The sequence below is a fragment of the uncultured Algibacter sp. genome, assembly GCF_963976535.1.
Taxonomy (GTDB): Bacteria; Bacteroidota; Bacteroidia; order Flavobacteriales; family Flavobacteriaceae; genus Algibacter_B.
In genome coordinates, this window is the sequence record NZ_CAXBLF010000024.1 from 1 (window position 1) to 47,314 (window position 47,314).

A 47,314-nucleotide genomic window follows, 5' to 3' on the forward strand; every position below is an offset into this window, starting at 1 on the left:
CGAAAGTTGTCATTTGACTTACAAGCGAATGAAATTAAGTGGATTCCTGAGAAAACATGAGTTTGAAGTGAGGAGTTTGAAGTTTGAAGTTTGAAGTGCAAAGTTTACGAAAATTAAATTACTGTTGACTGAATACTGAAGACTGCGGACTTACCCGCGTTAGGGATTGCAGTGGAAAGCCCACAGCGAGTCCCGATAGGTATCGGGACGAGCGAGGACTTGTAACGAAAAGCCCGACCCTTGTGGTAACGCCCCACTTCTCGATACAATTCCGAATAAATATCGGAATCACTCGAAGTGACACGAAAAATTTATTTGCTATATTATTATTAACCCCGCAGGAATAATTTGCATGGGTTTAGAGTACAAAAAGATACGTTCTTATAATTAATGATAAAATGAGTTTAAAAAATCTTATGAAAATATTGAGATTAATTCATAAGCATTTTTTAAACGAAAGCGAAGCGGTTGATATTCTGAAGTGGTTTTATTTACTTTTTTAAAATAAAAACACTTCAGAATATGAAATAATTCATTTTTTTCTTGTGTGTTTAAACTAAAAAATTATTTTTGCAAAAAATTAAACACAAAGAAATGTATTGGACATTAGAATTAGCATCTTATTTAAGTGATGCGCCTTGGCCAGCAACAAAGGACGAATTGATAGATTATGCTATTAGAACGGGAGCACCTTTGGAGGTTGTTGAAAATTTACAATCTATTGAAGATGAGGGAGACTCTTATGACTCGATTGAAGAAATCTGGTCTGATTATCCTACCGACGAGGATTACCTCTGGAATGAAGATGAATATTAAAAAAGCATGCAGCATAGATAAAAAAGTCTCGATTTGAGGCTTTTTTTTTGCGCTTAACCATAAAAAAAGCGCAACAAAATGTATCTTTGAAGTCGGTAAAAACTCCGAAAGGAATTACCTTGAGGTATCAATTATAATTGTCATTCCCGTGAAAACGGGAACCTTTTGAAACCGCACTATTAGTAATTACGAAAACCTAGGGCAATCCTAGATAAAATATAAAATTACACTCATGAGTTTTTTAAATTCTGTACTAAAAATATTTGTTGGCGACAAGTCTAAACAAGACGTAAAAGCTTTATCTCCGTTTGTTGATAAAATTAAAACTTTTGAATCTGCTTTAGAAGCTTTATCTCATGATGAGTTAAGGGCAAAAACTGCTGAGTTTAAAGCTAAAATTGCTGATGCAAATGCAACTATAAACGAGCAAATTTCTAACCTAACACAAGAAGCTGAAACTACCGAAGATATTGATAGACGTGAAGATATCTACCAGGATATTGATAAACTTAAAGACGATGCTTACACCATTACTGAAGCTGTTTTAAATGATATTTTACCTGAAGCTTTTGCTGTGGTTAAAGAAACTGCTAAACGTTTTGTGCATAATACCTCTATTACGGTTAGTGCGAATGAGTTTGATAGAAGTTTATCTGGCGAGAAAGATTATGTGGTTTTAGATGATGACAAAGCGATTTGGGCAAATTCTTGGGATGCGGCTGGAAAACCTATTACTTGGGACATGGTACATTACGATGTTCAGTTAATTGGTGGTATTTCGATGCACCAAGGTAAAATTGCCGAAATGCAAACTGGGGAAGGAAAAACTTTGGTGGCTACCTTACCTATGTATTTAAATGCCTTAGCTGAAAAAGGGGTACATTTAGTAACGGTTAATGATTACTTAGCAAAACGTGATAGCGCGTGGATGGCGCCTATTTTTGAGTTTCATGGTATGAGTGTTGATTGTATTGATTACCATCAACCAAACTCGGCAGCTCGTAAAAAAGCATATAATGCTGATATTACTTATGGCACTAACAACGAATTTGGTTTTGATTACCTGCGTGATAATATGGCGCACTCGCCTGATGATTTAGTACAACGTCCGCACCACTTCGCAATTGTAGATGAAGTAGATTCTGTATTAGTGGATGATGCGCGTACACCATTAATTATTTCGGGTCCTATCCCAAAAGGTGACCGCCATGAGTTTACAGAATTAAAGCCTAAAGTAGATGATATTGTTTCGGTACAACGTAAATATTTAACGGGTGTTTTAGCAGAAGCTAAAAAATTAATTGCGGCTGGAGACACTAAAGAAGGTGGCTTACAGCTACTACGTGTTTATAGAGGTATTCCTAAAAACAAAGCGCTTATAAAGTTTTTATCTGAAGAAGGTGTTAAGCAATTGCTTCAAAAAACTGAAAATTTCTATATGCAAGATAACAACCGTGAAATGCCAAAGGTTGATGAGGAATTGTACTATGTTATTGAAGAAAAAAATAACCAAGTTGAGTTAACCGATAAAGGTGTTGAGTACATTTCTGGAAAAGATAATCCAGACTTTTTCATCTTACCTGAAATAGGTATTGAGGTTGCTAAGATAGAAGATCAAGGACTTGGTGTTGAAGAAGAAGCAACACTTAAAGAAGAATTATTTAAAGAATTTGGGTTGAAATCTGAGCGTATTCATACGTTAAGTCAGTTACTAAAAGCGTATGCTTTATTTGAAAAAGACACCCAATATGTGGTGATGGACAACAAGGTTATGATTGTTGATGAACAAACGGGTCGTATTATGGATGGCCGTCGTTATTCTGATGGATTACACCAAGCGATTGAGGCTAAAGAAAATGTAAAAATTGAAGATGCTACGCAAACATTTGCAACGGTAACGCTTCAAAATTACTTTAGAATGTATCGTAAACTGTCTGGTATGACGGGTACGGCGTTAACTGAAGCTGGCGAGTTCTGGGAAATCTACAAATTAGATGTTCTTGAAACGCCAACCAACCGCCCTATTGCTCGTGATGACAAAGAAGATTTAGTTTTTAAAACGAAACGTGAAAAATATAATGCGGTTATTGATGAAGTAACCAATCTATCAGAAGCTGGTCGTCCGGTTTTAATTGGAACCACTTCTGTTGAAATTAGTGAGTTATTAGGAAAAATGTTAAGCATTCGAAAAATACCTCATAACGTCTTAAATGCGAAACAACATAAACGTGAGGCAGATATTGTTGCCGAAGCTGGTAATGCAGGACAAGTTACCATAGCCACCAATATGGCTGGTCGTGGTACGGATATTAAATTATCAGACCCTGTTAAAGCTGCTGGTGGTTTAGCCATTGTAGGTACAGAGCGTCATGATTCGCGTCGTGTGGACAGACAGCTACGTGGTCGTGCTGGTCGTCAAGGAGACCCAGGAAGTTCGCAATTTTATGTGTCTCTTGAAGATAACTTAATGCGTTTATTTGGTAGTGAGCGTATCGCGAAAATGATGGATAAAATGGGATTAAAAGAAGGTGAAGTGATTCAGCATTCTATGATTTCAAAGTCTATTGAGCGCGCACAGAAAAAAGTTGAAGAAAACCAATTTGGTGTTCGTAAGCGATTGTTAGAATATGATGATGTTATGAACGCTCAACGTGAGGTGGTTTACAAACGTCGTTACAATGCTTTAAATGGGGAACGTTTACGTGTCGATTTAGCAAACATGATTTTTGATACTTCAGAAGGCATTTCAGAAACTAATAAAGGCGCTAACGATTATAAAAACTTTGAGTTTGAATTAATTCGTTATTTCTCTATGAGTTCGCCAATTACTGAAGAAGAATTTGGAAAACTAACAGCGATAGAAATTACCTCAAAAATATACAAAGCAGCTTTTACACATTATAAGGATAAAATGGCGAGAAACGCAGATATTGCTTTTCCTGTTATTAAAAATGTATATGAAACACAGCGCGATAAATTCAAACGTATTGTAGTACCGTTTACAGATGGCATTAAGAGTTTAAGTGTAGTTACCGATCTTGAAAAAGCTTATGAAACTAACGGTAAACAATTAATTACCGATTTTGAAAAGAACATCACGCTAGCTATTATTGATGATGCATGGAAAACTCATTTAAGAAAAATGGATGAGTTAAAACAATCCGTACAATTAGCGGTACACGAGCAAAAAGATCCTTTATTAATTTATAAGTTTGAGGCTTTTGAATTGTTTAAGGGCATGATTGACCAAGTAAATAAAGATGTAATTTCGTTCTTATTTAAAGGTGAATTACCTCAAGAAACACAAAATACCATTCAAGAAGCGAGACAAACGCGTAAAAAGGAAAATCTAAAAACTCAAAAGGACGAAATCCCTAATTTAGATGAGCGTTCTGCACAAAATAGAGCTGCAGGAAACACTCAACGTAACCAAGAAGTGGTAGAAACTATTGTGCGCGATAGACCAAAAATTGGACGTAATGACCGTGTTACGATAAAACACGTTATAAAAGGCGAAAACAAAACTTTAAAATACAAACAAGCTGAACCTTTAATTGCTAAGGGTGATTGGGTTTTGGTTGAGGAGTAACAAAAGAAACGTCATTACGAGGAGGTACGACGTGGTAATCTCATAAATTGAAGGTTAGAGCTTTTAACTAACAGATTGCCACACCACACAAAAAAGTGTGATTCGCAATGACATATAATAATAAAATCCCAATAGTTTCTATTGGGATATTATATTCACCCTTATTAAATAACAAGCTTAACTTTGTCAGAAAAATTTGCTTAAGTCGTTTGCCAGAAGCTCTATACGGGAATGAACGCTTAATGCATTGGTCACACTCCATTTTAATACTTCTGATACAATAACCAAAAAGACCCAAACATAGTAAGTTTGACCGCCTTTGCTAATAACAAGACCAGCTAATGAAATACTGCCAAATATATTCACTAATTCTATTCAATTTCTTTCTTTTTACTGCACAGGCACAACTAGTAAATATTGAAGCCAAGAGAATGCAGAAAGATTCAACACGCTTTATGCTTAAAAGTGACTTGCTTGCCAATTATAGTGATAACAACGATGAATATGTACTACGCATCCGGTCTAATATATCAACACAATTGAAATCTAAAAATTTAAAAGAAATCTATTTTTTGGTATTGAGCTATAATTTGGTTCGCACTCAAGGCAAAGATTTTCAAAACTCATGGTTTGTTCATGTGAGATACAATCATAAGCTATCAGACTTTTTTCGTTTGGAAGCGTTCGTACAAGACCAGAATAATACACAACTCACCATATCAAGAAGAAAACTCGTTGGTGCGGGAATCCGTATCAAATTGATGAACAAAAAAAACACCGAATCCTATTTTGGGAATTCATATATATACGAAATCGAGAAACTTAATAGCAGCGACCAGCAGATTTTTAATCACAGAAATAGCAGCTATCTTTCCTTGAATCAATCTTTCGAAAAGGTAAATCTATATCTCACAGGAACGGTTTATTTTCAGCCATTATATCGGGCCATTAAAAATCATAGGATATTGTCCCAATTCAAGGCAGAAATGCCTTTAACTGAAAACATAAGCCTTTCCGCCCTGTATAACTACGCATATACAAGGTTTTCGTCGAATCTAGAAGATGACCGTTCATCCAATATTAATTTAGGTATTACTTTGAATTTGTAGTTTATTCGTTTTCCTGTCTTGACGTGCCAATACTGAATACTTCTATTGAAGTATTCAGTAAGTTATATTCGCAAAGTCCCCGACTTTGCCCTACCCAAAGCAAAAATATGAGTAAACTAAATCACGCTAAAAAACGAGAAAACACTTTAGTAATTATAATGACATCAAAGTCAGGCGACTTTGCTCAGCGTTGGTATAAGCTTTACAAACTAAAAAAATTATCAATTTTCAACAATATATCCGGATTAGGACAATTCACTCTAAAAAACTCCAAATATTTTTCACTACAAACCCCAGGATAATCACCAAAATATTCTTGAATATCTTTTATAATCTGAAAATGTAAATGCGGTGGGTAATCACCATTAATGTTGGCATCACCTAAAGTCGCGATTTGATCACCTTGCTTAAATTCTTGTCCTACTTTTAGTTTCTCTATGGATGCTAAACTTAAATGTCCATAAAGTGTATAAAATTCAACCTCAGAAATATTGTGTTTTAAAATAATAGTTGGTCCGTAATCGCCATAATTAGTGTTGTTTTTAAAACTGTGAACTACGCCATCTAAGGGTGTATAAATAAGGGTTTCAGTATCACACCATAAATCAATACCTAAGTGGATGTTGCGTTCTTCTTCATCTTGACTATTAAAATGGTTACTTCGTTTATAAATATTTCTAACTTCTAAATAACCACCAAAAGCCACTAAAGCATCATGCTTTTTTATATGATTATTTACAAACACTTCTAATTTTGAAGATGAAGACACATCGACTCTATTGAGTATTTTGTTAGATTCGGATAAATCTATGGGACTATATTTTGATTTCGGAATGGATACATCTAATACGGTCAATCCTTTTTTACTAATATTTTTTAGAAAAGTTTTAAAATCACCTGACTTCATAGTTTCAAAAATAAGTAACTATTTTAATGTATGTTCAACAGGACGCTATTATTATAAAAACCTAATATGTCTGGTTGAGCGCAGTCGAAACCCGTTTGGATTCGAAAATTTTGAGACCTTTCGACTGCGCTCAAGGTGACATAAGTATTTCTATTTAGCTTTCAATTATAGTTTAAGCAGTTTCAATACTAAGAAACAACCTCTCCATATAAATCAAAATCTTCAGCTTCAATAATTTTTACAGTAGTAAATTCGCCAGTTTTTAGATAGATTTTTGTAGCATCTATTAAAACCTCATTATCTACATCAGGAGAATCAAACTCTGTTCTTCCAACAAAATAATTACCTTCTTTTCTATCTACAATCACTTTAAATTCCTGCCCAATTTTATGTTGATTCAATTCCCAAGAAATTTGAGATTGAATTTCCATAAGTTGATTGGCCCTATCGATTTTAACATCTTCAGGCACATCATCTTCTAAATTATATGCATGCGTGTTTTCTTCATGGCTATAGGTGAAACAGCCTAAGCGTTCAAAACGCATATCAGAAACCCATTGCCTAAGTTCTTGAAAATTTTCTTCCGTTTCTCCTGGATAACCAACAATAAGTGTGGTTCTAATAGTCATATTAGGCACTTTTGCACGAAACTCTTGTAATAATTTGGTAGTTTTTTCTTTTGTTGTTCCACGACGCATACTTTTTAAAATTGAATCTGAAATATGCTGTAATGGAATATCTAAATAGTTGCAAACTTTAGGTTCATGATTCATCACATCTAACACGTCCAACGGAAACCCAGTTGGGAATGCATAATGCAAACGAATCCAATCTACACCATCTACTTTTACTAAGGCTTCAAGTAATTCGGCTAAGTTTCGTTTTTTGTATAAATCAAGTCCGTAATAAGTTAAATCTTGAGCAATAAGAATCAATTCTTTAACACCATTAGCTGCTAGTTTTTCAGCTTCAATGACAATCTCTTCAATGGGTGTACTTCTATGTTTCCCTCGCATGATTGGAATTGCACAAAACGAACATGGCCTATCACAACCTTCAGCAATTTTTAAATATGCATAGTTTTTTGGTGTGGTTGTTAAACGTTCACCGATAAGTTCATGCTTATAATCGGCACCTAAAGCTTTTAATAATCCGGGTAATTCCGTGGTTCCAAAATACTCATCTACATTTGGAATTTCTTTTACTAAATCTGGCTTATAACGCTCACTTAAACAACCTGTCACAAACACTTTATCTACATCACCATCTTGCTTTTTCTGAACGTATTCTAGAATGGTATTAACACTCTCTTCTTTCGCATTATTAATAAATCCACAAGTGTTAATAACAACTATATTACCTTCTTCTTCATGCACCACATCTTTTCCATTGGCCTTCAATTGCCCCATTAAGATTTCACTATCATAGACATTTTTACTACAGCCAAGAGTAACAACATTAATCTTATTTTTTTTCAGAGTTTTTGTGCGCATACCTTTTTTTAAATCAGGGGGCAAAGATACGTAATGATTTATGATTAACTATTTAAAATCTATAACTTGAGTTTACTTAAATCATGATAGATTCCCGCCTTCGCGGGAATGACAATTTCAACGGAAACTTCGAAGTAAAAACCTCGAAGCATTCTTTTTCAATTAAACCTTTTATATATTTGAGAGTCCAAAATTTAAAACCTATCCTATGAAAAAGTTGCCTTATTTTATTCTGATAGCTGTTGCATCCTTTTTTAGTTGTTCCTCAAATGATGATGCAACCGAAACAATTCCTAGTGTTGACGAGTTATATTTTCCACCTGTTAATTCTGATACTTGGGAAACTTCTACTGTTTCTGAAATTGGATGGAATGCATCTGAGTTACAGCCCCTTTTAAGTTATGTTGAAAGTAAAGGCACAAAAGCTTTTCTGATTCTAAAAAATGGTAAAATGATAGTAGAATGGTACGGTAATGGTGAAAATGCAATTTCAAACTTACCATGGAATTCTGCCGCTAAAACCCTTGTTGCTTTTACAACTGGTATTGCACAAAACGAAGGTTATTTAAACATAAATGAACCTTCAAACAAATATTTAGGTAAAGGCTGGACGAGTTTAACAACACAACAAGAAGACAATATTACCATTTGGAACCATTTAACCATGACCACTGGTTTAGATTATGCCGTAATAAATAACAACTGTACAGATCCTGAATGTCTTATTTATAAAGACGAACCCAATAGTTTTTGGTATTATCATAATGCCGCTTACACTAAACTCCATAACATTGTTGCAGGTGCTGTAGGTAATGATTTTGATAGTTATTTTAACGATAAACTGAAAGACAAAATCGGTATGCAAGGTTTTTGGATTCCTTTTGGTTATTTTAAATTATATTATAGCAATGCTAGAAGTATGGCTCGATTTGGATTACTTAATTTGAACAAGGGTGTTTGGAATGACAGCGTTGTTTTAGATGATAGTGATTATTTTAATGCTATGACAACCACTTCACAAAACCATAATAAAGCCTATGGTTATTTATGGTGGCTAAATGGTAAAGAGAGTTTTAGAGGCCCAGGTTTAACATTGGAGTTTCAAGGAAAACTGATTCCCAACGCACCGAACGATTTAATTGCTGGTTTAGGGAAAAATGACCAAAAAATGTACGTGGTTCCAAGTCAAAAATTAGTTATTATTAGAATGGGTGATGATGCTGGTGAAGCCTTATTAGGACCTTCAAGTTTTGATAACGACTTATGGGGAGAAATCAATAAGTTTATTAATTAGTTATAATTTTCAGGCATTTTCCGCTTTTTAGAAACTTGCTCATAAATATATGCCCAATGCAATAAACCAATTTCAAATAAAGGTTTACTTATAAATGTTAACCCTTTTGGAACTCCTTTTTCTGTATAACCCATAGGTACAGTTATTGCAGGATATTCTGCCACAGCAGCAAAACCTGCATGATAATTATTAATAGATAAAAAACCATCTAGATTATGCTTCTTCATTGGCTTATCATAGAAGCTTCTTCCGTTAGTTTTTAATGTGTTTTTTATATTTTGAAACGCTTTATCAGTTGCATTATCTGCTACAATGCCTTCAAATAATTTTTGACCATAAGGCATACTATTTAGTGAATCTTTTTTATTGAAATCAATAACATCTTGAACGGATTCTATCATTACATCGTTACCTGCATAATTTGAAAGGTATATAGGTAAATCAGTTTTCACATCTAAGTTTAACAACCTTAAAAAATCAGGCAAGTCAGTTTTTTCTTCCTCAACTTCTATAATTATAGCACCTTTAGATTTTAAATCTGAAATAGCTTGATCATATAATGAGTCTTCCAATAATCTTTTAAATGCTCCAAAGCGTCTATGTTCTAGATTTTCAATTACACTAAAACTCCCATAATAAAAACTTTTTCCCCATTTTGTACTAATCGATTTTGAATCCTTTTCATCAAAACCAAACATCGCATCTAATAAAATAGCATTATCAATAACATTTTTAGTCATTGGTCCTGGTGTATCCAGAGTTGAAGAAATAGGTACTATACCACTTCTACTTAATAATCCTATGGTTGGTTTTAATCCCACTACCGAATTCTGACTTGAGGGCGATAAAATAGAGCCTGATGTTTCACTACCAACTGCAGCAACACAAAAATTAGCAGCAACTGCAACGCCGCTACCTGAACTTGAGCCACCTGTATCTATGATTCTTCGTCCGTAAGGATTTAATGTTTGCCCACCAATAGCACTATAACCGCTTGGGCAATCGCCACAAAAGAAATATGCCCATTCACTAAGGTTTGCTTTTCCTAAAATTATAGCGCCTTGATTTTTTAATTGTTTCACAATAAAAGCATCTTCAGTTTTATTATTTTGCAATGCTACAGCTCCAGCTGTTGTTGGCATTCCAGAGGCATTAATGTTATCTTTTAATAAAATTGGCATGCCATTAATTGGGTGATTTATTTTTCCATACAATAGAAACTCAATGTCTCTATGATTTGCTTCACTAATTACATTTAGGTTCAATGAAATAACTGAGTTAAGAGATAATGTATTTTCTCTATCAAACTTTCTAATACGATACAAATAGAATTTAGTTAATAACTCATAAGATAATTTTCCTTCTGATATATGCTTTTGAAGTGTTGGAATATCTACCTCTAAAATTAATGGTTTTAAATCATTGTAAGTTGCCTCAGTAAAATCTTTTAAATCGTTTTCAAAAGGTTGCCATAGCTCAGAAACATTCATATATTTAGAATCTAAAACTTTAAACTCCCTAAAATCTTTAATAGAATCATTAGAAGTTACAATTGTATCTTCTACATCTTCCTTACCAGAAATAGTGTTTTCTGTTTTTGGATTTTTACAAGAAAAAATTAGAATCGATAATAAGAAAAATATAGAAAGTCGCATGGTTAGTATTTTGAATAAAAATACTAATTAATTTGGTTACTTAATTTCTGTCTTCAAAAGGAATAATGATTCCTTTTTCTAAATAATTTTTTAATCCATTTAAAAGCATAGCCCAACAAAATGATGAGTGTTTAAAATGGTGATTATCTTTTTGCCAATTGATATGGCTAAACTTAACTAAAGTCTCTTTTTCTTTGGTTTCTAAATCAAATCCAAAAGTTGTGGAATTCCAATCGGTATCAGATTTGGTCATTTTAAAATGAATGGATTCATTTGTTTTCAGTGCAGAAACTTTACAGAACCAATTATACTCCTCTGTAAAATTCAAATTGTATTCTGAACCTACTTCTGGTTTTCCTGAAGATTTTAATGACCACCAATTATCTAGATGCTTAGGCTGAGACACCGCATCAAAAACTTTTTTTGGAGAAGCTTTTATTTCTAAATTATGAAAGATAGAATAACTCATAAACCTGAAATTACGAAAAAATGTCGATTATGAGATTCCTGCATTAGAAGGAATGACAAAAAAGGAATTATTTAAAAAACGAATCTACAAATTCAAATTTATTAAAAACTTGCAAGTCTTCAATCCCCTCGCCAACTCCAATATATTTTACAGGAATCTGAAATTGATCAGAAATACCAATAACTACACCGCCTTTTGCAGTACCATCTAATTTAGTTACTGCTAGCGACGTTACTTCAGTTGCAGCAGTAAACTGTTTTGCTTGCTCAAATGCATTTTGACCTGTAGAACCATCTAAAACCAATAAAACATCGTGTGGCGCATCGCCAACTACTTTTTGCATCACGCGTTTTACTTTTGTAAGCTCGTTCATTAAGTTTACTTTATTATGTAAACGACCAGCAGTATCTATAATAATAACATCAGCTTCTTGATTCACACCAGATTCTAAGGCGTCAAAAGCTACAGACGCTGGGTCGCTTCCCATATCTTGTCTTACCATTGGCACATCTACGCGATCTGCCCACACTTGAAGTTGATCTATAGCTGCCGCTCTAAACGTATCGGCTGCTCCTAGAACTACTTTTAAGCCTTGCTTTTTTAATTGATATGCTAATTTTCCGATAGTCGTTGTTTTTCCAACGCCATTCACACCAACCACCATTAACACATAAGGTGTTTTTGTTCCGTTTTCTTGTTTTGGTAATTCTGGAATAGTAAACTCTGTATCTTCGCCAGAATTGGTTTCACTTAAAAGTGCTGCTATTTCTTCGCGAAGGATTAGGTTTAGTTCGTCGGTTCCTAAATATTTATCTTTTGATACACGTGCTTCAATACGCTCAATTACCTTAAGTGTTGTATTTACGCCAACATCACTAGACACTAAAACTTCTTCAAGGTTATCTAAAACGTCATCATCGACTTTAGATTTTCCTGCCACAGCTTTACTTAGTTTGCCCATAAAACTAGATTTAGATTTCTCTAATCCTTTATCTAGGGTTTCCTTTTTTTCTGAGGAAAATATTTTTTTAAAAAAACTCATTCTTGTTGTTTGTTGTTTGTTGTTTGTTGTTGAGTTGTGAAGCTCAATAACGGATTGTTATGGTTTGGTTTTACAAAACAAGTACAAACCAGCGACTAATTACTGCCGATTACGGACTGGTGCGTTAGGGATTGCAGCCCTTCGACTGCGCTCAGGATAAACTCCAAGCCCGACCTCCTGTCCCGATAGCTATCGGGAGTGGTAACCTGCCTGCCGGTAGGCAGACGCCCAAATTACCATTGTCAATTTCCTAACCATTTTTGTTTTACTGCTATTATGGCAGAAATCAACCAAATATAAAATAAAAAAGCCGCTTTCAGTAGAAAGCAGCTTATAATATATTGAAACAATGTTTTTTACTTCTTAGCTATAAAGTCGTTAACTTGTTCTGGATTCATTATAGATTCAACAAACATGTAAGCTCCTGTTTTTGGAGACTTAACCATTTTTATTGCTTTTGTTAATCTTTTAGATCCTGTTTGTAATGATGCTACTGATTTCTTTGCCATGACCTCTAATTATTTAATTTCTTTATGCATTGTCATACGCTTAAGGATAGGATTAAATTTTTTAATCTCCATTCTATCTGGCGTATTCTTTTTGTTTTTTGTTGTAATGTATCTTGAAGTTCCTGGTTCACCAGACTCTTTGTGCTCTGTGCACTCTAAGATTACTTGTATTCTATTACCTCTTTTTGCCATGTTATAATATTTTTTGTCATTTCCGCGAAGGCGGAAACCTCATCTTTTTTACAGCTATTATTTTAAAAATCCTTTAGATTTTGCATCCTTAATTGCTGCAGATATACCTATTTTATTGATCGTTTTTAATGCAGATGTAGAAACTTTTAAAGTTACCCAGCTATCTTCTTCTGGAATGTAAAAACGTTTCTTTACTAAATTCGCATGAAATTTGCGTTTAGTTCTGTTCATTGCATGAGACACGTTGTTTCCAACCATGGCCTTCTTTCCTGTAAGTTCACAAACTCTTGACATTTTATATAACTTTAAATTCTTTTGTTTCTTAAAATCGAGGTGCAAATATACAAATTCTTTGTATTAAGCCAACCTAATTTTTATCAATTTTTAAAAATTTCTTTTAGGAGCATTTCTAGTACTTTATTTACCGCTTTATTAATGACTTTTAATCGCGAATTTCCGAAGTTAAATTCCTGCGAATAAACATCTGTTTTGGTAGCAATAGCAATAAAAACCGTTCCAACTTCAGCATCAGAATCGCCTTTTGTTGGACCCGCATTTCCTGTGGTTGCCATAGCATAATCAGACTGAAATAATAGTTGTGCATTTTTAGCCATAGCCTCAGCCACCTGAGAACTCACAACTGAATACGTTTCAATATCTGCTTCTGAAACTTTTAAAACATTAATTTTTGACTCTGTAGAGTATGTTACTAAACCGCCTTTAAAAAATGCAGATGCACCAGAATGTGTTGTAAAACGTTCTGCAACCGCTCCTCCTGTACAACTTTCTGCAATAGCCAAAGTATGTCCTAATTTAGTAAGTTGTTTTGCTATAACAACTTCAACTGAACCGTCTTCATCTTCCAAACCAGCATATTCCTCTTTAATTAAAGGAATTACTTTATCTATTTGATCTTGTACTTCCTTTTTTAATTGTGTTTCATCAAAGCCTTTAGTTGATAAACGCAGACGCATTTTGCCCAAATTGGGTAAATAGGCTAATTTAATATGTTTGGGTAAAGCATCTTCCCAGTCTTCTATTCTAGCTGCTAAAGCACTTTCGCCTATACCATAAACTAGCATGGTTTTATGAAGAATAAATGGGCAATTATATTTATCTTTTAATTGCGGAATAACTTGATATTCTATTAGTGCCTTCATCTCATAAGGAACTCCTGGAAGTGAAATAAAAACTTTATTATCTTTTTCAATCCACATGCCTGGGGCCGTTCCCAAATTGTTCATTAAAGGTTTAGACATTGAAGGAATTAAAGCTTGATCTTTATTAACTTGAAGCAACTCCGATCTTACGTGCTGTTCCCAAATTGTTTCAATATTTTGGAGAACAGATTCGTCTTTTACAAGTGTGTCGTTAAAATATTCGGCAATCGTTTTTTTGGTAATATCGTCTTTTGTTGGCCCCAGACCACCTGTGCAAATAATAATATCTACACGATTTTCAGCATTTGCTAAAGCTTGTAAAATGTGCTGCTTGTCATCTTGAATAGAAGTAATTTGATATACAGAAACACCAATTTTATTAAGTTTTTTTGCAATAAAAGCTGAATTGGTATCTACAACTTGACCAATAAGAAGTTCGTCACCTATAGTGATTATTTCGGCTAACATTACAATTTAAAATCTGACTTCATTTCAGCAGAAGCTTTTTCAATAGCAGAAATAACACGATCTAACTGCTCGGTTACATCTACATCAGTTTGCGTAAACTTACCCCAATCTTGTACCTCTATTAACTTATCCAATACACCTAACTCAAACAAATCTATGGTAGGCTTAATTTTATGAGCTGCCTGATAAGCTTCTTGATAATCCTTTTCTAAAACTGCTTTTTTCAATCGTTGTGCATCTTCAGGCACTTCATCTAAAAAAGCTTCTGCTAATGCTGCGATAAAATCTTCATCATTATCTGCCAATTCTCTTACTCTAAATAATTTGTAATGTAATTCCATTTATTTTACTGTTATTGAAAACATTTCTTTGTTTTCTATAAATCCTTTTAACTTATCGTTAGCAATAACTTTGCCAACTCCTGCCGGCGTGCCTGTAAATATAATATCTCCAATCTTTAAAGTAAAATATTTTGACACATATTCTATTAATTCATCAATTTTCCAAAGCATGTGGCTTGTGTTCCCATTTTGCACAATGTCATCATTCTTTTTTAAGGAAAACTCAAAATCATCAACATTTGCAACCTCATTTTTATCCATCCACTTGCCAATTACCGCAGCGCCATCAAAAGATTTTGCTTTTTCCCATGGCAAGCCTTTAGCCTTTAACGCACTTTGTAAATCGCGTGCTGTAAAGTCTATTCCCAAGCCAATTTCATCGTAATATTTATGAGCAAATTTTTTATCAATGTGTTTCCCCACCCTATTAATTTTCACCAAAACCTCAACTTCATAATGCACATCATCAGAGAAATCTGGAATAAAAAAGGGTTGCTTTTTCAAAAGAATAGCCGTGTCTGGTTTTAAAAAAACAACTGGATCAGTCGGTTTTTCGTTTTGTAACTCTTTAATATGTTCGGTGTAATTTCTACCGATGCAAATTAGTTTCATTTTTATTTTCTTTTTTTTTGTCTCGCAAACCTGCCTGCCGGCAGGCAGGGGCGCAAAGACGCAAAGATTTAAGTCTATTTTTTTTTATTAGGGCGTTACCTTTTACTCATACCTACAAGGTTTTAGATACCAAACCAAGTTTGGTACTGCGCCTTGCGGGATCGCAAAAGGTCGGGCTTTTCGTTACAAGTCCTCGCACCTCCTACATCGGGCTGTGGGCTTTTATTCATGCATTTTTATTTAATATTATTGAATTCATGAACATAAATGTTTCACTGCAATCCCTAACGCGGGTTAGTCCGCAGTAGTCAGTCTTCAGTTCGCAGTCAATTCTTATCAGCAAAACAGTTCAACCAGACTGCTCACTGTATACTGCCAACTGCATACTTTATTTTCTACCCCAACTTATTATTAAAACTCCTCAGTTTAATAGCAGTTAACACCTTTTTAGTATACAACGGAAAATCGGCATTCAACAACCATCCAAAATACCCGGGTTCTTTTTCTAAAACATCTGTTACTAACTTCCCTTTGTGCTTTCCAAACGAAAAACACTCTTCATCTTTTTTATTATACGTTATAAAACCTGCAAAATCAGCAAACTTTTTACGGGAGCTAAATTCGGCTAAAAATTTAGTGTCGTTTTCCAAATCCTCATATTTATCTAATTGCGATTTTAAAACCTCATAAGTCGCTTTAGTATCAGCTTCAGCACTATGTGCATTATCTAAACTTTCATCACAATAAAATTTATAAGCAGCACTTAATGTACGTTGTTCCATTTTATGAAAAATAGTTTGCACATCGACCGATAACGTACTTTTCATATCAAAATCTACTTCAGCACGTAACATTTCTTCAGCCAATAATGGAATATCAAATCGGTTCGAGTTAAATCCTCCCAAATCTGAATCCTTTATCATATTATAAATGGCTTTAGCCAAATCTTTAAAGGTTGGCTCGTTTGCAACCTTTTCATTGGTTATACCATGAATTTCAATAACTTCTTTCGGAATAGTCATTTCTGGATTTACCAACCAGGTTTTGCTTTCTTCTGTTCCGTTAGGAAATACTTTTAGGATTGAAATTTCTACAATCCGGTCGTGAGTGATATTGATTCCTGTAGTTTCTAAATCGAAAAAACAAATGGGTTTTGTTAGGTTTAATTGCATTCAAATTAATTATTAATGAACTGTAAATATACTAAATTGTTAAAGTGTATAAGCGAAAAAACCAACCGTTTTATAGGTTGGATTTATCTTTTTTTATCTTCCGTGAAAGGAAAAAATACTTAATTTGTTTGATTAGATTCTTCGCTTCGCTCTGAATGACAGTTAAATTTCCCTATTAACATCCCAAGCTTCTAGATAGTCTGCAACAGCTTTTACAAACTGTCCGCCTAATGCACCATTAACAACACGATGGTCATAAGAATGCGATAAAAACATTTTATAACGAATACCTATAAAATCACCTTCAGGAGTTTCAATTACCGCAGGCACTTTTCTAATCGCTCCAAGTGCCAAAATACCAACTTGTGGCTGGTTTATTATTGGTGTCCCCATAATGCTTCCAAAAGTCCCAACGTTAGTAACAGTGTATGTACCATCTTGCGTATCATCTGGTTTTAGTTTACCGATTCTAGCTCGATTAGCCAAATCGTTTACCTGTTTAGTCATCCCAACTAAGTTTAATTGATCTGCATTTTTTATAACAGGCACAATTAAATTACCATCTGGTAAAGCCGCAGCCATACCAATGTTTATATTTTTCTTTTTTATAATAGTATCGCCTTGTAAAGAAATATTCATCATTGGGAAATCTCGTAATGCTTTAGCAATTGCTTCCATAAAAATTGGCGTGAATGTTAAGTTTTCACCTTCACGTTTCATGAAACTATCTTTAACTTTTTTTCTCCAGTTCCAAATTTTAGTCACATCGGCCTCAATAAAGCTTTGTACATGTGCTGATTTTTGAACCGATTCGACCATGTGATGTGCAATCAATTTGCCCATTCTAGTCATTTCAATAATTTCATCCTCACCGCTAGAAACTACAACTGGTGTTTCTGCTTTAGGCTTTTCAATAATTTTGGCTGAAGCAACTGGTGTTTCAACTTTCGGAGTTACTGATTGTTGCGTATTCTCTCTATTTTGAATATAATCTAAAATATCATTTTTAGTAACACGTCCATCTTTTCCTGTTCCCGCAATACCATCTAAATCTGCTTGAGAAATACCTTCTGCTTTTGCAATATTTTTCACTAAAGGGGAATAAAAACGATTTCCACTTGAAACAACCGCAGTAACAGTTTCTTTAGCTTTAGTTATAGATTGCTCTATTTGTTCAATAACTTCATTTTCTTTCTCTTCTACTTCAACAGAAGCTTCTTCGTTTGATTCGGTAGTAGCGTCATCATCCCCTTCAATTTCAATTATAGCTAAAACTTGCCCTACTTGCACCACATCATCCACATTAAACAAACGCTCAACTAAAACACCTTCAACTTCACTAGGCACCTCACTATCAACTTTATCTGTTGCAATTTCCAATACAGGATCGTCCATATCAATAGTATCACCAACATCTTTTAACCAAGATGTAATGGTTGCTTCTGCAACACTTTCTCCCATTTTTGGTAATTTAAGCTCAAACTTTGCCATATCAATAATGTAATACTTGTTTTTTAATTTTATTTTGCAAAATTAGCAAAAAAACTGCTATTAAATTTAATTATATGTAAAAAACACTAATGAACTCATCATGAGTTCAGTTAAAACTAATAACCTCACCTCTACTAACAGCATTATCACTTCCAATTACAAAGTTAGAGTTTTTAGGCAATATTTTAAAGGTAATCGACGTATCTAAATGATTAGTTTCCATAAAACTAATAATGTTTTTAAAACTAAGCATATTGGCATCAAAAATAACTTCTGACTCTTTTTCAATATTTTTTAAATCTGACTTTAATAGAACTTCCTTAGTTAGAATTTTTTCTAAATTCTCATTAACATTATCAGAAATAAATATGTATTTGTATACCGTTTTAATTTTATTAGCTTGTTGTTTTCTAAAAAAATAAACTAATCCAATGCCTCCCCACACAAACAAATCAAAAAGTACATTCTTCTTAAAATGTTTTTTGTAAAAAATTTGCATGGCGCCATAAAAACGACGTGCATAGTATTTATCTCTTAGTGTACTTTCCCCTTTAAAATGTAACACTGTAGTTTCTCCGTAATAGAAATTATTATACCCTTGTTTTAAGGCTTTATAGGACATGTCAATATCCTCACCATACATAAAATAATCTTCATCAAACCTTCCTATTTCATTGTAAACTGCCTTTTTTAAAAACATAAAGGCACCAACTAAAATTTCTACTTGATTAATTTCTTTTTCATTTATATTGTTGGCATAATAGTCATCTGAATTGCCCACCAACTTCTTAAAAGCAGCTTTAACATAAGGAATTTTCCGCTTGCTTTCTGGCAAAAAATCGCCTCTTCCATTAATTAATTTACAACCTACAATACCAAGTTTTTCTTTATTTTCAGAAAACCCTAATAGCTTTAAAAATGTATCTTCGGCAACAACGGTATCTGGATTTAAAATACACAAATATTCGCCTTTTGCTTGTGAAACACCAATATTATTACCTTTTGAAAACCCATAATTATCTTTATTTTCTATGAGCTTAACTTTAGGAAATACTGCTTTCACCATTTGACAACTGCCATCTTCAGAGTTATTATCTACAACAATAATTTCAGCATCAATATTTAAAATAGCAGCTTCAACACTTCTTAGACATAACTCCAAAAAATATTGAACATTATAATTTAATATAATTACTGATAATTTCAAATTTTGCTTGTTTTAAAGTTTTATAGAAGTTTCAAAAGGAATTCTATTAACAATACTTCTTCCTAAAGTAATTTCATCTGCATATTCCAACTCATCACCAACCGAAATTCCTCTAGCAATAGTTGAAGTTGTTACTTTATAATCTTTAATTTGCTTGTAAATATAGAAGTTTGTAGTATCGCCTTCCATGGTAGAACTTAAGGCTAAGATAAGCTCTGAAACCTTACCTTCCTTCACTTTACTTACCAAAGATTCAATATTTAAGTCGTGAGGACCAATACCATCCATAGGTGAAATTTTACCTCCTAAAACATGATATAACCCTCTAAAAGAACTCGTATTCTCAATAGCCATCACGTCTCTAATATCTTCAACTACACAAATTATAGCTTCATTACGTTTTGGGTTTGAGCATATTTCACATAATTCGACATCACTTATATTATGGCAAGACTTGCAGAATTTTACATCGTTTCGCATGGTTTGCAATGCATCAGACAAGGCTAAAGTTTGTTCCTTTGGCTGCCTTAACATGTGCAATACCAAACGTAATGCTGTACGTTTGCCAACACCAGGTAATTGTGACATTTCGCTAACGGCACGCTCCAATAACTTTGAAGAAAATTCCATAACGGCGAAATTACTATTTAGACACGAATTTCACTAATTTAAAGTTATCCTTTTCAATATTAACTCTTACTTTTTACTTAGAATCATCTATTGCCACTAATATACGAATCAAGCTAAAAATAGATAGAAATATAATTGTCACAAATAAAAAATCTATAGGTTTTTTTTTATTAAAATTGGTGTTAATTTATTTATGTATTAATCCGTAATAAAGAAAAATTAGTGTATTCGTGGCATCTTTTATAAAGTATGTGTTTTACACGGTTGTCTATTTAAAACTGGTTTTTACATTTGGTATTTAAAAGACAAACGGAATTTGAAAAGGTTCTTAGAAACCTATTTTTCAATTTATATTTGTACTTTCAAAATCTGAAAATTAGTTTTTTATGACGACCACTCAAATCATGCTACTTATAGCAGCCTATTTTGTTGTTTTAATTTTAATTTCATATTTCACTGGAAAAGAAGATAGCAACGAAGCGTTTTTTAAAGCAAATAAATCTGCACCATGGTATTTAGTGGCTTTTGGGATGATTGGTGCATCACTTTCTGGTGTTACTTTTATTTCTGTCCCTGGAGCGGTTGAAGCTAAACAGTTTGGGTATTTGCAAGTTGTATTTGGTTACTTTTTTGGATATTTAGTTATTGCTTATGTATTATTACCTATTTACTACAAGTTAAATTTAACTTCAATTTACACTTATTTACGAGATCGGTTTGGAAACGTAAGTTACAAAACGGGTTCGGTAGCTTTCCTAATATCGCGAGTAGTAGGCGCTTCTTTTAGGTTGTTTTTGGTTGCAAAAGTTTTACAATTGCTCATATTTGATCAATATCATATTCCTTTTACGGTAACTGTAATAATTACGATTGCTCTCATCTGGCTTTATACATTTAAAGGTGGGATAAAAACCATCATTTTTACAGATACATTGCAAACGCTTTTTATGCTAATTTCAGTAATTGTAACTATTAGCTTTCTAGCTTCTGCTCTGGATTTAAATAGTATTTCTGAAATTTATACTAATGTGAAAGAAAGCACCCTGAGTAAAACATTTTTCTTTGGTGACGTTAATGACGCACAATATTTTATAAAAAGTTTTCTTGCCGGCATGTTTATTACTATTACCATGACTGGTTTAGACCAAGATATGATGCAAAAAAACCTGACCTGTAAAAACTTAAAAGAAGCTCAGAAAAACATGGTGTCGTTTAGTGTGGTTTTAATTTTTGTGAATATTTTGTTTTTGGTTTTAGGTTTAATGCTTACTCAATATGCAAATCAACATGGTATAACGGCCAAAAAAGATGATTTATTCCCAACCATTGCCATGTTACCAGAAATTGGAGTTATTACCTCTGCTTTCTTTTTATTGGGGCTTATTGCAGCAGCTTATTCAAGTGCAGATTCAGCATTAACATCGTTAACAACTTCGTTTTGTATTGATATTATTGAATTAGATAAGAAACCTAAAGCATCCCAAAAAAGAATTAGAAAACAAACGCACGTATTTATTAGCATCGTGTTAGTCATTGTGATCGTTTTATTTGATGCTATTTTTAAAGATGTTTCTGTGATTTGGGAATTATTCAAAGCCGCCGGATATACTTATGGTCCATTATTAGGTTTGTTTGCTTTTGGAATCTACACTAAAGTTCAACTTAAAGACAAGTATGTTTGGATAGTTGCTATTATAGCACCGATAGTTTCATATTTTATTAATGAATATTCTGTTGATTTATTAAGCGGTTATCAAATAGGTTTCGAAATACTAATAATAAACGGCATCCTTACTTTTTTAGGTTTAATACTGATTCGTAGAAAGCAACACTAAAGTACAAGCGGCTTCAAAATCAATATTATATTCTCTTAAAATCTTATACAATTCAGGGTTTTCAGTTCCCGGATTAAAAATAACACGCTCGGGCTTTAAAGACACAATATAATCATAATAATCTTTCTGTCTTTTAGGATTTAAGTACAATGTTACTGTGTCTATATTTTTATAAGGCAAAAGTTCAGTGTCAATTTCTATACCTGAAACCATTCCTTTTTTCATACCAAAAGCCACAACTTCATATTTATTAGCAACTAATCGCTGAATAGCGTAGTTAGAATATCTATTTGATTTTAATGATGCCCCAAGCACCAATGTTTTTTTATTCATAAGTTAAAAAAAAGTTAATACTAAAAAATATAGTAACATAAATTAAAATAAGGCGTCTACAATATACATCAATTAATCAATCAAAAAGCGTATCATATCAAATGAAAAGACTACTCTTATTCTGTGCTGTTTTATTTTCAATAACAGCAGTACATGCAACAGATCCAGACCCTGAAACTGACAAAACTGGTACTATATCAGGTAAGGTTTTAGACGCAACTTTAAAGGAGCCCTTACCATACGTTAACATCATTATTAAAAATACGTCTGGGAAAATTCTAACTGGAGGTATTACCTTAGACGATGGTACTTTTGAAATTAAAAAAATTATAGAAGGAAATATTATTGTAAGTGTTCAATATATTGGCTATAAAACCTATAATAAAGAAGTTAATATTGGCAAAGGAAACTACAAAGTAAACTTAGGAAATATTTTCTTAGAAGAAAAAGTAGAAGACTTAGATGAAATTACAGTTATTGCTGAAGTATCTACTATCCAACAAAAAGTAGATAGGAAAATCATAAATATTGGAAAAGACTTAGCAGAGTTAGGGACTGCATCTGAATTAATGACAGCCGTACCTTCGGTAAGTGTTGATGCGCAAACTGGAGATATTAGTTTACGTGGCAATCAAAATGTAAGAGTTATGGTAGATGGGAAATATTCAAACATTCCTACTGCTCAATTATTACAACAAATTCCTTCTACATCAATAAAACAAATTGAATTAATCACCAATCCATCAGCGAAATATAATCCGGAGGGGATGAGCGGTATTATTAATATAGTGCTACATAAAAATACAATGATTGGTTTTAATGGTAATTTTAATGCAGGAGTAAGACATCAAATAGAAGCAAAATTTAATAGTTCACTAGACCTAAACTATAGAAATGGAAAATTTAATATTTATGGTAGCTACGGAAACAGCATTGCAAAAAAACAAAATAATGGACTTATAAATCAAATTGCAAATAATTCATTTCAGACCCTTAGTTTATTTGATAATGACAAATCGCATCTATTTAAAGTTGGCGTTGATTTGTATTTAAGTGACAAAAACACAATTTCAGTTTTTACAAATCAAAATATCTTCAATGGCAAAAATTTAGCGACCTCTAATTTCGTGTTTATTGAGAACATGTCTAATAATCAAATTCAAATTAATGATGGCCTTAGAGAGAATAACTCATCACAATACAATTTTGATTACAAACTAGATTTTGATAAAAAAGGGCATAATATTGAATTAGAAATTGATTATAACATTTTTGATAATACCATTGAAACTGACAATATATTAAGTGGACTAAATATTAGACCAAGTTATTTAGAACTGACCAATACAGACAGAAATAATACTAGTATTGATCTAGATTATGAAAATCCATTGTCAGACAAATCTAAATTAGAACTAGGTTTACAAGCCAGATTATTTGAAAATAAAATTATTTATGAATCTGATGGTAGAGTAAGAAATCAAAGTGGAAATTACATACCAACATTTACTGATTTTGAATATAAGAGAAACATCTATTCTGCTTATGCCAGTTATTCGAAAAAGTTTGAAAAATGGACCTATCAATTAGGTCTTATAGCAGAAAGTGTAAATGTAGATGCTTTAGCTAATGAAACAGATTTAACAACTAATTTAGAAACAGGCATTCCTTTTAATAATGATTATTTTCAAATCTATCCATCTGCGTTCTTTACATATACACCTACCGATAAAAATTCTTATCAATTAAGTTATAGCAGAAGAGTTGACAGACCAGGTGTTGGTCAAGTAAATCCAATCCCGCGATGGAACACACCACTTGTTTCTGATTTTGGAAATCAAGAGCTAGAACCACAATTCACAAACTCCTTAGAAGCAAATTACACAAGGAATCTTAAAAAAGGTAGTATTACTGGAGGTGTATTTTATAGATTTATTGAAGATGAAATTAACAGAGCTGTTTTTGTTGATAAATCTGATTTAACATCAAATAGAATCATATTAACCTTTGATAATTTTAACAACACTACGGCTTATGGATTTGAATTATCAAGTAATTATAAACCAACCAAATGGTGGAGTTTAAATGCTAGTTTCGATTTATATTCTCAAACTCAAAAAGGTATTGCAGAACGTATTGATCCAACACTAATAAATCCAACAGAAAATGACATTATTTCTGAAACTGTTGAAGTAGATAATGTTATTTGGAATTTTAGAATATTCAACAGTTTTAAAGCAAATAAAAAATTAACTTTTACTGCTTTTGCAATGTACCGCGGAAAAGATACTGGTTTAAATTTTGAAGTTGACCCTATGTATTTTGTAAATCTAGGTGCCAGATATTCATTCTTAGAAGATAATAGAGCTACATTTAGTTTAAGCTTTAACGACGTTTTTGACACTCAAAAAATTGCAGTTGTGAGCGAAAGACCATTTTTACAAACCGCCAAATTCTCGCCAGAATTTAGAACTGTTTCTGCAAATATTTCATATAGATTTGGCGATGGAAAATATCGTGCTAAATCTCGTAAACGAAGAGATAATAATGAAAAATCTGGAGGCGGAGGGTTCTAAAAACAAAATTTAATAGCCTACATTATATTTGATGGTTAGTGTTTATGTAGGATTATTAAATAAGAAACCCCTAGGCATTATGTTTAGGGGTTTTGCTTTTTATTGCATCATTTATCATTAAAATGTTAAAAAATATGTTAAATTTTGATGTTATATATAATAACTTATAATAAACAACGTTTAACTAATGTACAATCTAACCAAAAAACGAAGTTTTAATTATTTAGAGTTAGTCGTCTACAAAAACAATATTCGTAATAAAGATTTGTATAATAAAAACTCGAAACTTGTTTCGAGTTTTTTTTTAACTGTTAACAAGCGTTAAATGTTATTTATTAATGAAATGTTATTCGAATTTATTCGTCTAACAGATTAAGATCCTTCACATTAGTGTTAGTTGAAGTTGATTAATAGCTAGAAAAACCCGAAACTTAAAAGTTTTGGGTTTTTTGTTTTAAAATACTAACTTATAAATGACATTCACGCTTTTACATTTTCTCTTAAACTATACTGATAGTGTGTATTAGTAATTATATATAACTACTGTTGAATTTTATCCAAAAAAAAAATTAAAATCTCCAAAGTCATCAAAACTTTGTTCTAAAACCATTTTGTTTGAATTGATTTCTAAAATTTTGTATCTCTCAAATAATTTTTTATCAAAAACTGTATAGCTTAATATTAAAGAATCATTACCTATATAATAAGTCCCTTTTATATTGTCGTGAAAATTACTGTTAATAATAACAATACTATCATTATTGAAAATATAAATTGTTGATAGAACTATCTCTTTTCCTTCCTCGGGTATTTCTGTATTTACATCTAGGTTTAATGGTTTGAATTCAGCCATTTCCCATTTACCAGCAATTTCTTTGTTTTTTGAGAATGAGTTACAGCTCAAAATCATAAAAACTGAAAGTATATAAATGAACTTTTTCATAACCTGTCATTAAACGAACTACATTTACGGACTTATTACCATTTAATAATGACACTTCCCCAAGTAAAGCCGCTACCAAAAGCCGCTAACACTACATTATCTCCTGGGTTTATTTTGCCTTCTTCCCATGCTTCGGTAAGTGCAATAATTATTGATGCAGCAGTGGTGTTACCATACTTCATGATATTATTAAAGACTTGGTCGTCTCGCAACCCAAACTTTCTCTGAATAAATTGTGCTATTCTGAGGTTTGCTTGATGAGGGATTAGCATGTCTATATCATCTTTCTGCAAGCCATTTTTCATTAAACCTTCCATAATCACCTCGCTAAAACGCACTACAGCATGTTTGAAAACAAAGGTACCATCCATGTATGGGAAGTACGATATGTCTTCTTCCTTTGATGCCATAATTTCTGGAACCCAATGCGCAATACTTGGCCCTTCTACAATCAATTTATCGGCGTATTTACCCTCACTATGTAAATGTGTTGATAAGATTCCTTTTGTTGTATCTTCTTCTCTTGATAAAATACAGGCTCCTGCTCCATCTCCAAAAATAACTGTTACACCTCTACCTCGGGTAGATTTATCCAATCCGTTACTATGATATTCAGCACCAATTACAAGAATATTTTTGTACATCCCAGTTTTTATAAATTGATCTGCTACGGATATAGCATACACAAAACCAGAGCATTGATTTCTAACATCTAAAGCTCCAATAGTTGGCATATCTAACAGGTCTTGAATTTGCACACCGCAACCAGGGAAATAATAATCTGGGCTCAGTGTTGCGAAGACAATAAAATCGATATCATCCTTAGTTAAACCAGAACGTTCAATGGCAATTCGTGCTGCTTTGGCTCCCATTACTGCCGATGTATCATCAGACCCTTCTGGAATCCATCTACGTTCTTGAATCCCTGTACGTTCTTGAATCCATTCATCGCTGGTGTCCATCATTTTAGATAAATCATCATTAGTCACCACATGGTCAGGAACGTATTTGCCTAGTCCTATTATTTTTGAATTATACATAATAATAAACATATTTTTTTATTTCCGAGAAGTCGGAAATCTATTTATTAGAATAACCAAAGTACAAAATAATACTATCAAAATCCAAAATTATAAAAATCCTAATTTCAGAAATTCATTTCAAAAATCAAAAATCGTTATGCAACAATCGTAAATCTTAATGTCAGTTTGTCATATTTCATCAATTGGCATTTTTGTTGACTATATAGTTTTAATAAATTGAAAATAAAATTAATCAGTTTTCCGCCTTCGCGGAAAAGAAAAACAAATACACACTCATGACAAAAGGAAACATTAATGTATCGGTAGAAAACATCTTCCCACTCATTAAAAAATTCTTGTACAGCGACCACGAAATATTTTTACGTGAGCTAATTAGTAACGCTACAGACGCCACATTAAAGCTTAAACACCTAACTCATGTTGGTGATACCAAAGTTGAATATGGTAACCCACAGATTGAAGTTAAAATTGATAAGGAAGGTAAAAAACTTCATATTATTGACCAAGGTTTAGGTATGACAGCCGAAGAAGTTGAAAAATACATCAACCAGATCGCTTTTTCTGGAGCTGAAGAGTTTTTAGATAAATATAAAGATTCTGCTACAGATTCAGGAATTATCGGTCATTTTGGTCTTGGTTTCTATTCAGCATTTATGGTTGCTGAAAAAGTTGAAATCATCACTAAATCTTTTAAAGATGAACCAGCTGCACATTGGACTTGTGATGGATCTCCAGAATTTACATTAGAACCTTCTGATAAAACAGAAAGAGGTTCAGAAATTATTCTTCATATTGCTGAAGATTCAACTGAATTTTTAGAAGAAAGTAGAATTAGTGAGTTGTTATTAAAGTACAACAAATTCATGCCAGTATCTATTAAGTTTGGAACTAAAGAAATAAACGATCCTGAGCACGAACCAAAAACAACAAAAGATAAAGACGGTAAAGAAACTACTGAACCGCATAAGCAAATAACTGTTGATAACATCATCAATAACCCAAATCCAGCATGGACAAAACAACCGGCTGATTTAAAAGATGAGGATTACAGCAGCTTTTACAGAGAATTGTACCCAATGCAATTTGAAGAGCCGTTATTCAATATTCACTTAAACGTAGATTATCCGTTCAATTTGACAGGGATTTTATATTTCCCAAAAATGTCGAACGATATGCAAATTCAAAAAGATAAAATTCAACTGTATCAAAACCAAGTTTATGTAACTGATAATGTTGAAGGTATTGTTCCAGAATTTTTAACTATGCTTCGTGGTGTTATTGACTCACCAGATATTCCATTAAACGTATCGCGTTCTTATTTACAAGCCGATGGTGCTGTTAAAAAGATTTCGTCTTACATCACCAGAAAAGTTGCCGATAAATTAAAATCGTTATTCAATAATAACCGTGAGGATTTTGAAGCCAAATGGAACGATATTAAAATTGTAATTGAATACGGAATGCTTTCTGAAGAAAAATTCTTTGAAAAATCAGATGCATTTGCTTTATACCCAACCGTTGATGGAACTTATTATACGTATGAAGAATTATTCAATAAAATAAAAGCGAATCAAACAGACAAAGATGGCAAATTAGTGATTCTTTACACCTCTGATAAAGAAGCGCAACACAGCTATATTGAATCAGCTAAAGCTAAAAATTACGAAGTTTTATTGTTAGATTCTCCAATTGTATCGCATTTAATTCAGAAGCTAGAAAGCACTAAAGAAAACATTACGTTTGCTCGTGTTGATGGCGACCACATTAACAATTTAATTAAGAAAGATGAAACAGCAATTTCTAAATTAGATGAAGATCAAACCAAAGCTTTAGATGAACTATTAAAAGAAGTTATTCCTTCTGATAAATTCATGGTACAATTAGAAGCTATGGACAGTAACGAATCACCATTTACCATAACGCAACCAGAATTTATGCGTAGAATGAAAGAAATGCAAGCCAATGGTGGCGGTGGCGGTATGAATATGTTTGGAAGCATGCCAGAAATGTACAACCTAGTAGTAAATACAAACTCTGAATTGGTTGGTGAAATTCTTGGTACCAAAACCAAAAAGAAACAAGAACGTTTAATTACGCAAAGTTTAGATTTAGCACGTTTATCTCAAGGATTATTGAAAGGTGAAGAATTAACCAATTTTATTAAACGTAGTTACGAGATGATTAAATAAGATATTTTGTCATTCCTCGAAGGAGGGAATCTCATAAATTAAAGCTATAAACATTTTCGCTTCCGCGGAACTATTATAGAACTCATTTAAACATTTTCAATTAGCTAAAAAATTGCCCTTTTGCACCTCTTTTTTGTCTTTTTTTCGTTCTGTAGCGATGCTCTGCAACTTAAAAAAACCTTCAAATAGTCACAAAATGACTAATTTTCGCTTTAATCCAAAAAGTTTAAATGAGTTCATAAACTCAAAACCACTTCGCATAAGCAGAGTGGTTTTTTGTTTAAATTGGAACTTGACTTTGCCAAAAAAATCAGCTAAATCCGTATAACAACTAAAAAAATTCATTGAAACAGAACTTTATCTTTGCATTAAGCGTAAGCTCGACAAGACCATTTGAATGTTGCAAAAATATATTGAGGTTAGCTTCGTTAACCTAGTCAATAGCTTTTTAGAGTAAAACCGAAAGTCAAAAATTTATCTTCTTGTTTTTGGTTTTCTATCACAATACTTTCATATGTATGTCGGTAATTTATTTTAAAGTTTAAATACTTCCAAATGGGTAGTTCTAAACCAACATCTGCTTGCCAACGAAAATTATTACCTTGCTCAAGAGAAGGCTGAAAATAAATTTCATGATTTAGAATTACTTTCCCTTTAAACACATGATATTTGCCGTTTACCCACATGGTACCTCGAAACGTATTGATAGATTGGTTTCCATCATACTCTGAATAGTTAAAGTTAGTTTTGGAAAAATTAGTCTGTTCATATTCACTTGAAATCGACAATTTGAGCCAATCCTTTTTTTTGTTCAGAATTTGAAAAGTGGCTCCTGCGCCTAACAGATAGCGCAAATCAATCTCTCTTCGAAAATTAGTGCTAACAAAACCCAATACAAACGGATATATTTTTCTCTCAGGATTAAGATATAAAAAGTTAAGACTTAATATATCTTCATCTGCCTTTTCCTTGCCAAACTCTTGAAAAACATAGGAGTTTTGGTTTTTAAAAACCCATTTCTTCCAAGGTTTAAAACTCAAATCTGATTTTGCTCTAAAAATCAAAGTTTCTACATTTCCGCCTTGATAGAATCCAGTTAAAGAAATACTTGCTTTTAAGCTTAGCGTATCACTTTCGTTGATTTGGGCTGAAAGAAAGATGGGGAAAAACAAGAGGTAACACAATAAATTTTTCATTCTATTTCACTATAAAATTACTTTTTTATAAGATGTCTGGATATACTTTAATTTTGAATTACAAACTGTATGTTTATTAAATATTTTATGCGGTCTAGGTTCAAGACACAAGTACATCACTAGGTAATTAGTGTCTGAACGGAAACACAGCAAAATTAAATTTGTTTCTTTTTGCGCCCTATCAGTTTATTTTTAATCGCTTGATACTAAGGTATCAACTCATAAAAACTAAACAAAAATGACATCAAAAATAATTCAAATTATAAAAATCGTCTGTTTCCGTCCAGACACTAATTAATTTGCAAAAATATTAAAAGTTTAGCTTTTTTCTTGGTTTAAACTTACTTTGTGTGTTGAATATAATTTTGAAGCGAGTATAAAAGAATGAAACTGAAATCGCAGAACACAAATAGCTGGTAAATCACATTGGAATATAACTGAATGAAAAAAGCCTAAGCACAAGACCTTATAAATTTAATTACTAGATCCTCGCCTAAACACAAAAATCCTTGCCGATTTTCTATTCGATTTTTATTTGCTCCATTAGTTACTTACACACGCAACTAACTATACACAAACGGTTAAACGAACATTCAAAAAAACACCTCTTAACACTCCCGAAACTTTCTGCCATTCAAAAAAAGATATCCCTATCTTTACGCCACATAAATTATAGATGACTTTCACATTACTTTCTTCACCATTACAGGGGTTTACAGATTTTAGATTCCGCAATGCATTCCATCACTATTTTGGCGGTATCGACACCTTTTATTCACCTTATATTAGGCTTAATGGCAAGTTTAAAATTAAAACCTCATATCAAAACGATTTACTACAAGAAAACAACAGCACTTTAGAGGTTATTCCACAAATTATAACAAACGATGCCGAGGAATTTTTGTTTGTTGCTAAGTATGTACAAAGCTTAGGTTATAATGAATTAAACTGGAATTTAGGCTGCCCATATCCTATGGTTGCAAAATCTGGTATGGGTTCGGGTTTAATTTGTAATCCTACAAAAATCAATAACATTTTAGAACGCGCACACAACGAAACTGATATTTTGGTATCCATGAAAATGCGCATGGGTTATGATAATGCCGAAGAAATTTTAGATGTTTTCCCTATTTTAGACGAATACCCACTAAAAAACATTGCTATTCATGCCAGAATAGGAAAACAACTTTATAAAGGCTCCGTAGATCTTGATGCTTTTGAACGCTGTATTACAAGTACCAAACACAAATTATATTATAATGGAGACATTACAAGTGTCGCTACCTTTAAAAGTATGCAAAAACGTTTCCCTACTTTAGACCATTTTATGATTGGTCGCGGTTTAATTACTGATCCGTTTCTACCACAAATGATAAAAAATGACACAACAGAATATCCTAAAAACCGCTGGGATATTTTTGAATCATTCCATAATACCATTTACACACAATATGACAACTATCTTTCTGGGCCTACGCCTATAAAAATGAAAATGTTAGGTTTCTGGGAATTCTTTTCGCAGTCATATTCTAATCCTCAAAAAACATATAAAGCTATAAAAAAAGCTAGTAATCCGCTTAAATACAAACAAGCGGTGAGTACTATTTTTTATAACGAACGTAAACTAAATAGCTGATTGTTTTCAAGCTCATTTTCATCTTAAAAAAACATAATCTAGTCAAATTTATTCTACTATATTTGCTCAAAAATTAAGATTATGAAAAACATAGTAATTGCTTTTGCGCTCGTTTTATTTACAGCTTGTGGTTCTGACGATGCAACCAAAGATTATACAGCAGAAAACGATCAAGAAATTCAAAAATATATTACCGATAATAATTTAACCGCACAAAAAAGCAGTTCTGGATTGTATTATGTTATTGATACTCCTGGAACTGGTTCACAACCAACATCTACAGATAATGTTACTGTTGCTTACAAAGGGTATTTTACCAATGGTTCAGTTTTTGACGAAAACCCTACTTTTAGTACCAACCTAAGAAACGTAATTAAAGGCTGGACGGAAGGTATTACCTATTTTAAAGAAGGTGGAAGTGGCATACTTTTAATACCTTCTAGTTTAGGGTATGGCAACAATGGTAGAAGTTCTATTCCGGGTGGCGCCGTACTTGTTTTTGATATTGAACTTATTTCAGTGAATTAAAAAATCTGAACAAATTTAGTGAATGATATTCAAAACCACTTTGTGAAAACGGAGTGGTTTTTTGTTTGAATTGCAACTTGACTTTGCCAGAAAAATTAGCTAACTTCGTTTTAACAATCAATAAAGTTCATTGAAACGGAACTTTATTTTTGCATTGGCAACAAGCTGAAAAACCGAAAATCAAGAAATGAAAATAATCCATTTTATTTTGTATATTATCAAGACCTTTCTTATTATATTTATTGGATTGATATATTTAATTGTTGCGACAATTGCTAGGTTTTTTAGTAAATGGATTTCTAAAAAGGTATTTACTAAATATCTTGATTTATATTTCAAATTATTTAATATTAATGTCCAATTCGAATATTCCGATAATAAACTCAAAGAGGCTAGGAATACAGTTTTTATCCTTTTAAATCAATACAGCTTCCTAGATTCCATGGTTGTTCCTATGATTCCAACGCGTAAGACCTTGGGAATTATTAACATAGAAATGGGATTATACCCAGTGCTAGGTTGGTTTTATCTTCTAACAAATTATGTTATTGTTAGACAATGGTCAAATCAGGCAAAAAACACTTTAAATAAAACAAATAATTTTCTTAAATCTGGTGGAAATATTTCCATGTCTATAGAAGGTAAAAGATCAAAAAACGGCATCTTAAATGAATATAAAAAAGGACCAGTTGTAATGGCCATTAATGCACAGGCAGATATTGTTCCATTTATTATAGAAGGAACTTTTGAACTCTTGCCTTATGGTTCATTATATGCAAAATCTGGTGATATAAAAGTAAAATTGTTGGATAAGATATCAACCAAAGAATGTCTTTACAAAGATAGAAATGAAATTATTAAAAAATTATTAATAGTAGCAAAAAAAAATGGACTGAAATGATGTTTTATTTTAGGACCAAAGCCAGTTGCCAACAAAGACGTGTATAGTAAATTGCTTGGTCTGTGTGTACTCGGAAAATCCTACGGATTTTCCTCTGGTTCGTTTTATTTTGCTAACTTAGTTCATGCCAACGCAACTTTCCATAGTGTGCCAAGAATCAGTCACAGCAATAAATTGACTGAATGCTGTAAATAAGATGATGGTAGGTCCATCGAAGTCGTTGTATAGGCGATGGCTTCAAACCGCCTAAAGGTGCTTTGATTAATAATCTTGGTACTGAGCGTTTAGGAGGATCTAATCCAAGAGGTGCAGGTGTGAATAAAAGAGTTGAACGAAAGTGAACCACCCGTGAGGTGTCGAGAAGTTGCTACATTCAGTCAAAAGCTACGAAGTATGATGCGGAGTGAAAAGTAGTGTTTGCGAAAACATTAATTACAGAAGTAACCTATTTATGTTCTGTAAGGCTGGCGTCATTCAGATGGCATAGCCTGCACTTGATGCGGGGAACTTTATTTAGGCTTATTTACGGAACTTGGGAAACTACATAACAATGCTAAGAGAAATGCACAATAAGAACAACTTAGAGGCAGAATATCGAAGTGTTATGTAGAGGCAGACTAACTCGTAGTAGTGATGAAATTTCTGTAATAGAAATGGAGCGAAGGGTTAGCTAGAATGTTTTATGTTTGGTCAACTTTTAGGAGGATGAACCTATATGTCGAACATTTTAGAAGAGCCGTATGATGCGAGAGTATCACGTACGGTTCTGTGAGAGGCTTGGGGTGAAACTCCCCTTGTCTACTCGATCACATAAACGTTAAACGAACCATTTGATTATCACCTCAACAAACATAGCAAAACCAACCACCATTATTTGGAATGGCAAAGAAGTCAAAACAGGCATCTACAAAAAGCCTGTAAATCAACCTATATTATTAGGAAATCAAATCGTTAAAAATGATGAAGTATCAGACAGAAAGCATCACGGTGGTGAGTTTAAAGCTTGTTATTTATTTTCAGAAGATCAATATGAGTATTGGCAGCGTTTATATCCAAATCTAGATTGGGAATTGGGCATGTTTGGTGAGAACCTGACTATTTTTGGTTTAAATGAAAAGGACATTTATATAGGTGATATTTATAAAATAGGTTCAGCACTTGTTCAAGTTACACAACCCAGAGAACCGTGCTTTAAGTTTGGAATGAAATTTGGCACCCAAGAAGTATTAAAACAATTTATTGACCATGGTTTCCCTGGAACTTATGTTCGCGTTTTGGAAACAGGATTTGTTAAAACTGGCGATACTTTGAAGTTGGTAGAAAAAGCTAAAAATAGCATTAGTACATGGCAGTTTTTTGATTTGCTTTATAGCAAAGAAAAAAACGCAGACCATATTAAATTAATTATGGATAATAAAGCTTTACCAAAACGAAAAAGAGATAAACTGAAATCTTTTTTATAGCAGTTATAGTTTAAACTCATACTTTTTTTGCTACTAATGCACGAATAAAACAAAAAGTAAGAGTTAAAACTAATAGCTGTTCTATTTTTAATATCCCTTTGAACTTGTTTATCATATCTTTGTGGCAAATTAAACTATAGATGTCTTTTAAAGATTTAAAAATAAGTAAACCCATTTTACGCGCTGTTGCAGAAGCTGGATATGACAACCCAACTTTAGTTCAAGAAAAAACCATTCCTCTTGTTTTAGACAAAAAAGATGTGATTGTTTCTGCACAAACTGGAACAGGAAAAACGGCTGCTTTTGCACTGCCTATTTTACAATCGTTAATAAATCAACAAGATGCTCCAAAAAAAGGAAAAACAATTAAAGCTTTAATTGTAAGCCCTACCAGAGAATTAGCAATTCAAATTGAAGAAAATTTTAAAACATATAGTTCTTATACTAATCTAAGAACTACGGTTATTTTTGGTGGCGCATCTATAGAACCACAAAAAGATGTATTGAAAAAAGGCGTTGATATTCTTATTGCAACACCTGGCCGTTTATTGGATTTACATAAACAAGATATGGTCAATTTAGATTATGTAGAAACTTTAGTTTTAGATGAAGCCGATTTAATGCTAGATATGGGTTTTATTGATGATGTAAGAAAGATTGAACGTTTATGTACTAGAGAAAAACAGATTCTTTTGTTTTCAGCAACGATTCCTCATAAAGTAGAGCAATTAGCTAATTCTATCTTAAAAACACCTGAGCGTGTTGAAGTGGCTCAAAATTCTTCTACATCAAAAAATGTTGCTCAGTTATTATATTTTGTTCCTAAAAAAAATAAAATTGAATTGTGTTTACACTTATTGCGACATACAATTAAAGGCAATATTATCATTTTCAGACGCACAAAGTTTGGAGTTGATAAATTGGAAAAAACACTGTTAAACAATGGATATAAAGTAGATAGTATTCATGGTGATAAAAGTCAGACAGGAAGGCAAGACGCCTTAACCAGATTTAAAAAAGGCGAAGCAAATATTTTAATTGCTACAGATGTGGCTGCTCGTGGTATAGACATTAATGATTTGGATGCTGTAGTAAATTTTGATTTACCTAACGTACCCGAAACCTATGTACATAGAATTGGAAGAACCGCCAGAGCAGGAAATACCGGAATGGCATATTCTCTTTGTTCTGCTGATGAAAAAGATTATATAAAAACCATCCAACAACTCATTCAAATACAATTGGATGTTATAGGAGACCATCCATACCCTTTAGACCCTAAAGCAAAACCCATTATTCACAAGTCTAAAAAAACAGGGAGCAAACATAGAAAAGGACGCAAAAGCGAAGCTTCTAAAAAGAAAAAGAAACGTTGGTACTAAAAGCCTGAAGTTAAAAGTCTAAATTTCAAATCGTTTATCGAAATGTTTTTTAAGTAAGGGTATTTGTATGCAAATCATCAATCCGAAAAACAGAACCGCATACGTAAACGATTTAGAAAGTGTTAAACTTGGTAAAATATCCAAATTTATATTTGAAAGCATCCTAAAATCCATAGACTGTATCCAATTTGAAGTTTCTATTTTGGTTCCAAAAAATAAAATATAGAATACTAATGACAAAATACCAAAACCAATTAAAATCCATGAGGTTTTGGAAATAAGTGGTTTATAAACCGTTGCTTTACTTTCTTGCAAGGCATTAACTCTAGACATTACGGAATCGGTAAAATTAAAAGAAGGACTTTCAATTGTAGTTTTCGTTATAACTTTTCTAGATAAATCATCTAGATATTTAGTTTCTTTATCTTCCATAATTTTCAATAATTTCTGGTTCTAACTGCGCCTTCATAATAGTTGCCAATTTCTTCCTGCTTCTAAATAATTTCACTTTTACATTATTAGGAGTTAATCCAATAACTTTTGAAATCTCATCTAAAGATTGGTCTTCAAAGTAATATAAAGTTAACATAAAAGCATCGTCACTTGGCAATTGTGCTAAACATTTCTGAATAGCTTGATTACGCTCTTCATTTTCTAATTGACTTAAAGCATTATCCATAGTTTTTACTTGATGTTCAGTAAATTCATCAATAGCAACATCATTAAAATGCTTTCTATTCTTTTTTAATCGATCTAAACTTGTATTGTAGGCTATTCTATAAATCCATGTTGAAAATTTTGAATCGCCTTTAAATCGGCCCATAGATTTATAGGCTTTTATAAAGGTGTCTTGAGACACATCTTCGGCTTCTTCCCTATTCTTCAACATTCGTAATGTTAATGTATATACTAAATCCTTATAACGGTCTACCAATATTGCAAACGCATTTGTGTCCCCATTAATAATTAAGTTAATATAGTGTTGGTCGTCGATGGTCATTTTGAAAGTAAGACGACTAAATAACTTATAAGGTTACAATAAATTTTAAAAAAATAATTAACTAAAAGTGTAACCAATATTAAAAGTGTGTCGTCATAAGCTATGTACACATTAAAAATAATCAATTAAAAACAAACAATTATGGGATCAGAATTAATCATTATACCAATTATATTTGGTGCAATTTTCGGCGTGTTTTATTTGTATTTTTCTACAAGAAATAAAGAGCGTTTAGCGCTTATAGAAAAAGGAGCCGATGCTAGTATTTTTGTAAAAGGAAAAGGGCACACAGCACCAATTTGGAAAGTACTTATTTTAAATCTAGCCTTACTCTTAATGGGTATTGGTGTAGGCGTATTTTTAGCTTCAATATTAGATCACTATACAACTCTAGATGAAGATGCAGTCTATCCTGCAACTATTTTTCTAATGGCTGGTATTGGTTTATTTATAGGTTTTAATATGACTAAAAATTTAGATAAAGAATAAGCACAAACTACAAATCAATCAAACTAATTAAAACTGCTTTCTCGATGAAGGCAGTTTTTTATTTTACAGTAAAATCAAAATAAGTATCTCGAAATGGTTCTCCATGAAGTGTAAAATGCCACCATTCCTTAGGGTAATTTCTAAACCCAAATTTCAACATAAAAGTTTGAAGCAATAGCCTATTCGCCTTTTGCTTCTCAGTAATATTTTCATTAGTAACCCAAGATTCTTCACCGAAAAAATCATAAGCACTTCCCATATCTAATGGAATGCTTGTATTACCATCAATAATAGTTAAATCTATTGTGCTTCCCCTGCTATGCCCAGATCTAGTAGCTATATACTCCTCTTTAAAAAGATTTCTCTTTTTAACGTTAGGATAAAACTTTTGTTTATTAATAGTATCATTCAAATCTCTAGCCCACTTTATAAAGTGATTTACAGCTTCTTGAGGTCTATAACCATCATACACTTTTAAACATAGATTTTGCTCTTGTAATGCTTCATGAACCAGTTTTAAAGCCCTAGCAGATTCTATAGTTAATATGAGCTTATTAGAATGATACCCCTCAATAGGTGTACCTACAAAGTTGTTTGGAGTAAAATAGCGAAGCTCTACATCTAAATCAGGAATAATATCTTCAACATATACAAAACCCTTTGGAAGTTGAGCGTAAAAATTAGAAAAAACCAGACAGATTAAAAAAGTTAAAGTATACTTCATTTTAATTTTGAATTACGCTAATTTAGAAAATAAAAGAATATGCTTTTCCAAAGTCCTATAAATTTAAATCTAAAAGATGCAGAAGTAACATACTATCCCAATTTCTTTAACATAAATGACGCAGATAATTATTTCACGAACTTATTGAAATATATCAAATGGAAACAAGACACTATAACGGTTTTTGGAAAAACACACTTACAACCACGCTTAACAGCTTTTTATGCTAATAATGAAAACACCTATAAGTACAGTAATATTGTAATGTTACCAAATGCATTTGAAGGTGGTTTATTAAAAATAAAGAATGAAATTGAAACTGAACTGAACATTAAATTCACCAGTTGTTTAGCAAATCTATATCGAGATGGCAACGATAGTAACGGGTGGCACTCAGATAATGAAAAAGAACTTGGGGAAAATCCAATTATAGCTTCAGTATCGCTAGGAGCCCAAAGAGTCTTTCATCTTAAAAATAAAACGGATAAAGCACTTAAAACAAAACTTATTTTACAACATGGAAGTCTTTTATTAATGCAAGGGGAAACTCAAACTAATTGGTTGCATCAAATACCAAAAACTAAAAAAAATATAGGAAAACGAATTAATTTAACATTTCGAATTATTGCATAAAAAAACCGAGTTCCCTCAAACTCGGTTTTCTTTCAATTTGCTTTTTATATTATGATGCTAGATTTGGGGTTTCCTTGTTTAACAACATAATGCAAATATTAATTAATTAATCCATTGAACTAAAAAGTGTGTTATTTAGTACACTCCAAATATATACTTATCAAACATATTTAAACGACTAAATACATTTAAAATCGATGAAATACATTAAATTTTAACATTTATAGATGACTTAATCGATATTATCGATGAAATGCATAATATTAACTAGTATCTATTCATAAAATATGATCTAAACAGCATAAAAAAAGCATCCTAAAATAGAATGCTTTTTTACTAACTAACCAACCAAAATATGAATTACAATTCTTAAGCTTAAAGTAACCACTCAATAAACTTTTATAACGAATGTAATTATGATTAATATATAACAATTTTTGTGCCAAAATTAAATCACAATAATATTTTTGTGATTTATTTAACACATTAATTCCAAAGTAAAATAGTATAAGCAACTAGTAATTCACATTTAATTGTTTGATATTTGTGCTTCTTTTAAAACGATTTTAAAAATTTATGAAAAAAATATCATTTCTGTTATTAGCTTTATTTATAATTGCTTGTGGTAAAGAGCAACATGATTTAACAGTAAAAGCCCATATTAAAGGCTTAAAAAAGGGAACACTTTATCTTAAAAAGGTTGAAGACACTACATTAGTTACCATAGACTCACTAGTTGTTAATGGTAATTCAAATATCGAATTACATAGTGATTTAGATAGTCCAGAAATTTTTTATTTATATCTTGATAAAAATAGTGCTGAAAAAGATAGAATTACATTTTTTGCTGATAAAGGCATTACAGAAATTAATACTACACTAAAAAACTTTGCTTTTGAAGTTGACATTAAAGGCTCTGAACAACAAAAAACCTTAGAAGAGTATTTTACTGTTATTTCTAAAATTAACAATAGAAACTTAGAAAATTTTAAAGAACAATTTGAAGCCCAAAAAGCCGGAGACACAGCTAAACTTACTCTTTTAAAAAAAGAAGGTAACAATACACTTAAACGCAAATATTTATATACTGTAAATTTTGCCTTAAATAATAAGAATAGCGAAGTTGCTCCTTATTTAGCACTAACAGAAATCTATAACGCTAGAATCGATTTATTAGATACCATAAATAAATCTTTAACACCTAAAGTTAAAGCTTCCAAATATGGAAAAGAATTAAACGCTTTTATCAATAAAATAAAAACCACAGAAACAAACAAATAAACTTCTTATTATAAGTACATGACAAACATTATTTTTGAGGAATAAACTACTCGCAATTTTCAAGATAACCAAGACCTCACAGGTTTTGAAAACCTGTGAGGTCTACGTAACGAAAAAGGCATAATATGCTATATGCATGTAGTTTATATTTCTGTTCTAAATTTTTGTAATGTATTAAACCTCTTACTATAAATAAATAAAAAGCCTTTTCCACACGGAAAGGCTTTTTTGTTTTTTAAGAGCCGATGGAGGGACTCCCTTCGACTGCGCTCAGGATAAACTTCTCGTCCCAAGTCAAAATCATGTTTTTACCTTTTTTTGACTTCCTGTTCGCTATTCAATATTTCAGAGCCGATGGAGGGACTCGAACCCACGACCTGCTGATTACAAATCAGCTGCTCTAGCCAGCTGAGCTACATCGGCGTTTTTAACGGGAGCAAAAATAATATTTGCAAGCACTCCATTAAAAATTTTATCCTAGTTTATTAATTTTCTCAATTAAAGCTCTTCCTTTTGTTTCTAACTCACTATTGATAGCTTTAAAATGTGCTTTTGCATTTTCAACATTTTTAGCATTTACCTTTACTATTAATTCATCAAAAGTTTCAATTGCCTCATCAATAATTGCTTCACTTTTCTTAGTGTCTTTGTCTGTATTAGAATATTCCCAAACGTAAACTGCTTCTATAATATCACCTAAAACGTAATTTATATCTTTTTTTAAATCTCTAACATTTGCCATTTTGTGTATTTTAAAATTTCAACAAAAATAAGTAATTAATTCATATAAAGATTCCCGCTTTCGCGGGAATGACAAATTTATTTGATCCATCAAAGCCTACTTTGATAAGTTTATTTTTAACTACACATAAACTTCTAATAGCGTAGCCTTTTTAGAATTAATTTCATAGTGTTCAACGGCTGCAGGCACCAATATGGTTTCTCCTTTTTTTATATTTTCAGAATGTTCATTATAAGTTATTGTCGCGCTGCCTTCAACACATATATAAATAATGAAAGAATCTTTATTATTTTCTTTTTTGAGAGTTGTTGTTACTTCCAAATAACTTGTTGTAAAATAAGGACAACTTACCATCTGATTTAATTGATTTTCTGTTTTAGAGTATGCAACTCTAAAATTATCTGGCATATTAAAATCAATAGCATCAATGGCCAAATCGTTATGAAGTTCTCTTTCATTACCATCATCATCAACTCGATCCCAGTCATAAACACGGTAAGTTACATCGCTAGTTTGTTGTATTTCTGCAAGCATAACACCTGCGCCAATGGCATGTAAACGACCAACTTCAATAAAATAGGTGTCTCCTTTTTTTACGGTATCAAAATTTAAAATTTCGGGAAGTGTTTTATCTTCAAGATGTTTTAAATATTTCTCTGAATCAACATTTTGATTAAAACCAACAATGAGTTTTGAATCTTTATCTGCTTGCATTACATACCACATTTCTGTCTTTCCAAATGAATTATGACGTTCTGCAGCTAATTTATCATTAGGATGCAACTGAATAGATAAAGCTTCTTTAGCATCTATAAACTTAATTAGAAGCGGGAATTTATTCTTAAAAATTCTATAATTGTGAATACCGATTAATTCTGAACCAAAACTTTCTAATAAATCTTTTAAAGATTTCCCTTTTAAAGCCCCATTAGAAACTATGGATGTATTATCATCAACATCTGTAATTTCCCAACTTTCACCACTATTTGGTAGATTAGATTCTTTATTAAGCAGTGTTCTTAATTTTTGTCCTCCCCAAATTTTTTCTTTTAAAATAGGAGTGAATTTTAATGGATATAATGTTTTGTTCATTTTTTAATTTCCTGAATAGGTTACAAAGTTGCGTGGCGTTTCATAAAGTGTAACTTCTAAAGTCAAATCTTTATCCAACTTTGGTTTGATTTTATTGTAAATGATTACCGCAATATTTTCAGCTGTAGGATTTAAGTCTTTAAACTCAGGGACTTCAACATTTAAATTTTTATGATCAAAAGCCTCTTCAACTTCACTTTTGATAATAGCTTTTAATACCTTCATATCAATTACATAACCTGTTTCCTTGTCAATTTCTCCAGTAACACTAAGAATAAGTTCATAGTTATGTCCATGAAAATTAGGGTTATTACATTTTCCGAAGATTTCTTCGTTTTTTTCAAAACTCCAATTTTTTCTGAACAATCTGTGGGCAGCATTAAAATGTGCTTTTCTACTAACGGTTACTTTCATTAAGATGCGATGTTTATATGTTCATAGAATTTATCAAAAATAACTTTAAACCATTCGGTGTATAACTCAGGATGTAATGATATATCAACCTTAATTTCTTCCAATGGCATCCATTTCCAGCTAGCAACTTCATCAATATTAATAGTGGGTTCAGTGTTGTATTTACCTAACAAAACATGATCATATTCGTGTTCCGTTAAACCATTATCAAAAGGCGCTTTATAAATGAATGAAATAGATTCTATTAAATCAACAACAAATCCCATTTCTTCAACTAAGCGTCTTTTTCCAGCTTCAACATTAGATTCTCCATCACGTTGATGGCTGCAGCAGGTATTAGTCCAAAGTCCAGGAGAGTGGTATTTATTAAGTGCTCTTTGTTGCAACATCAGTTCATTTTTATCATTAAAAATAAAAACCGAAAAAGCACGATGCAACAATGCCTTTTCGTGTGCTTCTAACTTAGGCATCAAACCTATTTGCTCATCCTTTTCGTTTACAAGGATAACTTTTTCTTCTTTCATCTGTTAATTTATATTTTTTATTTGGGTCAGATGTAATTCGTCAATAAACATATCGGTTGGTATCAACTTAATGTTATTTATCATTTCATAGTTGAGCAAAAATACAAACAAAATTACAACTTGGTAAATCTCATTTTAAATAAAAAAACACCTAAAATAAATTTAGATGCCTTTTAAGTTGATGGTTAGATATGTTAATTTTCAATCACAATAAATTCACTTCTTCTATTGGCTTGGTGTTCAGCCTCTGTACATTTTAATTTGTTTGTATTGTTACAACGATTAGTTAATCGTGTTTCACCGTATCCCTGTCCGCTTAAGCGTTCTGAGGAAATACCACCTTTCGTGATTATATAATCACGAGTAGATTTATTTCTTCTATTGGACAGCGCCCAGTTATAAGCATCTTTTCCTCTAGAATCTGTATGAGAGCGAACATCTACTTTTACATTAGGAAATTCCTTCATATAATTAATAACTTTTGCTAATTCAATTTCAGCATCAGGGCGAATAAACGATTTATCATAATCAAAATAAATAGGACTCAAATTTAGTAATAACGCTAAATCTGTACCTATTTTGGCTGCTTGAGGTTCTAATTTTAATTCTAAATTAAATTCAGGTTTTTCATTTGATTTTATTGAGAAATCGGTAAAATCATCTTTGTACTTTTCTTTTTTAGCCTCTACTAAATAGGTTCTGTCTTTACAACCCAAGCTAAAAGTAAATTTCCCAAAGTCATCACTTTTTAAAGACTGAAGTAGGTTTCTACTAGAATCATAAATAAACACATCTGTATTAGCTAAAATGTCTTGAGTTCTTTTATTTATTACAATTCCTGAAATAGCTTTAGTACAAGCTGGAATAACAAAACTATAGATATCATCATCCCCTTTCCCTCCTTCTCTATTAGAAGAAATATAGCCTTTTCTTGTAGTTTCATTAACAATATATCCAAAATCATCTTTAGGACTATTAATAGGTTTTCCCATATTGTGAATCATTGTCATTGACTCATTAAGTCTATCAATTTCAACTTTATAGACATCAAGCCCTCCTAAACCTACATGGCCATCAGATGAAAAATAAAGAATGCCTTTATCACTAACAAAAGGAAAATTCTCTCTGCCTTCAGTATTAATTTTTGCCCCTAAATTCACGGGTTCTCCATAAGTTCCATCATCATTTATATCCACTACAAAAATATCCGATGCACCTTGAGTACCAAACATATCTGAAGCAAAATATAGTTTTTTTCCATCGGCACTAAGTGCTGGATGCGCTACATTATATTCATCATTATTAAACGGTAAAGACTCAATATTTGCCCATACACTATCAACCAAAGTTGCTTTATAAATTTTTAAGCCATGAATGTTTTCACTATTCTTTTTGAACTTGCCTTTGAAAAAATTGTTTCTTGTGAAGTACGCTGTTTTGCCGTCTTTTGTAAAAGTTGTAGAAGACTCGTGGTATTTGGTATTTACAGCGCCATTTACTTCTTTAACAGTTCCATCTCCGTTTAATTCAAATAAATCTAAGAATGGTTGTGCATTCCAACTATAAATCTTTTCATCTACATCTCGTGATGATGCAAAAATTAAATGATCGTTGTAAGTTGATGTCCCAAAATCTGAAAACCCTGTGTTGATATCTAAATTTAATAATTCAAAATCACTAGACATTACATCAATAGCTTCAACATAATCTTGTTTGCTTAAAAACTCTCTAACTCTTGAGTCTTCTGGCCTTAGAGCTGCAAAATTTTTAAATGCCTTATCAGCATCTTTATACTTTTCTTGAGCCTTTAGTGATTGAGCATACCTAAAATAATTTTCAGGAGCCAATTGAATATTTAAATCCATTAACTTTTTATACCATCCCGAAGCATCTTTCATTTCACTATTAAAATAAAAGGCATTAGCCAGTTTTTCAATAACTTCTGGAGAAGCATCTGCTTTATTTGCTAATACTAAAAGTTGATTTCTCGATTCTATATAAGATAAGTTTTCATACTTTTTTATAGCACTTGAAGCTTTTGCTTTTTGTGCAAATGAACTGTTAAAAACCAAAGCACTTAGTATAGATAGTATATATATTGTTTTTTTCATATCTGTAATCTTTTAGAAGAATCTTGGTGATAAAATTTTACCTATTTGTTGTAATTCAAATCGCAACATAATTTCGTGAGTTCCACTGTTATAATTATTCAATGCAGTCGTAGTTGCATCATAAGCATAACCTAAAAACAAACCTGGATTAATTTGAAAGCCAACTAAACCACTTACAGAATCATCCCATCTATAAGCTAAACCTAAAGTGAATTTATCATTAAATAACGCATTAACTGATAGGTCCGCAATTAATGGTGCACCTGAAACACCTTTTACTAAAAATGCTGGTTTTAGCTTAGTATTATCACTTAAATCAAACACATAGCCACCAATTAGAAAATAGTGTAAACGTTCAGTTGCTATTGATTCTTGAAAATCATCGTAATATTCCGTATTCAAAATATTAGGAACTGATAAACCCAAATACCATTTTTCTGAATGCAGATACAAACCAGCTCCAAGAGTTGGTGATATTAAATCGATGTTCTCGTTAAATAATCTATCTGAGTTTTGAAAACGACCTTTGCTCCAATCGGTATCAAGAATATGTAGTCCTCCTTTAAGACCGAAAGACAGTTCCAAATCACCAGATTCATCGACTGGTATGGTATAGGATACATTAGCATCAATACTCGTTTCTTCTGCAGGTCCTAACTGATCGCTAACAATATTTAAACCTAAACCTATTCTTTCGTTTTTTAAAGGTGAATGAATACCAAAAGTTATAGTTTTTGGAGCTCCATCAATACCTACCCATTGTGTTCTGTACAATGCTGTTGCACTTAACACATTTCTTTGTCCAGCATAACCCGGATTTACACTCATTGTGTTATACATATATTGGGTGTATTGCGGGTCTTGTTGAGCTTGTGTTTCAAAACTTAATAGTGCAGTAAACACTACTAAAATTAAACCTTTTATGAATGATGATTTTTGTATCATTTTTTTAATCTTTTTTTAGTCGTTTACTTTATATTATCTGTTTATGTATAACCATCCTACTTTTGGTTTGGAACCATCTCCGAAGTCTAAAACATAATAATATGTTCCTACTGGTAGCTTTTCTGAGCTGTTAATTGTAGCTCTACCATTAGATGTTCCATCCCAATCATTATTGTATGCTCTCTTTTCATATACTTTATTACCCCAACGGTTATATACCTCTAACTTATTATTAGGAAAGTTTTCAATACAATTTATAATTAAAGTATCATTAACGCCATCTCCATTTGGAGAGAACTCATTAAAAATTAATAAACATCCTAGTTCAGTTATAGTAGGATCATCAGATGCGTTTCCATCTAAATCATCACCATCATCACTCGTATCTGTTACTGTCCCTGACGATCTTGTTGATGCTGTTGCAACAACACTGTTACTTACTCCTCCAGCATTTATAGCTGGCTGAGTAATTTTAAAACTCGCATAATAAGTAGCAGTTTCACCTACAAGAAGTGTTCCTTCAAAACTACCTTGATCTGCACTATCAAACACTGGTTCTTCGGTTAAAGAAATTATATTCCCATTGGCATCTAAGAATGAATCTACTAAAGTTATATCTGTTAAAACAATGTCTCCAATATTTTTAACTTCAATAGTATAAAAGATTTTATTATTTAATTCAGTTCCTGAAACATCAGCTGTTTTAGTTACTTCAATTATAGCTTCACAACCCGTTGTTATAGGATTACATGGGTCAGTTGGATCTGATGTTGGTCCACCCGTAAAGGTTGTTGGATCGTCTGGTGTACTCGGATCGTCAATGCCTGTAGTCTCCTCACAATCTGTTAAGCCATCACCATCGGTATCTGTAGTATTGATGCCGATTGGACTACACGGATCGTTTGGATCTGATGTTGGTCCACCCGTGAAAGTTGTTGGATCGTCTGGTGTGCTCGGATCGTCAATGCCTGTAGTCTCCTCACAATCTGTTAAGCCATCACCATCGGTATCAACGGTATTGATGCCGATTGGTAAACATGGATCATTCTCATCAAACGGTCCTGGATATGTTGTTGGATCTTCTGGTGTCGATGGATCATCGATACCTGTAGTCTCCTCACAGTCTGTTAAGCCATCACCATCGGTATCAACAGTATTGATGCCGATTGGTAAACATG

The 47,314-nt window shown here is 32.2% G+C and carries 44 protein-coding genes and 1 tRNA gene; 15 read left to right on the forward strand and 30 right to left on the reverse strand.

The window, feature by feature from the left end:
• Nucleotides 1-594: 594 nt before the first annotated feature.
• From AAC024_RS08390 to AAC024_RS08400, 3 genes are all read left to right on the forward strand, one after another.
• A complete protein-coding gene (locus AAC024_RS08390) occupies nucleotides 595-816 on the forward strand; it encodes a DUF2795 domain-containing protein (protein WP_019387375.1) in 222 nt (73 codons plus the stop codon).
• A gap of 232 nt (nucleotides 817-1,048) precedes the next feature.
• A complete protein-coding gene (gene secA, locus AAC024_RS08395; protein WP_339894838.1) occupies nucleotides 1,049-4,405 on the forward strand; it encodes a preprotein translocase subunit SecA in 3,357 nt (1,118 codons plus the stop codon).
• A 341-nt stretch (nucleotides 4,406-4,746) separates the two neighbouring features.
• Nucleotides 4,747-5,514, forward strand: a complete 768-nt coding sequence (locus AAC024_RS08400) for a DUF481 domain-containing protein (RefSeq protein WP_339894839.1) — start codon at nucleotides 4,747-4,749, stop codon at nucleotides 5,512-5,514.
• A gap of 202 nt (nucleotides 5,515-5,716) precedes the next feature.
• Here the strand turns inward: AAC024_RS08400 and AAC024_RS08405 are convergent, their stop codons facing one another.
• Together AAC024_RS08405 and rimO are read right to left on the reverse strand one after the other, a co-directional pair.
• The gene (locus AAC024_RS08405; protein WP_339894840.1) at nucleotides 5,717-6,421 is read right to left on the reverse strand and encodes a peptidoglycan DD-metalloendopeptidase family protein; all 705 of its coding nucleotides are present in this window, start codon (nucleotides 6,419-6,421) and stop codon (nucleotides 5,717-5,719) included.
• A 188-nt stretch (nucleotides 6,422-6,609) separates the two neighbouring features.
• On the reverse strand, nucleotides 6,610-7,914 hold the full coding sequence (rimO, locus tag AAC024_RS08410) for a 30S ribosomal protein S12 methylthiotransferase RimO (RefSeq protein WP_339894841.1): 1,305 nt from the start codon (nucleotides 7,912-7,914) through the stop codon (nucleotides 6,610-6,612).
• Between the two features lie 208 nt (nucleotides 7,915-8,122).
• On the opposite strand from rimO, the gene AAC024_RS08415 reads away from it, so the two are divergent.
• Complete coding sequence (locus AAC024_RS08415) at nucleotides 8,123-9,208, forward strand: serine hydrolase (RefSeq protein WP_339894842.1); 1,086 nt, start codon at nucleotides 8,123-8,125, stop codon at nucleotides 9,206-9,208.
• On the opposite strand, the gene AAC024_RS08420 is transcribed toward AAC024_RS08415, so the two are convergent.
• The 13 genes from AAC024_RS08420 to recR all read right to left on the reverse strand — a co-directional run bounded on the left by AAC024_RS08420 (nucleotide 9,205) and on the right by recR (nucleotide 20,156).
• Complete coding sequence (locus AAC024_RS08420; protein ID WP_339894843.1) at nucleotides 9,205-10,863, reverse strand: amidase family protein; 1,659 nt, start codon at nucleotides 10,861-10,863, stop codon at nucleotides 9,205-9,207. The two genes, AAC024_RS08415 and AAC024_RS08420, sit on opposite strands and share 4 nt — an antisense overlap.
• Before the next feature lie 40 nt (nucleotides 10,864-10,903).
• Entirely contained in the window at nucleotides 10,904-11,332 is a 429-nt protein-coding gene (locus AAC024_RS08425) for an SRPBCC domain-containing protein (RefSeq protein WP_339894844.1), read from the reverse strand.
• 67 nt (nucleotides 11,333-11,399) lie between these two features.
• Nucleotides 11,400-12,374: a signal recognition particle-docking protein FtsY gene (gene ftsY / locus AAC024_RS08430; protein ID WP_339894845.1), complete on the reverse strand. Its 975-nt coding sequence runs from the start codon at nucleotides 12,372-12,374 to the stop codon at nucleotides 11,400-11,402.
• A gap of 356 nt (nucleotides 12,375-12,730) precedes the next feature.
• Nucleotides 12,731-12,883, reverse strand: coding sequence for a DUF4295 domain-containing protein (locus tag AAC024_RS08435; RefSeq protein WP_339894846.1), 153 nt, complete (start codon nucleotides 12,881-12,883; stop codon nucleotides 12,731-12,733).
• A 9-nt stretch (nucleotides 12,884-12,892) separates the two neighbouring features.
• Entirely contained in the window at nucleotides 12,893-13,075 is a 183-nt protein-coding gene (gene rpmG, locus AAC024_RS08440) for a 50S ribosomal protein L33 (RefSeq protein WP_339894847.1), read from the reverse strand.
• A 57-nt stretch (nucleotides 13,076-13,132) separates the two neighbouring features.
• On the reverse strand, nucleotides 13,133-13,369 hold the full coding sequence (rpmB, locus tag AAC024_RS08445) for a 50S ribosomal protein L28 (RefSeq protein WP_295984039.1): 237 nt from the start codon (nucleotides 13,367-13,369) through the stop codon (nucleotides 13,133-13,135).
• A gap of 83 nt (nucleotides 13,370-13,452) precedes the next feature.
• Nucleotides 13,453-14,703 carry a competence/damage-inducible protein A gene (locus AAC024_RS08450; protein ID WP_339894848.1) on the reverse strand — a complete coding sequence of 417 codons (1,251 nt, stop codon included), beginning with the start codon at nucleotides 14,701-14,703 and terminating at the stop codon, nucleotides 13,453-13,455.
• Nucleotides 14,703-15,044: an Hpt domain-containing protein gene (locus AAC024_RS08455; RefSeq protein ID WP_339894849.1), complete on the reverse strand. Its 342-nt coding sequence runs from the start codon at nucleotides 15,042-15,044 to the stop codon at nucleotides 14,703-14,705. The genes AAC024_RS08450 and AAC024_RS08455 overlap by 1 nt, the downstream gene beginning before the upstream one ends.
• On the reverse strand, nucleotides 15,045-15,656 hold the full coding sequence (locus AAC024_RS08460; RefSeq protein WP_339894850.1) for a fumarylacetoacetate hydrolase family protein: 612 nt from the start codon (nucleotides 15,654-15,656) through the stop codon (nucleotides 15,045-15,047). It lies immediately after the preceding gene.
• A 395-nt stretch (nucleotides 15,657-16,051) separates the two neighbouring features.
• On the reverse strand, nucleotides 16,052-16,828 hold the full coding sequence (locus AAC024_RS08465) for a 3'-5' exonuclease (RefSeq protein WP_339894851.1): 777 nt from the start codon (nucleotides 16,826-16,828) through the stop codon (nucleotides 16,052-16,054).
• 162 nt (nucleotides 16,829-16,990) lie between these two features.
• Nucleotides 16,991-18,319: a dihydrolipoamide acetyltransferase family protein gene (locus AAC024_RS08470; protein WP_339894852.1), complete on the reverse strand. Its 1,329-nt coding sequence runs from the start codon at nucleotides 18,317-18,319 to the stop codon at nucleotides 16,991-16,993.
• Nucleotides 18,320-18,425: 106 nt separating this feature from the next.
• Nucleotides 18,426-19,526 carry a glycosyltransferase family 2 protein gene (locus AAC024_RS08475; RefSeq protein WP_339894853.1) on the reverse strand — a complete coding sequence of 367 codons (1,101 nt, stop codon included), beginning with the start codon at nucleotides 19,524-19,526 and terminating at the stop codon, nucleotides 18,426-18,428.
• A gap of 12 nt (nucleotides 19,527-19,538) precedes the next feature.
• A complete protein-coding gene (gene recR / locus AAC024_RS08480; protein ID WP_339894854.1) occupies nucleotides 19,539-20,156 on the reverse strand; it encodes a recombination mediator RecR in 618 nt (205 codons plus the stop codon).
• Nucleotides 20,157-20,542: 386 nt separating this feature from the next.
• Here recR and AAC024_RS08485 point away from each other — a divergent pair, with 386 nt between their 5' ends.
• Nucleotides 20,543-21,991 carry a sodium:solute symporter gene (locus AAC024_RS08485; RefSeq protein WP_339894855.1) on the forward strand — a complete coding sequence of 483 codons (1,449 nt, stop codon included), beginning with the start codon at nucleotides 20,543-20,545 and terminating at the stop codon, nucleotides 21,989-21,991.
• On the opposite strand, the gene AAC024_RS08490 is transcribed toward AAC024_RS08485, so the two are convergent.
• Nucleotides 21,962-22,324, reverse strand: a complete 363-nt coding sequence (locus AAC024_RS08490; protein ID WP_339894856.1) for a CoA-binding protein — start codon at nucleotides 22,322-22,324, stop codon at nucleotides 21,962-21,964. The genes AAC024_RS08485 and AAC024_RS08490 overlap by 30 nt on opposite strands.
• Before the next feature lie 101 nt (nucleotides 22,325-22,425).
• On the opposite strand from AAC024_RS08490, the gene AAC024_RS08495 reads away from it, so the two are divergent.
• The gene (locus AAC024_RS08495) at nucleotides 22,426-24,900 is read left to right on the forward strand and encodes a TonB-dependent receptor (RefSeq protein ID WP_339894857.1); all 2,475 of its coding nucleotides are present in this window, start codon (nucleotides 22,426-22,428) and stop codon (nucleotides 24,898-24,900) included.
• Between the two features lie 553 nt (nucleotides 24,901-25,453).
• Here the strand turns inward: AAC024_RS08495 and AAC024_RS08500 are convergent.
• Both AAC024_RS08500 and AAC024_RS08505 read right to left on the reverse strand, forming a co-directional pair.
• Nucleotides 25,454-25,843: a lipocalin family protein gene (locus AAC024_RS08500; RefSeq protein WP_339894858.1), complete on the reverse strand. Its 390-nt coding sequence runs from the start codon at nucleotides 25,841-25,843 to the stop codon at nucleotides 25,454-25,456.
• 35 nt (nucleotides 25,844-25,878) lie between these two features.
• A complete protein-coding gene (locus AAC024_RS08505; RefSeq protein ID WP_339894859.1) occupies nucleotides 25,879-26,883 on the reverse strand; it encodes a beta-ketoacyl-ACP synthase III in 1,005 nt (334 codons plus the stop codon).
• 278 nt (nucleotides 26,884-27,161) lie between these two features.
• Here AAC024_RS08505 and htpG point away from each other — a divergent pair, with 278 nt between their 5' ends.
• On the forward strand, nucleotides 27,162-29,075 hold the full coding sequence (gene htpG / locus AAC024_RS08510; protein ID WP_339894860.1) for a molecular chaperone HtpG: 1,914 nt from the start codon (nucleotides 27,162-27,164) through the stop codon (nucleotides 29,073-29,075).
• Nucleotides 29,076-29,512: 437 nt separating this feature from the next.
• Here htpG and AAC024_RS08515 read toward each other — a convergent pair whose 3' ends face one another.
• A complete protein-coding gene (locus tag AAC024_RS08515; RefSeq protein ID WP_339894861.1) occupies nucleotides 29,513-30,271 on the reverse strand; it encodes a DUF481 domain-containing protein in 759 nt (252 codons plus the stop codon).
• A gap of 676 nt (nucleotides 30,272-30,947) precedes the next feature.
• On the opposite strand from AAC024_RS08515, the gene AAC024_RS08520 reads away from it, so the two are divergent.
• From AAC024_RS08520 to AAC024_RS08540, 5 genes are all read left to right on the forward strand, one after another.
• Nucleotides 30,948-31,907 carry a tRNA-dihydrouridine synthase family protein gene (locus AAC024_RS08520; RefSeq protein WP_339894862.1) on the forward strand — a complete coding sequence of 320 codons (960 nt, stop codon included), beginning with the start codon at nucleotides 30,948-30,950 and terminating at the stop codon, nucleotides 31,905-31,907.
• A gap of 81 nt (nucleotides 31,908-31,988) precedes the next feature.
• Entirely contained in the window at nucleotides 31,989-32,435 is a 447-nt protein-coding gene (locus AAC024_RS08525) for an FKBP-type peptidyl-prolyl cis-trans isomerase (protein WP_339894863.1), read from the forward strand.
• 187 nt (nucleotides 32,436-32,622) lie between these two features.
• On the forward strand, nucleotides 32,623-33,336 hold the full coding sequence (locus AAC024_RS08530; protein ID WP_339894864.1) for a lysophospholipid acyltransferase family protein: 714 nt from the start codon (nucleotides 32,623-32,625) through the stop codon (nucleotides 33,334-33,336).
• Between the two features lie 830 nt (nucleotides 33,337-34,166).
• Complete coding sequence (locus AAC024_RS08535) at nucleotides 34,167-34,799, forward strand: MOSC domain-containing protein (protein WP_339894865.1); 633 nt, start codon at nucleotides 34,167-34,169, stop codon at nucleotides 34,797-34,799.
• A 140-nt stretch (nucleotides 34,800-34,939) separates the two neighbouring features.
• Nucleotides 34,940-36,181, forward strand: a complete 1,242-nt coding sequence (locus AAC024_RS08540; protein ID WP_339894866.1) for a DEAD/DEAH box helicase — start codon at nucleotides 34,940-34,942, stop codon at nucleotides 36,179-36,181.
• Nucleotides 36,182-36,199: 18 nt separating this feature from the next.
• On the opposite strand, the gene AAC024_RS08545 is transcribed toward AAC024_RS08540, so the two are convergent.
• Nucleotides 36,200-36,613 (reverse strand): hypothetical protein, encoded by a 414-nt coding sequence (locus tag AAC024_RS08545; protein WP_339894867.1) that lies wholly within the window; start codon nucleotides 36,611-36,613, stop codon nucleotides 36,200-36,202.
• Nucleotides 36,603-37,181, reverse strand: a complete 579-nt coding sequence (locus tag AAC024_RS08550) for a sigma-70 family RNA polymerase sigma factor (RefSeq protein ID WP_339894868.1) — start codon at nucleotides 37,179-37,181, stop codon at nucleotides 36,603-36,605. Before AAC024_RS08550 ends, AAC024_RS08545 begins: the two co-directional genes overlap by 11 nt.
• Before the next feature lie 141 nt (nucleotides 37,182-37,322).
• Between AAC024_RS08550 and AAC024_RS08555 the strand changes: the two genes are divergently transcribed.
• Entirely contained in the window at nucleotides 37,323-37,670 is a 348-nt protein-coding gene (locus AAC024_RS08555; RefSeq protein ID WP_339894869.1) for a DUF6249 domain-containing protein, read from the forward strand.
• A gap of 58 nt (nucleotides 37,671-37,728) precedes the next feature.
• On the opposite strand, the gene AAC024_RS08560 is transcribed toward AAC024_RS08555, so the two are convergent.
• Nucleotides 37,729-38,394 carry a M15 family metallopeptidase gene (locus AAC024_RS08560; protein WP_339894870.1) on the reverse strand — a complete coding sequence of 222 codons (666 nt, stop codon included), beginning with the start codon at nucleotides 38,392-38,394 and terminating at the stop codon, nucleotides 37,729-37,731.
• A 39-nt stretch (nucleotides 38,395-38,433) separates the two neighbouring features.
• Between AAC024_RS08560 and AAC024_RS08565 the strand changes: the two genes are divergently transcribed.
• Complete coding sequence (locus tag AAC024_RS08565; RefSeq protein ID WP_339894871.1) at nucleotides 38,434-39,027, forward strand: alpha-ketoglutarate-dependent dioxygenase AlkB; 594 nt, start codon at nucleotides 38,434-38,436, stop codon at nucleotides 39,025-39,027.
• A gap of 576 nt (nucleotides 39,028-39,603) precedes the next feature.
• Nucleotides 39,604-40,308 carry a DUF4369 domain-containing protein gene (locus AAC024_RS08570; RefSeq protein ID WP_339894872.1) on the forward strand — a complete coding sequence of 235 codons (705 nt, stop codon included), beginning with the start codon at nucleotides 39,604-39,606 and terminating at the stop codon, nucleotides 40,306-40,308.
• 349 nt (nucleotides 40,309-40,657) lie between these two features.
• On the opposite strand, the gene AAC024_RS08575 is transcribed toward AAC024_RS08570, so the two are convergent.
• The 8 genes from AAC024_RS08575 to AAC024_RS08610 form a co-directional block, all read right to left on the reverse strand.
• Nucleotides 40,658-40,731 (reverse strand) — tRNA-Thr (locus tag AAC024_RS08575).
• Between the two features lie 49 nt (nucleotides 40,732-40,780).
• Nucleotides 40,781-41,050 carry a hypothetical protein gene (locus AAC024_RS08580; protein WP_339894873.1) on the reverse strand — a complete coding sequence of 90 codons (270 nt, stop codon included), beginning with the start codon at nucleotides 41,048-41,050 and terminating at the stop codon, nucleotides 40,781-40,783.
• Nucleotides 41,051-41,170: 120 nt separating this feature from the next.
• Entirely contained in the window at nucleotides 41,171-42,142 is a 972-nt protein-coding gene (locus tag AAC024_RS08585; protein WP_339894874.1) for a type I phosphomannose isomerase catalytic subunit, read from the reverse strand.
• 3 nt (nucleotides 42,143-42,145) lie between these two features.
• On the reverse strand, nucleotides 42,146-42,556 hold the full coding sequence (locus tag AAC024_RS08590) for a 6-carboxytetrahydropterin synthase (protein WP_339894875.1): 411 nt from the start codon (nucleotides 42,554-42,556) through the stop codon (nucleotides 42,146-42,148).
• Nucleotides 42,556-43,080: an isopentenyl-diphosphate Delta-isomerase gene (gene idi / locus AAC024_RS08595; RefSeq protein WP_339894876.1), complete on the reverse strand. Its 525-nt coding sequence runs from the start codon at nucleotides 43,078-43,080 to the stop codon at nucleotides 42,556-42,558. The genes AAC024_RS08590 and idi overlap by 1 nt, the downstream gene beginning before the upstream one ends.
• Nucleotides 43,081-43,274: 194 nt before the next feature.
• Nucleotides 43,275-45,191: an OmpA family protein gene (locus tag AAC024_RS08600; RefSeq protein ID WP_339894877.1), complete on the reverse strand. Its 1,917-nt coding sequence runs from the start codon at nucleotides 45,189-45,191 to the stop codon at nucleotides 43,275-43,277.
• Between the two features lie 12 nt (nucleotides 45,192-45,203).
• Nucleotides 45,204-46,136, reverse strand: coding sequence for a type IX secretion system membrane protein PorP/SprF (locus AAC024_RS08605; protein ID WP_339894878.1), 933 nt, complete (start codon nucleotides 46,134-46,136; stop codon nucleotides 45,204-45,206).
• Between the two features lie 33 nt (nucleotides 46,137-46,169).
• On the reverse strand, nucleotides 46,170-47,314 hold a 1,145-nt coding region (locus tag AAC024_RS08610; protein ID WP_339894879.1), incomplete at its 5' end, for a gliding motility-associated C-terminal domain-containing protein.

Excerpts from the sequence above, each read along its gene's own strand:
- AAC024_RS08390 (WP_019387375.1), top strand. The coding sequence starts at position 595 with ATGTATTGGACATTAGAATTAGCATCTTATTTAAGTGATGCGCCTTGG.
- secA (WP_339894838.1), top strand. The coding sequence starts at position 1,049 with ATGAGTTTTTTAAATTCTGTACTAAAAATATTTGTTGGCGACAAGTCT.
- AAC024_RS08400 (WP_339894839.1), top strand. The coding sequence starts at position 4,747 with ATGAAATACTGCCAAATATATTCACTAATTCTATTCAATTTCTTTCTT.
- AAC024_RS08405 (WP_339894840.1), bottom strand. The coding sequence starts at position 6,421 with ATGAAGTCAGGTGATTTTAAAACTTTTCTAAAAAATATTAGTAAAAAA.
- rimO (WP_339894841.1), bottom strand. The coding sequence starts at position 7,914 with ATGCGCACAAAAACTCTGAAAAAAAATAAGATTAATGTTGTTACTCTT.
- AAC024_RS08415 (WP_339894842.1), top strand. The coding sequence starts at position 8,123 with ATGAAAAAGTTGCCTTATTTTATTCTGATAGCTGTTGCATCCTTTTTT.
- AAC024_RS08420 (WP_339894843.1), bottom strand. The coding sequence starts at position 10,863 with ATGCGACTTTCTATATTTTTCTTATTATCGATTCTAATTTTTTCTTGT.
- AAC024_RS08425 (WP_339894844.1), bottom strand. The coding sequence starts at position 11,332 with ATGAGTTATTCTATCTTTCATAATTTAGAAATAAAAGCTTCTCCAAAA.
- ftsY (WP_339894845.1), bottom strand. The coding sequence starts at position 12,374 with ATGAGTTTTTTTAAAAAAATATTTTCCTCAGAAAAAAAGGAAACCCTA.
- AAC024_RS08435 (WP_339894846.1), bottom strand. The coding sequence starts at position 12,883 with ATGGCAAAGAAATCAGTAGCATCATTACAAACAGGATCTAAAAGATTA.
- rpmG (WP_339894847.1), bottom strand. The coding sequence starts at position 13,075 with ATGGCAAAAAGAGGTAATAGAATACAAGTAATCTTAGAGTGCACAGAG.
- rpmB (WP_295984039.1), bottom strand. The coding sequence starts at position 13,369 with ATGTCAAGAGTTTGTGAACTTACAGGAAAGAAGGCCATGGTTGGAAAC.
- AAC024_RS08450 (WP_339894848.1), bottom strand. The coding sequence starts at position 14,703 with ATGTTAGCCGAAATAATCACTATAGGTGACGAACTTCTTATTGGTCAA.
- AAC024_RS08455 (WP_339894849.1), bottom strand. The coding sequence starts at position 15,044 with ATGGAATTACATTACAAATTATTTAGAGTAAGAGAATTGGCAGATAAT.
- AAC024_RS08460 (WP_339894850.1), bottom strand. The coding sequence starts at position 15,656 with ATGAAACTAATTTGCATCGGTAGAAATTACACCGAACATATTAAAGAG.
- AAC024_RS08465 (WP_339894851.1), bottom strand. The coding sequence starts at position 16,828 with ATGCAATTAAACCTAACAAAACCCATTTGTTTTTTCGATTTAGAAACT.
- AAC024_RS08470 (WP_339894852.1), bottom strand. The coding sequence starts at position 18,319 with ATGGCAAAGTTTGAGCTTAAATTACCAAAAATGGGAGAAAGTGTTGCA.
- recR (WP_339894854.1), bottom strand. The coding sequence starts at position 20,156 with ATGGAATTTTCTTCAAAGTTATTGGAGCGTGCCGTTAGCGAAATGTCA.
- AAC024_RS08485 (WP_339894855.1), top strand. The coding sequence starts at position 20,543 with ATGACGACCACTCAAATCATGCTACTTATAGCAGCCTATTTTGTTGTT.
- AAC024_RS08490 (WP_339894856.1), bottom strand. The coding sequence starts at position 22,324 with ATGAATAAAAAAACATTGGTGCTTGGGGCATCATTAAAATCAAATAGA.
- AAC024_RS08495 (WP_339894857.1), top strand. The coding sequence starts at position 22,426 with ATGAAAAGACTACTCTTATTCTGTGCTGTTTTATTTTCAATAACAGCA.
- AAC024_RS08500 (WP_339894858.1), bottom strand. The coding sequence starts at position 25,843 with ATGAAAAAGTTCATTTATATACTTTCAGTTTTTATGATTTTGAGCTGT.
- AAC024_RS08505 (WP_339894859.1), bottom strand. The coding sequence starts at position 26,883 with ATGTATAATTCAAAAATAATAGGACTAGGCAAATACGTTCCTGACCAT.
- htpG (WP_339894860.1), top strand. The coding sequence starts at position 27,162 with ATGACAAAAGGAAACATTAATGTATCGGTAGAAAACATCTTCCCACTC.
- AAC024_RS08515 (WP_339894861.1), bottom strand. The coding sequence starts at position 30,271 with ATGAAAAATTTATTGTGTTACCTCTTGTTTTTCCCCATCTTTCTTTCA.
- AAC024_RS08520 (WP_339894862.1), top strand. The coding sequence starts at position 30,948 with ATGACTTTCACATTACTTTCTTCACCATTACAGGGGTTTACAGATTTT.
- AAC024_RS08525 (WP_339894863.1), top strand. The coding sequence starts at position 31,989 with ATGAAAAACATAGTAATTGCTTTTGCGCTCGTTTTATTTACAGCTTGT.
- AAC024_RS08530 (WP_339894864.1), top strand. The coding sequence starts at position 32,623 with ATGAAAATAATCCATTTTATTTTGTATATTATCAAGACCTTTCTTATT.
- AAC024_RS08540 (WP_339894866.1), top strand. The coding sequence starts at position 34,940 with ATGTCTTTTAAAGATTTAAAAATAAGTAAACCCATTTTACGCGCTGTT.
- AAC024_RS08545 (WP_339894867.1), bottom strand. The coding sequence starts at position 36,613 with ATGGAAGATAAAGAAACTAAATATCTAGATGATTTATCTAGAAAAGTT.
- AAC024_RS08550 (WP_339894868.1), bottom strand. The coding sequence starts at position 37,181 with ATGACCATCGACGACCAACACTATATTAACTTAATTATTAATGGGGAC.
- AAC024_RS08555 (WP_339894869.1), top strand. The coding sequence starts at position 37,323 with ATGGGATCAGAATTAATCATTATACCAATTATATTTGGTGCAATTTTC.
- AAC024_RS08560 (WP_339894870.1), bottom strand. The coding sequence starts at position 38,394 with ATGAAGTATACTTTAACTTTTTTAATCTGTCTGGTTTTTTCTAATTTT.
- AAC024_RS08565 (WP_339894871.1), top strand. The coding sequence starts at position 38,434 with ATGCTTTTCCAAAGTCCTATAAATTTAAATCTAAAAGATGCAGAAGTA.
- AAC024_RS08570 (WP_339894872.1), top strand. The coding sequence starts at position 39,604 with ATGAAAAAAATATCATTTCTGTTATTAGCTTTATTTATAATTGCTTGT.
- AAC024_RS08580 (WP_339894873.1), bottom strand. The coding sequence starts at position 41,050 with ATGGCAAATGTTAGAGATTTAAAAAAAGATATAAATTACGTTTTAGGT.
- AAC024_RS08585 (WP_339894874.1), bottom strand. The coding sequence starts at position 42,142 with ATGAACAAAACATTATATCCATTAAAATTCACTCCTATTTTAAAAGAA.
- AAC024_RS08590 (WP_339894875.1), bottom strand. The coding sequence starts at position 42,556 with ATGAAAGTAACCGTTAGTAGAAAAGCACATTTTAATGCTGCCCACAGA.
- idi (WP_339894876.1), bottom strand. The coding sequence starts at position 43,080 with ATGAAAGAAGAAAAAGTTATCCTTGTAAACGAAAAGGATGAGCAAATA.
- AAC024_RS08600 (WP_339894877.1), bottom strand. The coding sequence starts at position 45,191 with ATGAAAAAAACAATATATATACTATCTATACTAAGTGCTTTGGTTTTT.
- AAC024_RS08605 (WP_339894878.1), bottom strand. The coding sequence starts at position 46,136 with ATGATACAAAAATCATCATTCATAAAAGGTTTAATTTTAGTAGTGTTT.